General features: G+C 65.7%; 46 protein-coding genes (1 of these 46 running past the window's edge). 18 read left to right on the top strand and 28 right to left on the bottom strand.

Annotated features, from left to right (window positions below):
* The 10 genes from CSQ95_RS11325 to CSQ95_RS11280 all read right to left on the bottom strand — a co-directional run.
* Positions 1 to 1,766, bottom strand: the 5' portion of a protein-coding gene (locus CSQ95_RS11325) for an efflux RND transporter permease subunit (protein WP_070310343.1). The gene continues 1,351 nt to the left of window position 1, outside the view; only the first 1,766 of its 3,117 coding nucleotides appear in the window; its start codon is at positions 1,764 to 1,766; its stop codon lies beyond the left edge, outside the window.
* A gap of 8 nt (positions 1,767 to 1,774) precedes the next feature.
* Positions 1,775 to 2,959 carry an efflux RND transporter periplasmic adaptor subunit gene (locus tag CSQ95_RS11320; RefSeq protein WP_070290506.1) on the bottom strand — a complete coding sequence of 395 codons (1,185 nt, stop codon included), beginning with the start codon at positions 2,957 to 2,959 and terminating at the stop codon, positions 1,775 to 1,777.
* 13 nt (positions 2,960 to 2,972) lie between these two features.
* Positions 2,973 to 4,388 carry an efflux transporter outer membrane subunit gene (locus tag CSQ95_RS11315; RefSeq protein ID WP_257218024.1) on the bottom strand — a complete coding sequence of 472 codons (1,416 nt, stop codon included), beginning with the start codon at positions 4,386 to 4,388 and terminating at the stop codon, positions 2,973 to 2,975.
* Positions 4,385 to 5,107, bottom strand: a complete 723-nt coding sequence (locus CSQ95_RS11310; protein ID WP_099409593.1) for a CerR family C-terminal domain-containing protein — start codon at positions 5,105 to 5,107, stop codon at positions 4,385 to 4,387. Before CSQ95_RS11310 ends, CSQ95_RS11315 begins: the two co-directional genes overlap by 4 nt.
* A 261-nt stretch (positions 5,108 to 5,368) precedes the next feature.
* Entirely contained in the window at positions 5,369 to 6,730 is a 1,362-nt protein-coding gene (locus CSQ95_RS11305) for a hybrid sensor histidine kinase/response regulator (protein ID WP_099409592.1), read from the bottom strand.
* 142 nt (positions 6,731 to 6,872) lie between these two features.
* On the bottom strand, positions 6,873 to 7,607 hold the full coding sequence (locus tag CSQ95_RS11300; protein ID WP_099409591.1) for a 2OG-Fe dioxygenase family protein: 735 nt from the start codon (positions 7,605 to 7,607) through the stop codon (positions 6,873 to 6,875).
* A 103-nt stretch (positions 7,608 to 7,710) separates the two neighbouring features.
* The gene (locus CSQ95_RS11295) at positions 7,711 to 9,747 is read right to left on the bottom strand and encodes a TonB-dependent receptor (RefSeq protein ID WP_099409590.1); all 2,037 of its coding nucleotides are present in this window, start codon (positions 9,745 to 9,747) and stop codon (positions 7,711 to 7,713) included.
* Between the two features lie 14 nt (positions 9,748 to 9,761).
* Entirely contained in the window at positions 9,762 to 10,250 is a 489-nt protein-coding gene (locus CSQ95_RS11290; protein ID WP_099409589.1) for a DUF6702 family protein, read from the bottom strand.
* A 342-nt stretch (positions 10,251 to 10,592) separates the two neighbouring features.
* Positions 10,593 to 11,054, bottom strand: a complete 462-nt coding sequence (locus tag CSQ95_RS11285) for a MarR family winged helix-turn-helix transcriptional regulator (RefSeq protein WP_099409588.1) — start codon at positions 11,052 to 11,054, stop codon at positions 10,593 to 10,595.
* Positions 11,055 to 11,075: 21 nt separating this feature from the next.
* On the bottom strand, positions 11,076 to 11,951 hold the full coding sequence (locus tag CSQ95_RS11280; RefSeq protein ID WP_099409587.1) for an aldo/keto reductase family oxidoreductase: 876 nt from the start codon (positions 11,949 to 11,951) through the stop codon (positions 11,076 to 11,078).
* A gap of 130 nt (positions 11,952 to 12,081) precedes the next feature.
* On the opposite strand from CSQ95_RS11280, the gene CSQ95_RS11275 reads away from it, so the two are divergent.
* Positions 12,082 to 13,020, top strand: a complete 939-nt coding sequence (locus CSQ95_RS11275) for a LysR family transcriptional regulator (RefSeq protein ID WP_180279032.1) — start codon at positions 12,082 to 12,084, stop codon at positions 13,018 to 13,020.
* Here CSQ95_RS11275 and CSQ95_RS11270 read toward each other — a convergent pair.
* Together CSQ95_RS11270 and CSQ95_RS11265 are read right to left on the bottom strand one after the other, a co-directional pair.
* Complete coding sequence (locus tag CSQ95_RS11270) at positions 13,005 to 13,826, bottom strand: sugar phosphate isomerase/epimerase (RefSeq protein ID WP_099409585.1); 822 nt, start codon at positions 13,824 to 13,826, stop codon at positions 13,005 to 13,007. The genes CSQ95_RS11275 and CSQ95_RS11270 overlap by 16 nt on opposite strands.
* Positions 13,826 to 14,665 (bottom strand): phytanoyl-CoA dioxygenase family protein, encoded by an 840-nt coding sequence (locus CSQ95_RS11265; RefSeq protein WP_099409584.1) that lies wholly within the window; start codon positions 14,663 to 14,665, stop codon positions 13,826 to 13,828. Before CSQ95_RS11265 ends, CSQ95_RS11270 begins: the two co-directional genes overlap by 1 nt.
* Positions 14,666 to 14,774: 109 nt before the next feature.
* On the opposite strand from CSQ95_RS11265, the gene CSQ95_RS11260 reads away from it, so the two are divergent.
* Positions 14,775 to 15,734, top strand: coding sequence for a LysR family transcriptional regulator (locus CSQ95_RS11260; protein WP_257218023.1), 960 nt, complete (start codon positions 14,775 to 14,777; stop codon positions 15,732 to 15,734).
* Between the two features lie 3 nt (positions 15,735 to 15,737).
* Here the strand turns inward: CSQ95_RS11260 and CSQ95_RS11255 are convergent, their stop codons facing one another.
* Entirely contained in the window at positions 15,738 to 16,808 is a 1,071-nt protein-coding gene (locus tag CSQ95_RS11255) for a hypothetical protein (RefSeq protein WP_070224417.1), read from the bottom strand.
* Positions 16,809 to 17,135: 327 nt separating this feature from the next.
* On the opposite strand from CSQ95_RS11255, the gene CSQ95_RS11250 reads away from it, so the two are divergent.
* Positions 17,136 to 17,555, top strand: coding sequence for a hypothetical protein (locus CSQ95_RS11250; RefSeq protein ID WP_083287041.1), 420 nt, complete (start codon positions 17,136 to 17,138; stop codon positions 17,553 to 17,555).
* A gap of 228 nt (positions 17,556 to 17,783) precedes the next feature.
* On the opposite strand, the gene CSQ95_RS11245 is transcribed toward CSQ95_RS11250, so the two are convergent.
* The gene (locus tag CSQ95_RS11245; protein ID WP_099409582.1) at positions 17,784 to 19,286 is read right to left on the bottom strand and encodes a hypothetical protein; all 1,503 of its coding nucleotides are present in this window, start codon (positions 19,284 to 19,286) and stop codon (positions 17,784 to 17,786) included.
* Positions 19,283 to 20,155: a hypothetical protein gene (locus CSQ95_RS11240; protein WP_099409581.1), complete on the bottom strand. Its 873-nt coding sequence runs from the start codon at positions 20,153 to 20,155 to the stop codon at positions 19,283 to 19,285. The genes CSQ95_RS11245 and CSQ95_RS11240 overlap by 4 nt, the downstream gene beginning before the upstream one ends.
* A gap of 168 nt (positions 20,156 to 20,323) precedes the next feature.
* Here CSQ95_RS11240 and CSQ95_RS11235 point away from each other — a divergent pair, with 168 nt between their 5' ends.
* Positions 20,324 to 21,220: a hypothetical protein gene (locus CSQ95_RS11235; RefSeq protein ID WP_143449947.1), complete on the top strand. Its 897-nt coding sequence runs from the start codon at positions 20,324 to 20,326 to the stop codon at positions 21,218 to 21,220.
* 40 nt (positions 21,221 to 21,260) lie between these two features.
* Here CSQ95_RS11235 and acpA read toward each other — a convergent pair whose 3' ends face one another.
* Entirely contained in the window at positions 21,261 to 23,381 is a 2,121-nt protein-coding gene (gene acpA / locus CSQ95_RS11230; protein ID WP_099409579.1) for an acid phosphatase, read from the bottom strand.
* A gap of 164 nt (positions 23,382 to 23,545) precedes the next feature.
* On the opposite strand from acpA, the gene CSQ95_RS11225 reads away from it, so the two are divergent.
* Both CSQ95_RS11225 and CSQ95_RS11220 read left to right on the top strand, forming a co-directional pair.
* Positions 23,546 to 24,814, top strand: coding sequence for a cytochrome-c peroxidase (locus CSQ95_RS11225; RefSeq protein ID WP_373631824.1), 1,269 nt, complete (start codon positions 23,546 to 23,548; stop codon positions 24,812 to 24,814).
* Positions 24,815 to 24,963: 149 nt separating this feature from the next.
* Positions 24,964 to 25,293 (top strand): hypothetical protein, encoded by a 330-nt coding sequence (locus tag CSQ95_RS11220; protein ID WP_070218021.1) that lies wholly within the window; start codon positions 24,964 to 24,966, stop codon positions 25,291 to 25,293.
* A 57-nt stretch (positions 25,294 to 25,350) separates the two neighbouring features.
* Here the strand turns inward: CSQ95_RS11220 and CSQ95_RS11215 are convergent, their stop codons facing one another.
* The 5 genes from CSQ95_RS11215 to CSQ95_RS11195 all read right to left on the bottom strand — a co-directional run bounded on the left by CSQ95_RS11215 (position 25,351) and on the right by CSQ95_RS11195 (position 33,972).
* Entirely contained in the window at positions 25,351 to 27,204 is a 1,854-nt protein-coding gene (locus tag CSQ95_RS11215; protein ID WP_070218027.1) for a tetratricopeptide repeat-containing diguanylate cyclase, read from the bottom strand.
* A gap of 383 nt (positions 27,205 to 27,587) precedes the next feature.
* On the bottom strand, positions 27,588 to 29,288 hold the full coding sequence (locus CSQ95_RS11210) for a methyl-accepting chemotaxis protein (RefSeq protein ID WP_099409578.1): 1,701 nt from the start codon (positions 29,286 to 29,288) through the stop codon (positions 27,588 to 27,590).
* Positions 29,289 to 29,414: 126 nt separating this feature from the next.
* Positions 29,415 to 31,223 carry an ABC transporter ATP-binding protein gene (locus CSQ95_RS11205; RefSeq protein WP_099409577.1) on the bottom strand — a complete coding sequence of 603 codons (1,809 nt, stop codon included), beginning with the start codon at positions 31,221 to 31,223 and terminating at the stop codon, positions 29,415 to 29,417.
* Positions 31,213 to 32,964 (bottom strand): ABC transporter ATP-binding protein, encoded by a 1,752-nt coding sequence (locus CSQ95_RS11200; protein ID WP_099409576.1) that lies wholly within the window; start codon positions 32,962 to 32,964, stop codon positions 31,213 to 31,215. Before CSQ95_RS11200 ends, CSQ95_RS11205 begins: the two co-directional genes overlap by 11 nt.
* Positions 32,965 to 33,129: 165 nt before the next feature.
* Positions 33,130 to 33,972, bottom strand: coding sequence for a phasin family protein (locus CSQ95_RS11195; protein WP_099409575.1), 843 nt, complete (start codon positions 33,970 to 33,972; stop codon positions 33,130 to 33,132).
* Positions 33,973 to 34,355: 383 nt separating this feature from the next.
* On the opposite strand from CSQ95_RS11195, the gene CSQ95_RS11190 reads away from it, so the two are divergent.
* The 12 genes from CSQ95_RS11190 (at position 34,356) to CSQ95_RS11135 (ending at position 48,440) form a co-directional block, all read left to right on the top strand.
* A complete protein-coding gene (locus CSQ95_RS11190) occupies positions 34,356 to 35,630 on the top strand; it encodes an amidohydrolase family protein (RefSeq protein ID WP_099409574.1) in 1,275 nt (424 codons plus the stop codon).
* A gap of 36 nt (positions 35,631 to 35,666) precedes the next feature.
* A complete protein-coding gene (locus CSQ95_RS11185) occupies positions 35,667 to 36,185 on the top strand; it encodes a GNAT family N-acetyltransferase (RefSeq protein WP_099409573.1) in 519 nt (172 codons plus the stop codon).
* On the top strand, positions 36,182 to 36,712 hold the full coding sequence (locus tag CSQ95_RS11180; RefSeq protein ID WP_099409572.1) for a GNAT family N-acetyltransferase: 531 nt from the start codon (positions 36,182 to 36,184) through the stop codon (positions 36,710 to 36,712). The genes CSQ95_RS11185 and CSQ95_RS11180 overlap by 4 nt, the downstream gene beginning before the upstream one ends.
* A gap of 173 nt (positions 36,713 to 36,885) precedes the next feature.
* Positions 36,886 to 38,130: a sugar ABC transporter substrate-binding protein gene (locus CSQ95_RS11175; RefSeq protein ID WP_099409714.1), complete on the top strand. Its 1,245-nt coding sequence runs from the start codon at positions 36,886 to 36,888 to the stop codon at positions 38,128 to 38,130.
* A gap of 163 nt (positions 38,131 to 38,293) precedes the next feature.
* Positions 38,294 to 39,184, top strand: a complete 891-nt coding sequence (locus CSQ95_RS11170; protein ID WP_099409571.1) for a carbohydrate ABC transporter permease — start codon at positions 38,294 to 38,296, stop codon at positions 39,182 to 39,184.
* A complete protein-coding gene (locus CSQ95_RS11165) occupies positions 39,172 to 39,999 on the top strand; it encodes a carbohydrate ABC transporter permease (protein WP_099409570.1) in 828 nt (275 codons plus the stop codon). Before CSQ95_RS11170 ends, CSQ95_RS11165 begins: the two co-directional genes overlap by 13 nt.
* Positions 40,000 to 40,009: 10 nt before the next feature.
* A complete protein-coding gene (locus tag CSQ95_RS11160) occupies positions 40,010 to 41,050 on the top strand; it encodes an NAD(P)-dependent alcohol dehydrogenase (RefSeq protein ID WP_099409569.1) in 1,041 nt (346 codons plus the stop codon).
* Between the two features lie 2 nt (positions 41,051 to 41,052).
* Positions 41,053 to 42,189 (top strand): ABC transporter ATP-binding protein, encoded by a 1,137-nt coding sequence (locus CSQ95_RS11155; protein ID WP_099409568.1) that lies wholly within the window; start codon positions 41,053 to 41,055, stop codon positions 42,187 to 42,189.
* Between the two features lie 35 nt (positions 42,190 to 42,224).
* Positions 42,225 to 43,115 carry an AraC family transcriptional regulator gene (locus CSQ95_RS11150; protein ID WP_070221885.1) on the top strand — a complete coding sequence of 297 codons (891 nt, stop codon included), beginning with the start codon at positions 42,225 to 42,227 and terminating at the stop codon, positions 43,113 to 43,115.
* 17 nt (positions 43,116 to 43,132) lie between these two features.
* The gene (gene xylB / locus CSQ95_RS11145) at positions 43,133 to 44,608 is read left to right on the top strand and encodes a xylulokinase (protein ID WP_099409567.1); all 1,476 of its coding nucleotides are present in this window, start codon (positions 43,133 to 43,135) and stop codon (positions 44,606 to 44,608) included.
* A 226-nt stretch (positions 44,609 to 44,834) separates the two neighbouring features.
* Positions 44,835 to 46,463, top strand: a complete 1,629-nt coding sequence (locus CSQ95_RS11140) for a methyl-accepting chemotaxis protein (RefSeq protein ID WP_099409566.1) — start codon at positions 44,835 to 44,837, stop codon at positions 46,461 to 46,463.
* Between the two features lie 168 nt (positions 46,464 to 46,631).
* Positions 46,632 to 48,440: a bifunctional diguanylate cyclase/phosphodiesterase gene (locus CSQ95_RS11135; protein WP_180279030.1), complete on the top strand. Its 1,809-nt coding sequence runs from the start codon at positions 46,632 to 46,634 to the stop codon at positions 48,438 to 48,440.
* Here the strand turns inward: CSQ95_RS11135 and CSQ95_RS11130 are convergent.
* The 7 genes from CSQ95_RS11130 to CSQ95_RS11100 form a co-directional block, all read right to left on the bottom strand.
* Complete coding sequence (locus CSQ95_RS11130; RefSeq protein WP_099409565.1) at positions 48,427 to 48,795, bottom strand: DUF3325 domain-containing protein; 369 nt, start codon at positions 48,793 to 48,795, stop codon at positions 48,427 to 48,429. The two genes, CSQ95_RS11135 and CSQ95_RS11130, sit on opposite strands and share 14 nt — an antisense overlap.
* On the bottom strand, positions 48,795 to 50,417 hold the full coding sequence (locus CSQ95_RS11125) for a PepSY domain-containing protein (protein ID WP_099409564.1): 1,623 nt from the start codon (positions 50,415 to 50,417) through the stop codon (positions 48,795 to 48,797). The genes CSQ95_RS11130 and CSQ95_RS11125 overlap by 1 nt, the downstream gene beginning before the upstream one ends.
* On the bottom strand, positions 50,414 to 50,749 hold the full coding sequence (locus CSQ95_RS11120; RefSeq protein WP_099409563.1) for a DUF3649 domain-containing protein: 336 nt from the start codon (positions 50,747 to 50,749) through the stop codon (positions 50,414 to 50,416). The genes CSQ95_RS11125 and CSQ95_RS11120 overlap by 4 nt, the downstream gene beginning before the upstream one ends.
* A 2-nt stretch (positions 50,750 to 50,751) precedes the next feature.
* Positions 50,752 to 51,498 (bottom strand): DUF4198 domain-containing protein, encoded by a 747-nt coding sequence (locus CSQ95_RS11115; RefSeq protein ID WP_099409562.1) that lies wholly within the window; start codon positions 51,496 to 51,498, stop codon positions 50,752 to 50,754.
* Positions 51,499 to 51,548: 50 nt separating this feature from the next.
* Positions 51,549 to 53,810: a TonB-dependent siderophore receptor gene (locus CSQ95_RS11110; RefSeq protein WP_180279029.1), complete on the bottom strand. Its 2,262-nt coding sequence runs from the start codon at positions 53,808 to 53,810 to the stop codon at positions 51,549 to 51,551.
* A gap of 275 nt (positions 53,811 to 54,085) precedes the next feature.
* Positions 54,086 to 56,509, bottom strand: coding sequence for a TonB-dependent receptor (locus CSQ95_RS11105; RefSeq protein ID WP_099409560.1), 2,424 nt, complete (start codon positions 56,507 to 56,509; stop codon positions 54,086 to 54,088).
* A gap of 85 nt (positions 56,510 to 56,594) precedes the next feature.
* A partial coding sequence (locus tag CSQ95_RS11100; protein WP_099409559.1) for a FecR domain-containing protein occupies positions 56,595 to 57,671 on the bottom strand: 1,077 nt, incomplete at its 5' end.

Below are 57,671 nucleotides of genomic sequence, written 5' to 3'. Positions count from 1 at the left end.
CCCTGGATGCCTTGTGTGCGCATGGCCGCGTCGCGCGCCATGGCTGCCACGGCCTGCGTTTCGCCGAGGGTGGAGCCGGGCGGCAGTTCCAGGTTGATCTGCGTCTGCGCGCGGTCGGCGGCCGGCACGAAACCGGTCGGCAGCAGCGGCACGAGCGCGATGGCGCCGACAAAGAACAGGGCCGCGGCGATGGCCGTGATGCCGCGGTGGTTCAGGCACCAGCGCATGACCGTCAGGTAGCGCGTCATCAGCCAGCCGTCCTGTTCCTCCTTGTGCGGCAGCGGTTTCAATATGTAGGCCGCCATCATCGGCGTGAGCAGGCGCGCCACCACCAGCGAGGCCAGCACGGCCAGCACGGCCGTCCAGCCGAACTGCTTGAAGAACAGGCCGGGAATGCCGCTCATGAAGGCCGTCGGCAGGAACACGGCCACCAGCGCGAAGGTGGTGGCGATCACCGCCATGCCGATTTCGTCGGCCGCTTCCATGGCCGCTTCCATGGGCGACTTGCCCATGCGCAGATGGCGCTCGATGTTTTCGATTTCCACGATGGCGTCGTCGACCAGCACGCCGACGACCAGCGCCAGCGACAGCAGGGTGACGGTATTGAGCGTGTAGCCGAACCAGTAGATGCCAAGGAAGGCCGGCATCACGGACAGGGGCAGGGCGGCGGCGGCCACCAGGGTGGCGCGCCAGTCGCGCAGGAACCACCACACCACCAGCACGGCCAGCAGCGCGCCTTCGTACAGCAACTCCATCGAACCGTCGAAGTTTTCCTCGACGGGGAAGGCGTTGTCGATCGACTGCTGCAGCACCACATTCGGGTTTTCCTTTTGCAGGTCGGCGATGGCGTCGCGCGCGCCCTTGGCGACGGCCACTTCGCTGGCGCCCTTGGTGCGGAATACCTCGAAGGCGACCACGGTCTTGCCATCCTGCTCGGCCAGCGCGCGCGGTTCGGCAATGGTGTCGCGCACGGTGGCCACCTGGTCCAGGCGCACATGGCGGCCGTCCGGCAGCGGCACTTCCACGCGCGACAGTTCATCGGCCGTTTTCACGGTGGCGATGGTGCGCACCGACTGCTCGGCGCCGCTGACGTCGCCGCGGCCGCCCGGCGCTTCGCGCTGCACCAGGCGCAGCTGGCGCGAGACGTCGAGGGCCGAGACCTTCAATGCCGCCATGCGCGCTTCGTCGAGTTCCACCTGGATTTCGCGGTAGACGCCGCCCACGCGGTTGACGGCGCCCACGCCGGGCACGGTCAGGAGGCGCTTGGCGACCGTGTTGTCGACGAACCACGACAGGTCGGGAGAGTCGAGCGGGTTGTCCACGCCGGGTTTTGCCGTGGCGATAAAGGTCAGCACCACGCGCCCGGCCGTGGACGCCTTGGTGACGGTGGGATCGCGCAGCTCGGCCGGCATGTCCGCCTTGACCCGCGCGACGGCGTCGCGCACATCGTTGACGGCTTCGGCGATCTGCTTTTCCAGAATGAATTCGACGGTCACCGTGACGACGCCATCGAGCACCTTGGTGTAGATGTTTTTCACGCCTTGCAGGGTGGCGACGGAGTCTTCGATCTTGCGCGCCACTTCCGTTTCCAGCTGGGCCGGCGCGGCGCCGGGCAGCACCGCGCTGACGGTGACGATGGGCAGTTCGATGTCGGGGAAATCCTGCACCGGATTGGCCTTGTAGGCCAGCAGGCCTGCCAAAGTCAGCAGCGCGAACAGCATGATGGCCGGGATCGGATTCTTGATCGAGAGAGAGGAAAAATTCATGGCTTGCCTTACTTTTTCGCTGCCACGGCGGCCGGCGCAGCAGGCTTGGCTGCCGCCGGTGCCGCTACCGGGGTGGCGACATTGCGTACCAGGTCGCCGTCATTGAGGAAGCCGGCGCCGCTGACGACGATGGTCGTGTCGGCCGTGATGCCGCCTAAAATCTCGATGCGGTCGCTCAGGCGCCGTCCGGCCTGCACCTTGATCTGGCTGACCCGCTGGTCGGGATTGAGGCGGAAGACATAGCTGAAGCCGTCGCGCACGGCAATCGCCTGCTGCGGCACCGTCAGCGCGCCCGAGGTGCCCAGTTCAAATTCGCCGCTGGCGTACATGCCTGCCTTGAACGGCGCATTGTTGCCCGTGCTGGCCGGCAGGTCCACGTACACGAGGGCGGAACGCGTCTGCGGGTCGACCGTGGGGGCGATCATGCGCACCTTGCCCGTCAACACGCTGCCATTGGCCGCCTTCACTTGCGCCAGCGTCCCTGGTTTCAAATTGAGCAGCTCGGTGGCCGTCACTTCGGCGCGCCATTCGAGGCGGCCCTGGCGGATCATGCGGAACAATTCCGTGCCGGCGCCCACCACCGAGCCCACGGTGGCCGAGCGCGAGGAAATGATGCCGCTGTCGGGCGCCACCACCTGCGTGTATTTCAGGCGCAGCTGCTGCGACGCCAGCTGCGCCTTGGCGGACGCGATGCGCGCGTTGGCCGTCTGTTCTGCCGTCAGGTACTGGCTGATCTGCTGCGCGCTGATGGCGCCCGTGCTTTGCAGCGAGCGGGCGCGCTGCGCGTTGGCTGCCGCCTCGGCCGCATTCGCTTCCGCTTCCAGCACGGCGGCCCTGGCCTGCGCCACGTCGGCGTTCACCGTGTCGTTCGAGAACACGGCCAGCACCTGGCCGGCGCGCACGACGTCGCCGACATTCACGCGCACGTCGGTGAGGCGCAAGCCGTTCGACTCGCTGCCGATGACGGCTTCCTGCCAGGCGGCGACGTTGCCGTTGGCGCTTAACTTGATGGGCAGGCTGGCCGTCTGCGGCTTGGCCGTGGTGACGGTCAGCGCGGGTTTTTGCGCCGCCTTCTTGTCCTTTGCCTCGTCGGCTGCCGTGGAAGCCGATGGGTACAGGGCCACGCCCGCGCCCAGCATTACGCAAAGGGCGGCCAGGGCGAATGCCGTGGGTGTCAAAATCAGTTTTTTCATGTTGTCGTATCCGTCAAGGTGCGTTGTTGGCGATGGCGCTGCTGCCGTTCCAGCCGCCGCCGGCGGCGCGGTACAGCGCCACCCAGGCGGCGCTGCGTTCGCGCTCGAGGTTGACCACCGTGTTTTCGGCGGCCAGGCGCGTGCGGCGGGCGTCTTCCAGTTCGATCAGGCTGGCCAGGCCGTTCCTGTAGCGGTCTTCGGTGGCGACGAACGACACGCGGTAGCCTTCCAGCGCGGTTTTGGCATGCTCGCTGCGCGCGTCCGTGCTGGCCAGGTTGACCAGCGCCTCTTCCACTTCGCGCACGGCCTGGCGCACGCCGGCGCGGTATTTCACCACGGCTTCGTCGTAGCGCGCCGTGGCCGCGTCGACCTGGGCGCGGCGGGTGCCGCCGTCGAAGATGGGCAGGCTGACGGCCAGCGGGCCGATGCTCCAGGTGCTGGCCGTGATGCTGGTGCCGCCGGCGCGGATATTGCCCTTGCCGATGGAGCCTGCCAGGCTCAGGCGGGGATAGCGCTGCGCCTGCGCGCCGCGTACTTCGAAGCTGGCGGCCGCCACTTCGCGTTCGGCGCTGTAGATGTCGGGACGCTGGCCCAGGGTTTGCGCCGGCAGTTCCGCAATCGCCACGGGCGAGGGCAGGATGGCAGGGCTGGCCGCCAGCTTCTGGCGCAGCGACGCTTCCGGCATGGCCGACAGGGCCACCAGCGCCTTGACATTCACGTCGCAGGCGGCGCGCTGTTCGATGGCGCGGCTGGCGCCTTCGGCGGCGCTGGCGCGGGCCAGGGCGGCGTTGGCGGGCGGCTGGAAACCGGCGCCGGCGCTCAGCTCCGTCAGGCGTGCCGAGTCGCGGCGCGAGGCCGCATCCTGTTCGGACACGGCCTGCAATTGCTGACAGGTGCGCAAGGCGTAGTACTGGTTCGCCACTTCGGCGGCCACCGAGACGCGGGCTTCATGCCAGAGCGCGCGGGCGCTGCCGTAGCGCTCCTGCGCCGCGTCGCGCGTGGCGCGGTTGGCCCCAAACACGTCGATTTCCCACGACGCCTGCAAGGCCGCCTGCGAGGTGGTGCCGCTGGGCTGCGCCGATTGCTGGCTGGTGCGCACCACGCTGCCTGTCGCGTCGAGCTTGGGCGCCAGCGCGGCGCCGCTGGCGATGCTGTCCGCGCGCGCCTGCACGATGCGCGTGCCGGCGGCGGCGATGGTGGGGCTGACCTGCTGCGCGTCGGTGATCAATTCCACCAGCAGGCTGTCGCCCTGACCCTGCCACCAGCTGGCAAGGTCCGTCAGCTTGCCGTTGTGCGGCAGCGGCGCCTGCCACTGCGCGGGTGCGCTGGCGGCCACCGCAGCGGGCGGCCCCTGCAGGGCGCAACCGCCCAGCGCCAGCACGATGCTGGCGGCCAGGGCGCGTTGAACGGTGCATCGAATAATCGTCATGCTGGTCCTTCTGCTTGTCGTTGAGTGGTAGAGGGGGGAGTGGCCAGGCGCCGGCGCTCCACGTCGGCCATGGCCAGCGCGTAGTCGGTCAAGCGCGCTAGCCAGGTGTCGATCGCGTGCGGCGATTCCAGCAGTTGCGGGCGCAGCGTTTGCAGCACGTCGGCGCCCACCATGTGCTGCAGGGCCAGCGAGGCGATGGAGAACGCCAGCCGGTGCATGTCGTCGCTGTTGGCTGGCGCGCCCAAGTGGCGCGCCAGCACGCGCGTGAGGGCCTCGTGTTCGGCACGGATGTTCTGGTCGACCTCGCGCGCCCACAGGCCCGTCGGTTCGAGCATCTCGCGGCACCACAGGCGCATGCAATCGCGCGCGATTTCTCCCTGCTGCATGGGGGCGAGCAATTGCGCATAAAAGCCTTCCAGACTTTGGCGCAGGGTGAAATGCGGTTGCTCGTACAGGGCGATATTGTCTTGTGGATTAGATAGTTGATGGGAGAAGGCGGCGCGGTACAGGCCCGCCTTGTCGCCAAAATAATAGCGGATGGCCGCCGCGTTGGTGCCGGCCGCCTGCGCCAGTTCGCGCGTGGAGGTCTTGGCGTAGCCCTGCCCGGCAAACAGGCGGATGGCGCTATGCAGCAGGCGCTCGCGCGACTGCTCGCCATCGGAGCGGGGCTTGCGCCCGTCGTCGGCGCTTGGTGTTGGGGAAATGTTTTTTTCAATCATGTCGGAGATTTAATCATATATCTCAAACGATTGATATAACTAAATCGCTTGATTTAGTTAAGGAAAGATGAAGATGCGGTAAAACGCGGGCAAAAAAAAGCCCGCGAACTGGTGCGGGCTGAATCCAATGTTCAGGGAACGAATTGGAGGAGACAGTTCCACAATAGCGCTGAAAATGGTGCGGTGCAATACCGTAGAACTACGGTATAGGCCCGTTTTAAATGGCAAAAAAACCATATTTTATGTTGCGGTGCACCGGGATCAGGGTTTGCTGCGCAGGGCCAAGGTAAACGTGCTGCCGGAACCGTAGTCGCTGTTGAAGAACAGGGCGCCGCCGATGGCGTTGGCCAGATTCTGGCACAGGTACAGGCCCAGTCCCGCGCCTTCCACGTGGCGCGTGGAAGTGGAATCGAGTTGCGAGAAGGCCTGGAACAGCTTGGCCTGGTCTTCTTCCTTGATGCCGGCGCCGCTGTCGGCGATGCTCATTTCCGTCACCTGCACGCCGTCTTCCTCGCGCTGGGCCAGGCTGATGCGCACCGTGCCCTGTTCCGTGAACTTGATGGCGTTGTTGAGCAGGTTGATGAGGATTTGCGTCAGCGCGCGGCGGTCCGTCTCGATGATGGCGGGCGGCCGGCCCGCTTCGCCCAGTGCCATTTCCAGCGCCAGGCCCTTTTGCTGGGCCAGCGGGCGCAGGGTGTCGGCCACTTCGGCCATCAGGTCCTGGCAGTGCACGGGTTCGATCGACAGGGTCAGTTTGCCCGCCTCGATCTTGGCCACGTCGAGGATGTCGTTGATCAGCGAAAGCAGGTGGCGCGCGCTGGCGCGGATGGTGTTGAGCTGCTTGTCCTGGTCCGACGTCAGGGGGCCGGGCAGTTTCATCAGCAGCGCGCCGGTGAATCCAATGATGGCGTTCAGCGGCGTGCGCAGTTCATGCGACATGTTGGCGATGAAGGCGGACTTCATGCGGCTCGCCTCGGCCAGTTCCAGGTTTTTCAGGGCGATTTCGCGGTTGATGGTTTCCAGTTCGGCCGCATGGTGCGCCAGGCGCATGTTCAGCTCGATCACCTGGCGTTCGCGCGCCTGCAGTTCGCCGTTGACCTGCACCGCCTGTTCATATGTGGAAATGAGCAAATCGAGGATTTGCTGGCGCTCCGCATTGATGAAGTGCTTCTGGTCGCCCAGGTACAGGGCGATGCCGATTTCCACGTTCTGGTTCTTGCGCAGCTTCTGATTCATCAGCATGTGGCTGATGCGGTTGAGCAGGTAGTCTTCCGCGTAAGGCTTGCGGATGAAATTGTCGGCGCCGCACTCGATGCCGCGGATGATGTCCTTCGGGTCGTTGAGCGAGGTGACGAGGATCACGGGAATGTCGCGCAGGGTCGGGTCGGACTTGATGGCGCGGCACAGGTCGTAGCCATTCATTTCAGGCATGACGATATCGGACAGCACCAGATGCGGCTTGCGCTCGCGGATGGCGGCCAGGGCCAGCTGGCCATTCGCCGCCACGCGCGCGTTATAGTGCAGCGACTGGATCAGGCGGCGCAAGCGCTCCGCCTGGGTCGGGCTGTCCTCGACGATCAGGATCTCGATTTCGTCAGGCTTGATTTGGTTGTTGGAGTCCACAGACCTCTCCTAGGATTTCAGTGTGGTGATGCTGGGCGCGGTGAGCGCGCAATATCGACATCGTATGACTATATCGGATTTAGGTCTGTAAAAGTAACTTCCAAGTAACTATTTTGCCCACAGGGAATGCTGTGGCCGCCTGTCAGTTTTCGCCCTGGAACTGGCCGGCGCGATAGGTCAGTACAAGGGTGTCGCGGTGGCCGTGTTCGCCGATGGGCTGGATCGGCGTCGATTCGTGGATCACGGCAGCGTCGTCGAGCAGCAGCAGCGACCATGGCTCGGTCAGGGTAAAGCGCTTGCCGTTGGGGCCCTCCGCTTCGAAGATGCGCGTCTCGCCGCCCTTGACCTGTTCGCGCCCGATCAGCAGCACGGCGACGAAATCGACGCCGTCGCGGTGCGCGCCTTCCGGCGTGGGGCGGCCGATGCCATCGGTCGTATCGATGCGGAACTGGTGCGCCTCGATGAACCACGGCTGGCGGCCCTTGACCTGCGAGCAGGCGTCGCCCAGTGCGCGAATCAGCTGTTGCCAGGCCGCTTGCGCGACGATGGCCGGGTCGACCGGTTCGAACAGGCGGTGCATGCCGCCGTGCAGGGCGTTGTATTCCACCGGCTGCCAGTGCGGACGGTGCGCCGTCTGCGTCAGGCGCTCGCCATCCTGCACGAAGCACGAATGGCGCCGGCGCCGATAGCGGCCGCCATCCTTCAGGTAATTGTCCAGCGCCAGGGTATTCCAGCTTGGTTCCAGCGCGCGCAGGGCGTCCAGCGGGCAGCCGGCCAGCGCGGCCACGTCCTGCGGGCGCAGGACGGCATAGCCGTCATCGCGCAAGGCTTCCTTGACGTGGGACGGGTCGGTAAAGATCGGTGCGGAAGTGCTCATGGCGGTGCCGGCCGCAATGCGGCCTGTCTCAGTTTATCCAGCCTGGCATTCTACGACTTCGCGGCGTTTCCTGTGCAGTGCGACAGGAATTATTCTTGTTTACTTAAAAATTCTTTACCAGGGTCAGACGCAGCGAGCGCGATTCCACCGGATGGAAGTGGATGTCGTCGGCGGGCTGCGCTTCGCCGGGCAGGCGCGAGGCATAGTAGTAATCGATGGCCGCGTCGCGCCGGTTGGCCAGGTTGTAGCCCTCCAGTTCCATGCGCAGGGTCTTGTCGACCTGGTAGGCGATGCGCCCGTTCAAGCCGACGCTGGCGGCGGAGCGTACGCTGTTGTCTTCCACCAGGGGGCGCGGGCCGAAGTAGCGCAGGCGCAAGGAGCCCGACCACGGCCCCGGCGGCGTCACCGTCATGGCCAGCTGGGCCACGCCTTCGATGGCGCCGGGGATGAAGTCGCCCGCCGGGTCGCTGCCGCGCGAGCGCGCCCGCGCATACGCGAGGTCCAGGTCCAGCGACAGCCAGCCGGCCGCCTTGTAGTAGCTGGAAAACTCGATGCCGTAGCGGCGGCTGGGGCGGCCCGCCTGCGTGGCGCCCGCGTCGCCGATGAACAGCAGCTCGGAATCGAAGTCCAGGCGGTACAGCGACAGCGAGGTTTGCAGGCCGGCGATGGCGGCGCTGCGCAAGCCCAGTTCCAGGCCGCGCGAGCGCACCAGGGGCGTGACCTTGCCAGCCGCCTCGCCCGTCTTCGGATCGACCGTGATGGTCGTGCCGCGCGCGTCGTTGCTGTGAAAACCGTTGCCGATGTTGACATATGCTTCCGTCTCGCGCCACGGTCCCGCGATCACGCTCAAGCTGGGGCTGAACAAATGCTCGCTGGCCTTGCCCGAATTGGCGGCGCGGTCGCTGCGCACGTCGAAGCGGTAAGCATCCGCACGCAGGCCGGCCACGGTGCGCAGCGATCGCGACCAGCGCGTGCTGTTTTCGGCATACACGCCGATGCTCGTTTCGACGAGATGGTCTTGCCGCGTGGTCGACAGGACCTGGCGCTGGCGCGTGTTGTACAAGCCATTGTGGATATTGTCGTTCTGCAGTTGCAGGCCGATGGTGGTGTCGCTGCTGCCCCTGTCCGTGTGCCGGTGCCAGGTGTGGCTGGCGTCGAGGCCGGCCGTCACGCGGTGGTCGGGCTGGGCGAACTGGTCGCCGTTGAGCGGGTCGTCCATCGCATACGTAAAATTCGAGAACAGGGCCAGGCGGTTGGCGATCACGTACGCGCTGACCCTGGACGACACGTCGTCCGTCGTCTGGCGCCAGGCGCCCGACAGGCTGTAGCGCTGCGCCTTGCCGCCGTCGCTGGCATCGACGGCGTCGAAGCGGCCCAAGCTGCCGTCCTGCACGGCGCGCAGCGGAATCTGGTCGGTGGCGTTCCAGCTGGCGTCATACGCCATGGCCGTGACGTTGAAGCCGTTGTTGGCATAGCCTTCGCTGTAGCGCAGCACGCCATTGCGCTTGCGGTAGCGGTCCGGCTGCGTGAACGGGCCATCGTTGTGCTGCGCTTCGAGCGCGTACAGCAGGCTGCCGTCGCCCGCATCGATGGAGTCGGCCAGCAGGGCGCGGCGAAAGCCGTTTTGCCCGATGCCCGCGCTGGCGATGCCTTGCGTCAGGCGGTTCGCGTAGACGACGGACGCCGCGCCCGCCGAGGAAAAATCGCCTTGCGCCGCCGCATACGGCCCCTTCTTGTAATCGAGGCGCATGGCCAGTTCGGGGATCAAAAAGTTCAGGTCCGTCCAGCCTTGTCCGTGGCCATGGCTGCGCTGGTTGACGGGCATCTCGTCGACCGTGGTGCGCAAGTCCGTGCCGTGATCGAGGTTGAAGCCGCGCAGGTAGAACTGGTTGGCCTTGCCCTCGCCGCTATGCTGGCTGACGATCAGCCCCGGCACGGCTTCGAGCAATTCGCCGGGCCGGTAGCTGGTGCGCGCATCGAGCTGCTGTTGCGTGACGCTGCCCGCGTTGGCCGAATCGGCCACGCCCAGCTGGTTCAGGCGCGAACCGTCGACCAGCACGCGCTGGAAGAGGTCGTCGGCGTGGGCGGCGGTGGCGGAAAACAGGGCCGCGAGGAGGAGGGGAAGGGAGCGTGGCGTCATGGGTATGCCGGGAATTAGCGGATCGGCCATTCCGTGTTCTTGCGGTCGAAAATCAGCGTCTGGATGCTGCCGCTGTCCTGCACGTTGAGGGTATTGCGCTGGCTGGGCAGGAAGTCGGTCAGCAACTGGTTATGAATGCGCGTGGCGGGGGCCAGGCGCGTGCGTTCGATCTCCTGGAAGATCACCACGTTGTCGGCGTTGACCTTCATGCCGACCCAGTTCAGGCGCAATCGCCTGCCATCCGGCCCCACGAGGTAAAACTGTTTCTCGACATAGCGGCGCAGCGCCGCTTCGCTGTCTTCCTGGCTCAGGTCGAACCGGCGCTGGTATAGATTCGTCAGCAGCGCCTCGACGTCGTGGCCCGTGTAGGTGTGGACCACTTCCGTGCTGCCGCTGGCCGCGTTATAGCTGATGTCGGCGATGCCCATGTGGAAGTTATGGGCGCCTGCCGCCATGCTCGCGCAGGCCAGCGTGACGGCCGTCAGTACACGCCAGCGCTTCATGCCTCGTCGCCCTTGGCCGAGCCATTGCTCTTGCCTTTCAACGGCGGATGAAAGTCGCGCATCAGCTTCTCCTTGGGTGATTTTTTCGCTCCTGAACAGTTCCACACGCGAAGGCGTGACCTTGCGCGCCGGAGGCGGTGCGGTAGGTCTTCGGGGGGAGCAGAAAGGTATGCGCATGGTCACCCTGACGTTGTTGTAAGGAAATAGTGGCAACTATTCTATACGCAGGGTGGGGCCGTCCTTGTTTTGATTTGCAATAAAGAAAGGCGGATGATGGACCGGCTTTTGCCGGGCGCCGTCAGGTGGATGCTTTATCTGATTTTGCTCGGGAAAGCAGCGCTTTTACTCACTTTTCATCAGGCTGTCGCGCAACTGGTTCAGTTGTTGTTTCATGTCCACAATCTGTTCCACGCTGCAGTGGCTGGCCGTCAGGATGGCTTCAGGCAGCAGGGCCGCTTCGTGGCGCAGCTGGTCGCCCTGCTGCGTGAGGGAAATGATGACCTGGCGCTCGTCGCTGGCGGCGCGCGTGCGCGTCAGCAGGCCCGATTGCTCCATGCGCTTGAGCAAGGGCGTCAGGGTGGCCGAGTCGAGGAACAGGCGCTCGCCCACTTCCGACACCGTCAGGCCGTCGCGCTCCCACAACACCATCATCACCAGGTACTGCGAATAGGTCAGGCCGAGCTTGCGCAGGAGCTTGCGGTACAGCTTGTTCATTGCAAGCGAGGTCGAATACAGCGCAAAGCACAGCTGGCCGTCCAGGCGCGGCACCTGGTGCAAGGGGTTGGGGGCGGTGGTGGTATCCATGGGCACAGTATATATAGTGCGCTACTTAGTTGCAAGCGACCCCAATGCCGCCAAAGCCTGCGCGTCGAGCCTGAGCGCGCCGGCGGCGACATTCTCGCGCAGATGCGCCATGGACGAGGTGCCGGGAATGACCAGCATATTCGGCGCGCGCTGCAGCAGCCAGGCCAGCGCCACCTGCATCGGCGTGGCTTGCAGGGCGGCCGCCACCTGGTTCAAGGTATCGGACTGCAGCGGCGAAAAGCCGCCCAGGGGGAAGAAGGGCACATAGGCGATGCCTTGCGCGGCCAGGGTGTCGATCAGCGCATCGTCCGCGCGGTGCGCCAGGTTGTAGTGGTTCTGCACGCAGACGATGGGGCTGATGCGCTGGGCCTCGGCCACCTGGCCGGCATCGACATTGGACAGGCCGATATGGCGCACCAGGCCTTCCCGCTGCAGCTGCACCAAGGCGGCCAGCGGCTCGGCAAGCGACGAGCCGTCCGGGCCGGCCATGCCCGGCGCGCGCAGGTTGACCACATCGAGCACGTCCAAGCCCAGGTTGCGCAGGTTGTCGTGCACGGCGTCGCGCAGTTGCTGTGGCGATGCGGCCGGCAGCCAGGACTGGTCGGCGCCGCGCACGAAGCCGATTTTGGTGACGATGGTCAAGCCGTCGCGGTATGGATGCAGCGCTTCGCGGATGATCTGGTTGGTCACGTGGGGGCCGTAAAAGTCCGACGTGTCGATATGGTTGATGCCCAGTTCGACGGCTTCGCGCAGCACGGCAACGGCGGCGGCGCGGTCCTTCGGCGGGCCCCAGACGTGCGGGCCGGCCAGTTGCATGGCGCCGTAGCCGAGGCGGTTGAATGCGAGGTCGCAATGGGCGGGCGTGAATCGGTCGCTGGCGGGGTCATACGTGTGCATGGGAGCTCCTGTGTGGTGGTAAGGGACGGGAGCAGCCATCGTAAGGGCGATTGCGCTGTATGATAATCGGGTCAATCCTGCACAGGCTGTACTTATTTAAGCACAATCTTACCCCGTGAAAGCGCTCCTCATGCATGCAGACAACCCTTCCATGGCCGACCTGTCCGCCTTTGCCCTGGTGGCCGAGCACCGGGGTTTTCGCCAGGCCGCGCGCGCCAGCGGGCAGTCGGCGTCGGCGCTGAGCGAGGCGCTGCGGCGGCTGGAGCAGCAACTGGGCATCCGCCTGCTGGAACGCACCACGCGCAGCGTGACGCCGACGGCAGCCGGCGCGCTGTTGCTGACGCGTTTGCGTCCGGCGCTCGAGGAAGTGAGCAGCGCGCTCGATGTGCTGAACGACTTGCGCGACAGTCCGCGCGGCACCTTGCGCCTGAACGTGCCGGTCAACGCGGCGCGCTTCTTTTTGCAGCCCATGGTCGACCAGTTCCTGCGCGCCTATCCGCAGATCAGGGTCGAGCTGGTGGTCGATAATAATTTTGTCGATGTAGTCGCCAGTGGCTGCGACGCCGGCATCCGCTATGGCGAGCGGCTGGAGCAGGACATGATCGCCATCCCGATCGGCCCGCGCACGCAGCGCTTCGCGGTGGCGGGCGCACCGTCCTACCTGGCGCAGCGGGGCGTGCCCGTGCATCCGCGCGAGCTGCTGCAGCACGCCTGCCTGCTTGGGAAATTCCTCAGTGGCGCGATTCCCCCATGGGAGTTCGAACGCGATGGGCAAAAAGTGAGCGTGGAGCCGGACGGCCCCGTGATCGTCACGCCGACGGCGGCCGACTTCGCGGTCAGCATGGCCATCGCCGGCCATGGTCTGGTCTATCTGTTTGAAGAGTGGTTGCAGCCGTATATCGATGCGGGCCAGCTGCGGCCCGTGCTGAAAGACTGGGCGATGCCCTTTCCCGGCCCGTTTTTATACTATGCGGGCCGGCGCCACCTGCCGGCTCCGCTGCGCGCCTTCATCGATTTCGTGCAGGCCAATTTTGCGCAGCTTCCGCCGCTTGCTCAATCCGCAGGATAGCGCTGGCGTAAAAGCTGCAACATGGCGACGTTCTGCTCCCACGCGTCGCTCACGGGCTGCTGCGTCCAGGGCAGCGTTTGCGTGTACGGCGCGGGGCCGAATTCCGGCGTGAACGTCATGCGCTCGGCACCGGCCGCGCGGCGCAGCGCGACGATGGCATCCCACCAGGCCAGGTGGGCGTCGAGCGCCGGCTTGGCTTCCGGCGCGCGGAAGTCGGCCACCTGCGGGCCCTGCGCATGGCCCACGCGCGCATGCACGTGGCGCACCAGCGGCAGTACTTGCGCCAGCGTGTGCGGCTGGTCTTCCAGCAGCGATTCGCAGGCGCAGCACCAGTGCGACAGGTCGGCCGTCAAGGGCAGTTCGGGATACTGCTGCAGATACGGCAGCAGCAGCATCGGGTGGCCGGAAAAGCGGCTGCGGTGGAGCTCGTGCACGATGGGCACGCCGTGCTTTGCCGAGATGGCGGCGGCCAGGTCGATCAATGCCGCGTTCTGCGCCTGGGTATAGTAATCCTTGCCCGTGTGCGTGTTGACCAGCACGGGGCGCGCCAGGCAGGCGTTTTCCAGCAGTTCCGCCAGGGCGGCGCGGTGCAGCGCGAAGTCGACGTGGAACACGGTTTCCCACTGCGCGGCGATCAGGTCCAGGCCCGCATCGGCGATGCGCCCCGTCCATTCCTCGCGCAGGGCGGCGTCCAGCGGCAGCGACATCTCGATGCCGTCGAAGCCGGCCGCCGCGACCCTGTCGATGAAGACGTCGGGCGGCAGGTCGTTATTGCCCCAGTGGGCGGCGAAAACCTCGATGCGCATCAGATGAAGCCCCGCACGGGGAACGCCGCGTCGCGCTGTATCCAGTTGTGCGCGGCGTACTCGGTCTGGCCATCGGTCGCGTGCAAGGTGTAGGCGTGGCGCGAGACGGGCGAGCGGTTCGGCGCGCTGTAGTGGGGCAGCAAGCCGTGGAAGCACACGAGGGCGCCGGCCTTCACTTCCAACGGCACGGCCGTGCTGTCGTCGGGCCACGGCATGGCATCGAGCTTTTCCACTCTTACCTGGTCGCCGTTGCGGATGAAGCGCTCGCGCAGGGGGCCGCGGTGGCCGCCCGGTTCGGCCCACAGGCAGCCGTTGTCCAGGGTCGCGTCTTCCAGCGCGAACCAGAACGTGGTCACGCTGACCGGCGTGGTCTCGAAATACGTGGCGTCCTGGTGCCAGCGTACTTCGCCGCCGATGCCGGGCTGTTTGAATATGTACATCGATTGCCACACCTGTGCATCCGCCAGGCCCAGGTCGCGCGCCACTTCGGCCAGTTTCGGGTCGGCCGAAAAAGCGCGGAAGACGGGGTCCAGGTCGTGCATGGCGTGGCCGATCTTGTTGATCGACAGCGATTTCGCCTGCTTCAGCTGGCCGTCCGCGCCAAACGCCTCTTCCTCGAAGAAGCAGCGGATGGTGTTGTCGGAGGCGAGGAAATAATCGTTGGTGTTCTTCGCCTGGTCGCGCGTGGTGAAGATCGACTGGCTGACGCTGGGATCGAATTCGTTGACAATCTGTTCGGCGCGCGCGCGCAGCGCGGCGATTTCGTCCGCGCCCTTGAAATCGGGCAGGATGATGTAGCCGTCGCGTTGGTATTGTTCCTGTTGTTCGATCGTCAGCATGGCGGCGGCTCCGGAGATTGGTAGAAGGCGCCATTGTAGGATGGGGACAGTGCGCAAACAATCGCCCGGCGGTTGACAGATTGTCGCTAAAACGCAGACAATCTTTGACATGGATCAACTAAAAGCGATGGAAATCTTTGTCGAAGTGGCGCGCCAGCGCAGCTTTACGGCGGCCGGGCAGCGCCTGGGGCTGACGCGTGCCATGGTCAGCAAGACCATCATGCAGCTGGAAGAGCGCCTGAACGCGCGCCTGCTGCACCGCTCCACGCGCGAAGTGAGCCTGACGGACGCGGGCCGCGCCTACCTGGCGCCGTGCATGGCCACCGTCAGCCAGGCGCAGGAAGCGGCGCGCATGGTGGCGCACGTGGCGCAGGCGGGAGCGGGGGCGGAGCTGGCCGGGCCGCTGCGCATCCAGGCGCCATCGAGCTTCGGCAGCGCGTGGCTGGCCGATGCCGTTGCCCGTTTCAGTTTGCTGCACCCGCAGGTGCGGGCCGAACTGTTTGTCGACGATGCGCTGCTCGACCCGATACGGCACGGCTTTGACTTGACCATCCGCGTGGGCGGCATCCCGGACAGCAGCGCGCTGGCCATGCGCCCGCTGGCGCCGTGCCGCGCCGTGCTGTGCGCCAGTCCCGCCTATCTGGCGCAATGGGGCGTGCCGCAGACGCCGCAGGATTTATTGAAGCACCAGTGCCTGCATTTCAGCCATTTGACCGATGGCACGAACTGGCATTTCCAGCGTGGAGAAGGGGAACAGCGCGAGGAGGTGAGCGTGCGCGTGCAGGCGGGTTTCACGGCGAATAATGGGCTGGTGCTGCACCAGGCGGCGCAGCGGGGACTCGGCATCGTCTACAGCACCACGTTTCTCGCCTGGCGCAATCTGCTCGATGGCAGCCTGCTGCCCGTGCTGTCCGGCTGGGACCTGCCCCTGAATCACTTGAGCGCCCTGTATCCGGCCAGCCGCCAGCCATCGCCCAAGGTGCGCGCGCTGATCGATTTCCTGGTGGCCGAATACCAGCCCGTGCCGCCGTGGGACCGCGAGCTGGCAGCGGCAGGATTTTTCAGCTGACGGTCAATTGAACGCGACCGGTTCCACCGTCCAGGCGCCATCGGCATACACGCGCTCGTCGTCCAGGTAGACGGCTTCGGTGACGGCGAAGATGTCGACGTGGTAGCGCGCATCCTTGCGTTTGAATTGCGGTTTTGTATACACGCCGTGCTTGGCGCCCAGCGACAGATGGATGCCGCACATGCGTTCATACGTGCCGATGTCGTTGACCAGCTGCTCGCGCGAAAAGGCGCGGTTCATGCCGAAGCCCAGTTCGCGCACCCACACTTCGCCTTCATGCGCGCGGATGATCTCGAGCATGGCGGTAAATTCCGGCGTGGCGTGCTCCGTGCCCGTGACTCTGCCCTTGTCGATGATCAGGGTGATCGGCGTATCGGGGCGGTTGACCATGAAGTGCGTGTCGCCGAAGACGAAGATGCGCACGCGCCCGTTCACCGCTTCCAGGTCCTGCGCTTCCGTAAATACTTCGCCCAGGGGGAACTGGCCGCCGATATTGTTCATGCCGCTGTAGTCGCCGATATTGAGCTTGGCTGGTTCGAACGGGGAAGCAAAGACCAGCTGCTCGCCGCCGCTGTCGACCATGCCGTGGCGGGCGCCGTCGATGCGCGCTTTCAGTGCATGTCCGACGCCGCGGTAATAGGCCGGGTCGTAAGCCAGCGAGGCGATGTAGTGCAGCCCCTGCACGCCGGGCATGCGCGACAGATGCACGTGCTCGATGACTTTCAGGCCCCGCTTGAACAGTTCGATGCGGATGCGGAACGCTTCCAGGCGGAAGCTGGTCGACTGGATCAGCACGACGAGGCTGCCGGCCGGCAGTTCGGCAAACGCGGCCAGTACGGCGTCGGGCGTGACCTCGTCGAAATCGATGAAGGTGGCGTCCGGCAAGGCCTGGCGGTACGCTTCCGTCAGCACCACGTTGAGCCAGCTGCGCTTGTCGCAGACGATCAGGGACGGTTCGTCCGGGCGGTGGCGGATGGCCATGGCCAGCAGGTCGGCCACGTTTTGCGCGGCCACTTCGGTGGCGGCGGCGCTGATGGCGTCGAGCCGGCTGGTGTCATTCTCGGGAAGCGTCATGGTGCGAAGGTGGGGGCGTGAAGTAATCGCAGCATTATAAGGCGATTGCCCCGGCCGTCACCATTCCCCATCCGGCGGAGGACAGGCGGCTGCCGCGCCCCTGATTGTCTTGTGTAGTGCTTTCCGGCAATGTATTATTTGAAAAATGGTATGAAACGGTATGACAGGGCATGGCAGCGAGCCTGGCAGCGAGCCTGGCAGCGGCCCGGCGCAGCGGCAAAAGCGCGCATGCGCACGGTGGCATGCTTTCAGTGAAGCAGGGACAACAAGCCAACAGGCGAAGACTAAGAGTGTGATGTGATGAGCATAATCGGACAAGATATTCCCATGGAGCGGCCGGATGCGGATGGCCGTGCTGCCGTGTTCGTTCCCGTCACAGGCGTCAAGGAAGATGTCCTGTTGACCATACGCAAAGGTGCGGCCATCGTCGGCTTTGCCAACCACGACCGCACCATTACCGTGTATTTTGAAAGCAACCGCTTTGACGATCCCGCGCTGGCCAAGTGGGAGCACAAGGCGCGCAAGGCCTACGACCGCCTGGTCGACAATGCGCCCACCGTGTCGAAACTGACCACCAGCCCCGCCAATTTCGAGCAGATCGGCTACATCAATGGCAAGGGCATCACCATCCGCCGCATGGAAAGCCTGCAGCGCTGGCTCGCGTATTCGGATGCGATGGATACGTGTCCGGCGATGGATATCATTCCGCGCACGGTTATTGCCAAGGCCGACGCGGTCAAGGTGTAAGAGCGGCTGATAAAACGCCCAAGGCGTTGTTGCCTGCCTCTCGCCGTACTGACGTACTGTCTTCGAGGCGGCGCCTAGCCCTGAGCATTTTCTCAGCCGCTCTTGGCGCGCTTACGAATGGCTGTACGAAAGGCCACAGTTTGTAGCCTTTCCCTCGGTCCTGGCGTACTGTCTTCGGGGCGGCGCTTGGCCCTGCGCGTTTTTTCCGGCCGTTTTCGATTTTCCCCCTCACACCACGACGATATTCGCCTGCGCCTTGAGCGGGCAGGGCAGGGTATCGTCGAAGGTAATTTCAATGGCGCTGGCGACGAACATGCCGCCGATGTGCTGGGCGGCGATTTCGGGCGGCGTGCCGGGCTTGGTCAGGTTGACGTCCTGGGCGAAGACGAAGACTCTCCAGGTGCCGTAGACTTTTTGATCATATTGCAGCAGGGTGCGGTAAGCGCGCTTCAAGTCCAGGCTGCCTGCATAGACGCCGTCGTTGGCACCCGGGTCGAAGCCCAGGCCGTCGTCGGTCAGCGATTCGACGAAATACAGGCCCTGCGGCGCCTGGAACAGCACGAACGCATACAGCTCCGTGCCGCGGAAGACATTGCCGTTGTCGCGCTTGAAACTGGCGCGCAGCCACAACGGTTCGTAGGCTTGCACGACGGCGGGCGTATCCGTTTCCACCGGCCCCGCCACGTGGATGTTGACTTGCGTTTCGGTCACCGCATGCTGGTAGGTGGCGCCCGTGGTGAAACGATCGTACTCCCAGCTGATGTCGGCCGTATAGGGCAGGCCCGCATTCGGCGCTTCCGGCAACACCCATTTCGCCACCACGCGCTCGGCCAGGGTCAGTTCGCCTGCGGCCGGTGGTGTTGCTTCCTGACCACGCCAGAACGGGTCGGCGATATCGGAGCAGGCGACGGCGATGGCGCCCGAAGCGATGGCCGAGGCCACGCCCGCCACCGTGAATTCGGGCTGGCCCGAGCCGGCCCCTTCCAGCGAGCAGCAATCGACGCTGGGATCGGTTTCCTCGAAGCTGCCGCCCACGCTGAAGCTGGCCGTGCCGGAGCCGAGCGCGGCGGCAATGATGGCCACCAGCGCGGCGATGATGGCGATGATGATGGCGAGAACCTTCCACCACGGGTCGGAAAACGGCAGCTCGCCATGCGTGCCCGCATAGGCGGGGTTCGGCGTCCAGACGAGGGTCATGCCGGTCGGCACGATGGGGCCCAGGCCGGGCGGGCAGCGGCACTCCTTCCCATCCGTGCCCGTGCTGCCCCAGCGCTTGCCCGGCAGATGGCCCTGCGGCTTGGACAGTTCCAGCGTGCCTTCCTCGACCGTACACGTGTAGGTGTTGGTCGTGCTGTCAAAGCGCGTCTGCGACACGAAGATTTGCTGGATCGAGCGGTGCGGCGTGTAGCCGTCCGCCTTGGCGACAAAGCTGACGAGTCTCTTGCCGGGCGCCGCATGCTGGAAATCGGCATCCCACATGACCAGCATGGCCGCGCCGGCGGGAATGCTGGCAAAGAAGAAGGTGCGAGCCACGGGCACGATGCCGGGGTCGCCCACGCTTTCCAGGTACACCGTGACATTCGTCAGGGCGCTGCCGGACATATTGGTGACGTGGGCGGCAATGCGCAAGCCATAGATGGCATTGTCGAAGATGCCATCGGGCAGCATGATATTGGTGACGGGCTCGATCGCGAACGGCCGCGTCAGCACCTGCAGGGGTGTGTCGCTCATGATGCTTGCTCCTCGGGGCTTTGCTGTTCTTGCGCTTGCTCTTTCTCCAGATCGGTGAGGACATACGTGACGCCGCCCAGCAGCTTGCCATCCTGGGTTTCCAGCACGCGCAGCAGCGCATACTGGCGTGGCGGCAAAGCTTCGGCGCGCACGCTCAGATACACGGCCTGCGCCTGGCCGCGCGGCACTTCCAGCACCAGTGTTTGCTCGCCGGGCGCGTCGCCATTGCAATGGGGCGTACGCGCCAGGCCTGCGACCAGGTGTGCGTCCCTGGCCGGCTGCCATCGCTCAAGCCCGAGGGTGGCCAGCAGGCGCTCCGGCAGCTCGCCGCCATACTCGATCTGCAGTTCCACTTTTTTCGTTTCGCGGGGCAGGGCCGCCACCGCGATGGCCAGCAATTGCGCGCGCCTGGCCGCCAGCACCACGTTGACGTTGCGCTGGGCGATCTGGTCGTGCTGCTTGGGCTGGAAGGGAAAACCGTTGGGCAGCGGGTCGGGCAGCGGGTTGACGTCGCCAGGCCCGTGGGCCACGGCCAGCAGGCATTCGTGGCCGCCATTGACGATGACGGGCACCCACGGCACCAGGCACAGCACTTCCTGCGTGGCGCCGGGCGGCAGGTCGGCAAACGCGGAGCCGATCTGCGTGGCGGCGCCGACGGCGATCTGGCCGGAAGGATCGGCCCAGTAAAAGTCCACGCGCACGCCGTTCGAGGCGCTGTTGCCCGTGTTGTGCACGCGGCCCCACAGGTAATTGCTGGTGCCGGCAATGGGTGCGCCGGGCGGGCCATTCGGATCATTGCCGGGCACGACCCAGATATCGGCGCTGTCCCACCAGGGCTGGCCGTCTTCGATGATCAGGTGGGCTGACATGGCGTTCTCCTTGTCCTTGGCCTGTGCTTGTAGCTTAGGCCGCGGCGGTGGAGGCTTTTTGATTGGTATCAAGGCAAGGGAACACGGGGCCGGTGCGCCGTTGCCTTGGCCGCGTAAGGTAATATTGCGGCAGAACGCAGTGGAATGACTCCAGGAAAAGGTTGGAATGTGCTTGAAACAGTGAATGACGTTTGCATCAACGCCGCCTGCGGCCGGACCTTGCCGCTGCGCGTGGCGCATTGTCCGTTTTGCGGCGCGCGCCAGGTGGCGCAAGCGCCTGTTCTGGAGAAGGTAGTGGCGCCGCCGCCGGTGCCCGTCGCCCCGCCCGTGTTCACGCCGCAAGCCGCGCCTCAGCCCGTACCTCAGCCACTCTCCCCTCCCCAGCCGGCCCCGCCGCCGGCTGCCGCGCCGGCCAAGGCGCCGCCCGCCAAGCCTGCCGGCAGGGGCTCGGTGCCGCCGCCGCGCCCGCCCGTGCGCTTGCGCACGTGGATCGCGGCGGCCGTGGTGCTGACCGGTATCTGGTTTTATAACAAGCCGGCCGACAAGCCGGCCAGCGTGGCGGAACAGGTCGAGGCCGCCACCGCGCTGGCGGCGCAGTGCGACCTGGATGGGGCGCGCAGCGCGCTGGCCGTGCTGAAAAGCGCCAAGGCGCCCGCCTCGCAGATCAAGCGCTTGCAGGCGAATATCAGCAAGTCCGCCGCTACTTGCGACAGGCAACAGCAGCGGGCGCAGGCGTGGACGGCGTTGCAAGGCAGCGTCCAGCAGGCCCTCGACGCGGGCAAGCCTGAGCTGGCCGCCACGCGCCTGGCCGCCTATGTGAAGCGCTGGGGCGACGATCCCGACACCCTGGAACTCGACGCCAAAGTAAAAGTGGCGCAAGCCAGCGCCCAGCTCGACCTGGCCGACGCCTGCCTGGCCAAGGGCGACCGGATCTGCCTGGAAAACAGCCTGATCGCCGCCGAGCGCTACAAGCGGCCGGAACTGGCGGCGCGCACGCAGGCGCTGCGCGCGGCCTTGTCGCAATTGCTCGAACGTTCGCTGCTCGATGCGTCCCCGGGCCAGTAGCGCCAACAACTAAAACGCCCGCCGCTTCCCCTATCGACGCTTACTCTTGCGGCACCAGCGCCAGCGCGGCGCTGAAGTCGCCCATCGGCTTGCCGCCGTTGGCCACCAGCGCCTTGTCGCGCGTGCTCAAGCCGTCGAGCACGGGCAGGGCGAAGCGGTGCGTGATGGCGCGCAGGATCGAAGCCGAATCGTATTGCGTATGGTCAACTAGTCCCTTTTTCACGTACGGCGAGACGAGGATGGCCGGCACGCGCGTGCCCGGGCCCCAGCGGTCGCCCTTCGGCGGCGCGGCGTGATCATAAAAGCCGCCGTTTTCATCGTAGGTGACGATGACCAGCATGTTCTTCCACTGCGGACTCTTCTTCAGCTGGGCGATGACGCTGGCGATGTGCGCGTCGCCGTCGGCCACGCTGGCGTAGCCAGCATGCTGGTTCAAATTGCCCTGCGGCTTGTAGAAGGTCACGGGCGGCAGCTTGCCGGCGCCCGCGTCGGCCAGGAACTGGCCGTCGAAATCGCGCAGGTGGGCGGCGCGGTAGGCGGGCGCCTTCACGGGGTCCATGTTGGCAAAATAGTTAAACGGCTGGTGGTGGAACTGGAAGTTCGGCGGATTCGGGAAGCTGCCGGCGCGCGCGCTGGCCGTGGCCAGGGCCGTCGTGTCCTTCCAGGCGCCCGCATACCAGGCCCAGTCGATATTTTTGCCTGAGAGCAAGTCGCCGATATTCGTCTGCGTCTGCGGCGGCAGCGTGTTGGCCTTGCCCGTGTCCGCATACAGCTTGCTGCTGTCGGCCGATGCCGGGGCGTTGCTGCTGGGCTGGAACGGCGGCTGCATGGTGTTGACGGCGTAGAACATGCCCGTGCCGTCTGCCGGCGTCAGCGCGCCGTCGTTGGCGTAGGCGGGCGCGCCGTTCAGGACCGTGGTCGGCGCCGTGGCGGACGGCGTCAGGCGCACGAAGTTGCCGTTGGCGTCGACGTCGATCTTCGCGATCGAGCCTTTCGCCACCGAGGTGTCGGCGTTCGGATACGTGGGCGCGCAGGCGCAGATCAGATACTGGTGCGTGAGGAAGGAGCCGCCAAACGCGCTGATGAACAGGTTGTCGGCCAGCGCATATTGTTTGGCGATGTCCCACAGCTGCATCTTGCTGCCGTCGTAATAGCCCATCGACAGGCCGCCCGCGTCGGAATAGGCCGCGAACTTGTCGTTGGCGCCGCCGTTGATCTGCATCTGGTTGTTGTAGAAACGGTGCACGAGGTCGCGCGTGATCACCGATTGCGGCAGGTACAGGGGGCTGCCGGCATCATCGATCTGGAACGGCTTGTTCGGCAGGTTGGCCGATTGCGCCTGCGTGATGACGGTGCTCTGGCCGGCCGCCGTCATGCCGCCCCAGGTGGGCGGCAGCACGGGCAAGGTGCTGCCGTCATAGTCTTTCTGCGGCACGTAGGCGGAAGTCGACGTGGGACTGACGCCCGGCACGCCGTTCGCGCCCGGGAACAGGCCGTACAGATTGTCGAAGCCGCGGTTTTCCGCGTAGATGACGACGATGGTCTGGATATTGTTCAGCGCCAGGGCGCCGTTCAGGGCGGCCAGCGCGTCGGCCGGTGCCGCCTGCGCGCTGGCGCTGGCGATCAAGGCCGTCACGCTGGCGTTTTCCGCCTTCAGTTTCGCCAGCTCGTCGCCGCTGGCCTTGTTGAAGTCGGACGCCAGGCCCGCTTCGGACACGCCGATGCGCGCGGCCAGCTTGCTGCTGGCGGCCGCAAAGTCGCCGCCATTGCCGTCCATGACCTGCGCCAGTTCCGTCGACAGGGCGCTGACGAAGGCGCTGTGGCCGGCGGGGGCGCGCAGCAGCAGTTTTTGCGTGACCTTGCTGCCGCTGTCGCCGATGGCTTCATGGCGGATGGCGTCCGTGCCGACGGTCACCAGCACGGCGCCCTGGCCGTCGAGCGTGTAGCTGCCGTCGGCGGCCGTGCGCACCGTTGGCGAGCCGCTGTCGCACGTCAGCTTGGCAGTGCCGCTTTCCAGGCATACCTGGGCGTTTTCATAGTAGCTGCCGATCACCTGGCCCGTGGTGCTGGGCGTGATCGCATAATTGCTGCCGCAGGCGGCCAGGCCCAGCGACAGCAAGATTGGCAGGGGACGTAAGACAGGGCGAGCGTACGGTTTCATTGTTCATGCCTTCTGGGTGGAAAACGTCGCATGCTAGGCAGGCAATATGTCAGCTGCGTGACATGTCAGCGTCTGTTACATGACGTAATGTACGGACTTGATACATTACGTTTTGCAGGGACTTGTCACGCAGCGGTCACATACCGTTGCTACGCTGCCAGCCCATGATGAAAACGAAGCCCTCACTGCTGCTCGCCTTTGTAGCCGCCTGCCTGCTGGCCGCCTGCCATCCGGCAGCGCAAAAGGAAGCCGCGGCCAAGCCCGCCTATCTGGCGGGCGCCTACGCGCCCACCCTGCCACGCCAGCCTTCCGTGGCCCAGATGACGGCCATGGGCCGCGCCATGTTTTTCGAGCCCAGCCTGTCCGTGTCGGGGAAGATGTCGTGCGCCAGCTGCCACAGTCCCGAGCACGCGTATGGCCCGCCGAACGGGCTGGCGGTACAGCTGGGCGGCCCGGAGCTGAAAGATGCGGGCACGCGCGCGGCGCCCTCGCTGCGTTACCTGCAGACCGCACCGGCCTTTACCGAGCACTATCACGACGACGATGGCGACGACAGCGTCGATGCGGGCCCCACGGGCGGGCGCAACTGGGATGGCCGCGCCCAGTCCGGCCATGAGCAGGCGCTGGCGCCGTTGCTCTCCCAACGCGAGATGGGCAACCGCGACGCGGCGGCCGTCGTCGCCAAATTGCGCGCTGGCCCCCTGGCGGCGCAATTTCGCCAGACGTATGGCGCCGACATTTTCGAGCAGCCGGGCCAGGCCTTGCGTTGGGCGCTGATGTCGCTGGAAGTGTTCCAGGAAAGCCCGCTAGATTTCTATCCGTACACGAGCAAGTATGACGCCGTCTTGCGCAAGCAGGCCGTTTTGAGTCCGCAGGAAGCGCGCGGCCTGGCCCTGTTCAACGATGAGCGCAAGGGCAATTGCGCGTCCTGCCACATCAGCCAGATCACTTCCGGCGGCGCCTTTCCCCAATTTACCGATTACGGCTTGATCAATATCGGCGTGCCGCGCAATGGCAAGCTGCCGGCCAATGCGGACCCGGCGTTCTTCGACATGGGACTGTGCGGCCCGGACCGCACCGACTTGATGGAGCACAAGGAGTACTGCGGCAGCTTCAAGACGCCGTCCCTGCGCAATGTCGCCCTGCGCAAGGTGTTTTTCCACAACGGCAGTTTTGACAGTCTGGAGCAGGTGCTGCGCTTTTACGTGCAGCGCGATACGGCGCCGCAAAAATGGTATCCGGCAGATCGAAACGGCAAGGTGCGCAAATACGACGATTTGCCGCCGGGGCTCGAGGCGAATGTCAACGTGGAAGCGCCGTTCGACCGCCAGCCGGGCCAGGCGCCGGCCCTGAACGAAGCGGAGATCGCCGACGTGATCGCCTTCCTGCATACCTTGACGGATGGCTATCGGCCGGCCTCTGCGGCACATTGAACGCATGCTAAAAAAATATCAAGATACCATTGCTTACAACTACGCTACAAAAGCCTGTTTTTATGTGCGTTAGCGCACGCTAGAAAATTTTAGGCAGGTGTATATTGCGAACTGATCTGTGTCTTTTGATAACAATGAAAGGGAATACCATGAAAGCAAGCAAAAATTGGATGACCGTGTGCGCCGCCGGGATGATGGTTGTGGCACTGGCTGCCTGCCAGAAGAAGGACGATGTCGCCGCCGGTCCTGCGGAACAAGCTGGCCAGAAGATCGATGCGGCCGCTGCCAAGGCTGAAGCCGACATCAAGGCCGCCGCGACCAAAGCTGACGCCGCCGTGAGCCAGGCCGCTTCTGATACGGGCGCCAAGATGGACCAGGTCGCCGCTGACGCCGACAAGAAAATGAGCGAAGCGGCCGATGCCGTCGGCAAGAAAGTGGAAAAAGCCGGTGAAAAGATGCAGGACGCCGCGCACAAGTAATCACCGTCATCACCGCGCCAGGACCAGCTAACGCCGGCCCGGTTCCCGCAGCTGTCGTCAGGTGACGGCAGCTGCGGCGACGCCATCGCCCGCTTGGCCGCCTGGCGTCAACGTCTGCGTTCCAGCCGTCTCCGTCCTGTCCGCCTCGTCCATCCCCCCCAGCACCACGCTCAAATCGACAAAGCCGTCGCGCCACGCGCGTTCCAGGTCTTGCTCCACCGCTTCCAGGGTCGTTCTTTCCACCTGATGAAAACCGCGCAAGCCATACGCCCGGTTGCGCCCGTGCGCCTTGGCCAGGTACAGCGCCATGTCGATCAGGTTGACGCTGCGTTCCCATGTGAGCGGCCGTCCCAGCGGCGCCAGCGGATAGGGCGCAAAGCCCACGGACACGTGCACTTCGATGGTCTGGCCCTGGTAGTCGATGCGTTGCGCCGCCATGCCGTTGAGGATGCGCCGCGCGATCTCGTCGAGCCCGTCGCGCGCGACGGCCGGCAGGAAGGCAAGGAATTCCTCGCCGCCCCAGCGCACGATCATGTCCGTTTCGCGCAACACGTCGTGCAGGGTTTCGGCGATCGTCGTCAGCACCAGGTCGCCCGCCGCATGGCCGTAAGCGTCGTTGATGTGCTTGAAGTGGTCGACGTCGAGCAGGAACAGCGCGCCCACGACATCGTCGCCGGCATAGGAGGGCTGCGGCTTGCCCGCATGGCTGCGCATGAATTCCTGGAAATGGCGGCGGTTGTACAGGGCCGTCAGCGGGTCGCGCGAACTCTGGCGCTTGAGTTCCTGGTTTTTCACCTTCAGCTGCACGTTCGCATGACGCACCTTGCGGTACAGCAAGCCAACGATGGTGGACGCCATGGCCAGTACCAGCGCCAGCAGCCACCACACGCGCTGCTGCAGGCGGCGGTTGTCGATTTCGGTGCTCTTCAGCTGATTTTCGCGGCTCAGCAGCTCGATCTGGCGCTGTTTCTTTTCCGCCTCATACTTTTCTTGCAGTTCATACACGGCCTTTTGCCGCTGCTTTTCGAACAGCTGGTTGGAAATGCCGCGCTCGCGGTGGTACGCAGTGACCGCGCCGCGCAGGTCGCCCGCCTTTTCCAGCGCCATGCCGTATTCCAGCAGCACGGCCTGCATTTCCGGCTGGTTGGCCGTGCGTTCGTAGTAGGCCAGGCCCGTGGCCACGCTTTGCTTGCCTTCCTGCAGCCGTCCCTGGCCGATCAGCGCCTGGCCGATGTTCAGCCGCGCCGTCGCCTCCACCTGTTCATCGTTGACGAGGTCCGCCGCCGTGATCGCTTCATTTGCATAGCGCAAGGCGCGCGCGTAGTCGCCTTCCTTGAGGTAGCTGTCCGACAGGTTGACGAGGGTGACGGCCACCATGCCGCGCGCGCCCAGCTGGCGTTCCAGCGCCAGGGCCGCCAGCAGGGCGCGCTGGCCCCGCTGCGGCTGCTGCGCGTCGAGCGCCAGCCCGTATTCCGTATTCTTTGCCTGCGCCATGCGGCCCGGTGACGCCAGTCTCGCGGAGACTGCCAGCAACTCGTCGAGCACTTCGAAGCCCTTGTCGTATTCGCGCATCTGCGTGTACAGCAGGGTGAGGGCATTCAGGGCGGCGGCCAGGCTGGACGGGGATTTGCTCTGGCGCGCCAGGTCGACGGCTGCCTGCAGCTTGGCAAGCGCAAACGGGAAATTGCCTTCCTCGGCCCACGACTGGCCCGCGCTGATGGTCGCTTGCACGCGCACGGGCAAGTCGTCCGTGCCATTGGCGATCTTTTCCGCCTCAAAGGCCAGCAGGTGCGAGGCGCGGCGCTCGTTGCGGGCAAACGTGATGTAGGCCTTGTTGAGTATGCCTTTTGCCAGCGCCACGTCGCTCTTGTTCATGCGGGCGTAGGCAATCAGTTCCTCGGCCAGCTGCATGGCGATGTCGTTCTGCCCCAGGCGCATGCGGGCGTTGCTCAGTTGGGTAAGGAATTCCGCGCGCACGGGCAGGGGAGCGCTGCGCGCCTGCGTTTCGACTTCCTGCAGCCGTTGCAGCGCGCGCGCGGGCACGTAGCGGCCGTCGTCGCGCACGGCGGCAAGATACTGCTCAAGGTCGCTGACCTGGGCGTGTGCGGCAGGCGGCAGCAAGCAGGCCAATACCAGCAGCCAATGCGCCTTTCGCCATGATGCCCGTCTCTGTCTGCCTGCCAACGTCCCGCTCCCGCAATGACCACCTGTCTGTAACAGATTATATTCTGTTGCAATCCAGAAATATCATGCAGTGCGCGGAAATTTGCGAAAGTGCACACTTTGGCTGTGCGTCAGCGCAGGGGCAGGGCGGCCGTGGCCGGCGGGCTGCCTTTCAGGCGGAAGATGGCGACGGCCGCGATCAGGGCTTGCGCCTGTTCCTGCAGGCTTTCGGCAGCGGCGGCCGCCTGCTCGACCAGGGCGGCGTTCTGTTGCGTGATGTTGTCCATCTGCGTGACCGCCTGGTTGACCTCGCTGATTCCCGCGCTTTGCTCGTGGCTGGCGCTGGTGATTTCGCTCATGATGGCGGCCACCTTCTGGATCGATTCCACCACCAGCGCCATGGTGCGCCCCGCCTCGTCGACGAGCTTGCTGCCGGCGTCGACCCGTTCCACGGAGGCGCCGATCAAGGTCTTGATCTCCTGGGCGGCGGCAGCGCTGCGGTGGGCCAGGCTGCGCACCTCGCCGGCGACGACGGCGAAGCCGCGTCCCTGTTCGCCTGCCCGCGCCGCCTCGACGGCCGCGTTCAGGGCCAGGATGTTGGTCTGGAAGGCGATGCCGTCGATGACGCCGATGATGTCGGCGATCTGGCTCGAACTTTCCTTGATCGCGCCCATCGTGCTGACCACCTGGGCGACGACGGCGCCGCCCTGCACGGCGACGGCCGAGGCGGTGGCGGCCAGCTGGTTCGCCTCGCCGGCGTTGCTGGCGTTTTGCCGCACCGTCGCCGTCAGCGTTTCCATCGAGCTGGCCGTCTCTTCGAGGGAACTGGCTTGCGCTTCCGTGCGCGCGGACAGGTCCGCATTGCCCAGCGCGATTTCGTGCGTGGCCACCGACATTTCGCCGGTGCCGCTGCGGATGTCGCCGATCAGCCCCGTCAGGTTGGCGTTAATGGTGTTCATCGCATGCAGCAGCACGCCGATTTCATCGGCTCGTTCGATGACGGCGTCGATGCTCAGGTCGCCGCCGGCGATCAGCTGCGCCGTGGCGATCGCCTGGTCCAGGCTGCGCTTGATGTGGCGGTACACGAGGAACAGGCACAGCAGCGAGACCATGACGGATACCAGCAGCACGCCGACCGTGACGGAGTAGGCCGCCATGGTGCCGCTCATCGCCGTCTGCACAGCCGCGCCCGTGCGCTGGTCGAGCAGGGTGAGGAATTCATTCACCGGCTGCATGATCTTCGCCTTGTTGCTGTGGTATTGGGCATCGTGCATGATGGCGCGGGCCATTTCCAGGTCCGGCGGCCCGGTTTTGGTGAAGTTGCCGCTGCCGTCGTCGAAGCGGCCCTTGACGGCGTTCATGGCGATCACTTCGGTCTTGACCAGGCCGTCCGAATTGGCTTGCGCTTCGCGCAGCTTGGCGAATTCCTGCTCGCTGAAGCCGGCCTTGCGCATCAGTTCTGCCAGCGGCACGGCGGGCCCCGTCGATGCGGGCACGGGCACGCCTGCCGCCACGAAGTCCCAGTAGATGCGCTCGTAATGGGCGGGGCGCGGCTTCTTGCCGTTGCGGATGTCGAGGATGTCCAGGTATTGCTGTTCGTACCTGGCGTCGCCGGTGACGACGTAGGTGCGGGCCAGCCGGGTCAGGTCGTCCGAGCTTTGCCGCAGTTCGTCGGCCAGCAGGTAGGACTGGTAGCGCGTTTCAGTGACGCGGTTCGCCTCGGCCTGCTTGCCCGCCACGCGGAACAGCGCCCACAGGCTGATGACGGAGAGCGCCAGGCTGAGGAGAAAAATGGCGGCAAAGATATTCCTGATCGATAGTTTGCTGCGCATGGTATCCCCCGGAAGTGTGGTTGGGGCCGTTGGCGCTGCCCGCCAGATGAATATACTCCCGTCTGTACGGCATTTTTAATGCCGTACAGAAAAAAAGTGGCGCCATGCAACGGCGCCCCATGGCTATCAAATTGCCAGTTGCTGCAGCAGGTAGAGGCGCTGGTACAGGCCGCCTTCGATCTGCATCAGTTCCTCGTGCGGTCCCGCTTCCGTGATGCGGCCATGGTTGAGCACGATGATACGGTCAGCTTCGCGGATGGTCGACAGGCGGTGGGCGATGGCGATGATGGTGACCTTGCCGCGCAACTCGTTGAGGGCCGTCTGCACGATCTGCTCCGTCTGGCTATCGATGCGCGACGTCGCTTCGTCGAGCAGCAAAATGCGCGGCTGGCCGGCCAGCGCGCGGGCAATCGCGATCAGCTGCTTCTGCCCCGACGACAGGCGCGAGCCGCCTTCGCCCAGCGGCGTGTCGTAGCCGTGTTCCAGCGCCGCGATGAAGTCGTGCGCATGCGCGGCGCGCGCGGCCGTCTCGATCTGCTGCTGCGTGTAGCCGCGGCCCATGTCGATGTTTTCGCGCGCCGAGGCGGCCAGCAGGAAGGGGTCTTGCGGCACCAGGCCCACGTCGGCGCGGAAGTGCTCGTTGTCGATGCTGTCGAGGGCGACGCCGTTGATGGCGATGCTGCCCTGCGTGACGGGGTAGAAGCGCAGCAGCAAGGAGAGCAGGGTCGACTTGCCGCTGCCCGTGTGGCCGACGATGCCAAAGAACGCGCCCTGGGGAATGCTCAGCGACAGGTCGTGCAGCACGGGCTGGTTTTCCACGTAGGCGAAGGTCAGGCGGGCAATGTCGACGGCGGGCACGTCGCTGCCCGTTTTCGCCTGCCGCAGGACCGGTGTCTCCCTTCCCTGTGCGTGTTCCAGCGCCTGCGCTTCGTCGAGCAGGGCCGAGACGCGCGCCGTCGCCACCACCGACTGCTGCAGCTGGCTGAACTGCATGGTGATCTGGATCAGCGGTTCGATCACGCGCGCGATGTAGCTGATGAACGCATACAGCACGCCCACTTCCACGGCACCCATGTCGCGGCGGCCGAAGCTGAAGATGACGACGGCCAGCAGCACGATGTTGAGCATGTCGAGCGCGGGGCGCAGCAGCCAGGCGTTGGCGCGCAATTCCTGCATGCGCGCCGTGTAGTGGTCCTGGTTGATGCCCGTGAAGCGCGCGCCGAAGCGCTTTTCCGCGTTATTCGCCTGCAGCACGCTCATGCCGCCGATCGATTCGGCGATCTGGCCGTTGATCTCGCTGCGCAGGGCGCGCGCGCGTGTGACGGCCGGCGCGCTCCAGCGCTGATACAAAAAGACGATGAGCAGAACGGCCGGCAGCAGGGCCAGCACGATCAGCATCAGCCGCCAGTCGAGAAAGGCCATGGCGGCCATGGTGCCGACCAGGACGATGGAGCTGTCGAGGATGACGAACAGCACCTGCACGTACAGCGATTTCACCGCTTCCGTGTCGTTGGTGACGCGGCTGACCAGCTGCCCCGTGATGGCGCGGTCGAAAAAACTCATCGGCAGGCGCAGCACGTGCTGGTAGACGGTTTCGCGCAGGCGCTGCACCGAGCGCATCGCCAGTCCGGACAGGCGCACCAGCTGCAAATAGCGCAGGCCGGAAGCGACCCAGCCCGTCAGCAGGCAGCCGCCCAGCAGCAGCGACATGCGCGTCCAGTCCAGGTGGCGCGGCAGCAGATGCTGGTCGATCAGGGCCTTGCCCAGAATCGGTCCCGTCACTTCGAGGGCGGCGGCGAGGATCAGCCAGAACGTGGCCCAGTATAGATGGCGCAGGTCCGGCGCGGCGGCGCGGCGCAGCAGGCCGATCGCCTGCACGGCCTGGCGGCGCACGGATGGCGTGGCGGTGGTGGCTTGGTCGTTCTTAGATGGCATCGAGGCTGGCCTCCAGTTGTTGATAGCGCCACTGGCTGGCGTACCAGCCGTCGCGCTGCATCAGCGCGTCGTGGTTGCCCGTTTCCGTGACGTGGCCGTCGCGCAGCACGAGGATCAGGTCCGCGTTGACGACGGCGCTCAGGCGGTGGCTGGCGATGATGGCGCTGCGCTCGGGGCGTTTGCGGCGCAATTCCTCCAGGTGCTGCAGGATGCGCGTTTCCGTGCCGGTGTCGACGGCGGACAGCGCATCATCGAGCAGCAGCAAGCCGTTGTCGGCCAAGAGAGCCCGGGCGATCGCCACGCGCTGGCGCTGGCCGCCGGACAGGGTGATGCCCTTTTCGCCCACGTGGGTGGCATAGCCTTCGGGGAACTGCAAAATGTCCGCGTGGATGTCGGCCAGCTGCGCCGCCCGCTCCACTTCCTCGCGCGTGGCGCCGGGGCGGGCCAGCGCGATATTGTCGGCGATGGTAGCGGAGAATAAAAAGGATTCCTGCGGCACCCAGCTGATGGCCGCGCGCAGCGCGTGTAAGGTGTAGGCGTCCAGCGCGTGCCCATTCCACGTGGCCGTGCCCGATTGCGGCGTGACCTGGCGCAGCAGCACGCGCAGCAGGGTCGACTTGCCGCTGCCCGTGGGACCGACCAGGCCCAGGGTCTGGCCCGGCTGCAAGCGCAGCGAAATGCCGGTCAGGGCCGGCGCCGTCTGGCCCGCATACGCAAAGCCGACGTCCTGCAATTGCAGGGGGCCGGGCGCGAGCGTGGCGATGCTGCCATGGTCGTCGATGGCCAGCGGCGCGTCGAGCATCGGCTGCAGGCGTTGCCAGGCGGCGCGGCCCCGTTCGATCAATGACAGTACCCAGCCGGCGGCGAACATGGGCCAGATCAGCTGGCCCAGGTACATGGAAAAGCTCGTCAGCGCGCCGATGGTCAGCTGGTCTTGCCATACCAGGTAGCCGCCCAGGCCCAGGGTCAGCGCCGTGGCCGCCGTCAGGGTCAGGCCGACGGCCGGTTCGTACGCCGCTTCCCAGCGCTGCGCCGTCAGGCTGGCGTTGGCCGCGTGGCCGGCCAGGGTGGAGAACTGCTTGCTGCTGCGCTCTTCCAGGCCCAGCGCGCGCAAGGTGCGCACGCCCGATAAGGACTCTTGCACATGGTCGTTCAGCGCGGAAAAGCGTTTCAAGGAATCCGTGGACGCCGTATGGATATGGCTGGAAATGCGCCAGAAGGCCAGTCCCATCAGCGGGAAGGGCAAGAGGGCGATGCAGGCCAGGCGCCAGTCCACGCCCAGCAGCATGATGCCGAGCACCATCAGCAGGGTCAAAGTGCCGTCGAAACCGGCCAGCATGGCTTCGCCGGCGGCCATTTCGATGGCGTCGATATCGTTCGTCGCCAGCGCCATCAGGTCGCCCGTGCGCTGATTCTGGTAGAACGACGCGCCCTGCTGCGACATGCGCGTGTAGAAGCGCGTGCGCAGCATCACGCCCAGCTGGTAGGCGGCCTTGAACAGGGTGATGCGCCAGCCCACGCGCAGGAAGTAGATGACGACGCCGACGGCGAGCAGGGTCAGCAGCTCAAGCCACAGTTCTGCGGCCGTCATGCGGTGTGCGGCCAGCGCGTCGATGATGGCGCCCACGCGGCGCGGGATCCAGACGGTCAGTGTTGCCACGCCTGTCAGCATGAAGGCGGCGGCGGCATACGCCGGCCAATGCTGACGCACGAAGCCGGCGATGAGCCTCGATAAACTCATGGTTACCTTTTGTTTTGAGTAATGGGGTGTCGCGGGGCGGAAGGACGGGCACGCGGACGGAAAGTACGCGTAGGATACAACAAGGCGGAAAAGCGCGCTGTGGACGGGCACGCAAAAAACGGGCCGTAGCCCGTTGTTTTGCCGCATCAGTGCCGTGCGCGAAGCTTACTTGCGGCCGCTGCCTTTGCCGCCGCCCAGCATGTCGAGCTGTTTCGATGGCGCTGCCTTGGCTGCCGCCTTGGCCGCTGGCGCAGGGGCGTGCTGCACGGCGGCCTTGGCCACGGTCTTGCCGGCAGTGCTGGCCGGCTTGGCGGCGGGTTTGCTCGAAGGAAATGACTTCGCGGCTGGCTTGGCGGGGGCTGGCGCGGCGGCTTTCGCTGGTGCGGCGGCGGGTGCCGCTGCGTGCTTGGCTGCTTCAGGCTTGGCCGCCGGCTTGGCTTCCACCGCTTTGGCGGCGGGCTTGTCTGCGACCTTCTCGGCCGCTTTGGCAGGCGCTGCTTCCGGTTTGGCTGCCGGCGCGGCGGCAGGTTTGGCTACTTCAGCAGGCTTGGCGGCAACGGGGGAAGGCGCCGCGGCCGGCGCTGGTGCAGGCGCAGGCGCAGGTGCGGGCGCCGCGACGGCCAGGACAGGTTTGGCTGCTGCAGGAGCCGGGGCGGTTGCGGCTGCTGGCGCGGCCGCTTCGAGGCGGGCCTTGGCTGTGGCCAGCAATTCCGCCTGGGTGCTCGAGGCGATGCCGAACAGCTGGCGGCTGTAGGCCAGCACGCTCTCGATGTTCGGCTGCGCCTGGCCGGTGCTGTAGCTGAAGAAGTCGCGCGGGTCCTGCGTTTCCAGCAGGTGCTGCGCCGTTTCCGCTGTTTGCGAGATGGCGGCCTTGCCGGCGTTCAGGTTCAGGGCGATGATTTTCTCGGCGCTTTCGAAGACTTTGCTGGTCAGGGTGCTGAAGATTTGCAGCTGGTTTTCCAGTTGCGACTTGGCGGCGCTGGAAATGTGTTCTGGAAGCGAAAACATATTTACTCCTTTGTACGGATTAAAATGCTGGCAAAACGCTCTGCAAAATCCCGAAAACCAGAGTTGGCCGCGTTTTGTAAAGTGGGTAGCGTGCTAAATAGCTGATCATAGACTTTTTATGATGCAACGCAATATGAATATTCTAGCGGTGATTCGAGTTAGTTGAAAGTTATTTTCTCAAGGGCGTGCGCCGTGTGTTTGCGCTATTCATGCGCCTGGCAGCATTTGCGGGAAGTTTGCGCGCGCGCAAGGTGTTGCCAGGGAATCTATGGCTACGCTTTTGCCAGTGGCTGGTTTCTTGCACTGCAACATCCACGGGGAATATATAAAATGATAATTAACTCGAAGCGCCAGACACAGACGTCAACCGAAGGAGTGTCCGCATGGACCTAGTCATCCGCAATGCCAGCCTGCCCGACGGGCGCCGCGCCATCGATATCGCCATCGAGGGCGGCCGCATCGCCGCCGTCGGTCCCGCCTTGCCCGTGACGGGCGCGCAAGAGATCGACGCCGCCGGCGACCTCGTCACGCCGCCCTTCGTCGACGCCCATTTCCACATGGACGCCACGCTCAGCTATGGCCTGCCGCGCGTGAATGCCTCCGGCACCCTGCTCGAAGGCATCGCCCTGTGGGGCGAGCTGAAGCCGCAACTGACGCAGGACGCGCTGGTCGAACGCGCCCTGCAGTATTGCGACTGGGCCGTGGCGCGCGGCTTGCTGGCGATCCGTTCGCACGTGGATATCTGCGACCCGCGCCTGCTGGCCGTCGAAGCGCTGCTCGACGTCAAGCGGCAGGTGGCGCCGTATCTCGATCTGCAGCTGGTGGCCTTTCCGCAGGACGGCATCCTGCGCAGTCCCGGCGCCTTCGATAATTTAAAACGCGCGATCGCCATGGGCGTCGACGTGGTGGGCGGCATCCCGCATTTCGAGCGCACCATGGCCGACGGCGCGGAATCCGTGCGCCTGCTGTGCGAATTTGCCTGCGAGCGTGGCCTGATGGTCGACATGCATTGCGACGAATCGGACGATCCGCTGTCGCGCCACATCGAAACCCTGGCCTTCCACAGCCAGCGCTTGGGGCTGCAGGGCAGGGTGACGGGCTCGCACCTGACGTCCATGCATTCGATGGACAATTATTATGTGAGCAAACTGCTGCCCCTGATCCGCGAGGCGGGCGTGGCGGCCATCGCCAACCCCCTCATCAACATCACCCTGCAGGCGCGTCACGATACGTATCCGAAGCGGCGCGGCATGACGCGCGTGCCCGAGATGCTGGCCGCCGGCATTCCCGTCGCCTTCGGCCACGACTGCGTGATGGATCCGTGGTACAGCCTCGGTTCCGGTGACATGCTGGAAGTGGCGCACATGGGACTGCACGTGGCGCAGATGACGGGCCAGCAGGCGATGCACGAGTGTTTTTTGGCCGTGACGGAGACGCCGGCGCGCATCCTGGGCCTGGACGGCTACGGCATTGCGCCCGGCTGCCACGCGGACTTGCTGATCCTCGATTGCGGCTCCACGGTGGAAGCGCTGCGCCTGCGCGCCGCGCGGCGCCTGGTGCTGCGCCGCGGGAAAGTCGTCAGCGAGGCGCCGCGCGCGCAATCGCGCCTGCATTTGCCGGGGCGGCCCGAGAGTGTGAACTTCCGCCTGGGGCGCTGATACAATCGGCCATCACTTGTTATCGGGAGCACCGCCTTGAAAGAAATTGATATCCGCCCGGCCAATGAAGCCGATTTCGACGCCATGTGGCTGATCTTCCAGACCCTGGTCGCCGGCGGCGACACCTATACCTTCCCCGCCGGGACTTCGCGCGAAGAGTGCCACGCCTACTGGTTCGGTCCCGGCGTGCAAAGCTTCGTCGCCGTGATGGGCAGCGAGCGCCTGCTGGGCATGTACAAGCTGGTGGCGAACCAGCCGGGCCATGGATCGCACGTGGCCAATGCCTCGTTCATGGTCGATCCCGCCGCGCAGGGCGTGGGCGTGGGCCGCCTGATGGGCGTGCACTGCATGGAAGAGGCGCGCCGCGCGGGCTACCTGGCGATGCAGTTCAACTTCGTCGTCAGCACCAACCTGGCCGCCGTCACGTTGTGGAAAAAACTGGGCTTCACGGTGGTCGCCACCTTGCCGCTGGCTTACCGCCACGCGCAGCTGGGCTATGTCGACGCCTACGTGATGTACCAGCTGCTGACCGACCCGATGCAGTGGCCGGCATGAGCGGCGCCGTCACCGTGATCGAGACGCCCCGTCTGCGTCTGCGCACCGCCACCCTGGACGATGCGGCCTTCTACATGGAGCTGGTCAACGACCCGTCGTGGATCGCCAACATCGGCCAGCGCAACATCGACACACTGGAAGCGTCCCGCGCCGCGCTGGAGTCGGGACCGATGGCGCAGTTCCGCGACCATGGCTATTCGCTGTACATCGTCGAGCGCCGCAGCGATGGCGCGCCCGTGGGCATGGCCGGTCTGGTGCGCCGCGACAGCCTGCCCGGCCCCGATATCGGCTACGCCATGCGTCCCGCCTACTGGGGCCAGGGCTATGCCTGGGAGGCGACGGCGGCCATCGTGCGGCATGCGCAGCACGTGCTGCGCCTGCCCACCCTGTACGGCATCACGTCGCTGCAGAACCAGGCGTCGATCAATCTGCTCAACAAGCTGGGGCTGCGCTTCGAGCGTTTTACGCGCCGCCAGCCGGACGGCAAGGATACGAACGTCTACCGCCGTGATTTTCGCCTGGATTGACGCGGCAAATCCGTATCGGAAAAGTGAAAAAAAGTATTTAGAAAGCGGCGTCTTTTGTAGTGGTGGCGCGCGGTCTTTGTTTTTATAGTTGGCATACCGGTGGAAGACCGCCGGACTATAAAAACTGGAGACTCGTGATGAAAATCGTTACTGCTATTGCATGGGGCGGCGTCATGTCCGCCGCCTGTGCATCGATGCCGGCGGCATTGGCGCAAAGCTGCTCGGTGCCCGTCCTCAAGGTGCTGGCGCAAAAAAGCCTGGGCCTGACCGTGATGGAAAAGACCCTGGCCGAGTATGAAAAGAAAAACGGCACCAAGGTGCAGATCAGCTATTTCGGCGAAAACGACCGCCGCTCGAAAGCCCGCCTCGACGCTTCCACCAAGGCCGGCTCCTACCAGATCTATTACATCGACGAAGCCAACGTGGCCGAATTCGCCACGGCCGGCTGGGTCGTTCCCCTGCTCAAATACCTGCCCAAGGACGCCGACTACGACGACTTCCTGCCGGGCCGCCGCGCCGTCGCCTCGTACAAGGGCGTGGCGTATTTCGCGCCCCTGATCGGCGGCAGCGACTTCCTGTTCTACCGCCGCGACCTGCTGGAAAAGGCGGGCATCGCCGTCCCGAAGACGCTCGACGAACTGGTCGCCGCCGTGAAAAAACTCAACAACCCGCCGAACGTGTACGGCTGGGCGGCGCGCGGCCAGCGCGGCTCCGGCATGAATGTGTGGCGCTGGGCGCCGTTCATGCTGGCCGCCGGCGGCAAGTGGGAAAACAATGGCGTGCCGGCCTTCAATTCGCCGCAGGCCGTGAAGGCCACCACCCTGTACCGCGAACTGTTCAAGTATTCGCCGCCGGGCGGCGCCACCTACGACTGGAGCAACGCGCTCGAAGCATTCAGGTCGGGCAAGGTGGCGTTCATGATCGAATCGACGCCGTTCGCCGACTGGATGGAAGACCCGAAAAAATCCTCGGTGGTCGACAAGGTGGGCTATGCGCGCCCGCCATCGCCGCTGCCATCGGCCGCGTATGGCCACGGCCTGGCCATCTCCGCCACGGGTGCGAAGGATGAATGCACGCGCCAGGCGGCCGGCAAGTTCATCGCCTGGGCCACGGGCAAGGAGCAGGAACAGGCGCGCCTGAAGGACAACGTCTTCAGCGACTACAACCGCAGCAGCACCATCGCCAGCGAGTACTTCCGCAAGCACGTCAAGCCGCAGATCCAGGCGGGCCTGACGGACACCACGCCCGTCTCGCGCGTCACCATCTGGCCCAGCCCCGAGTGGCCGGACATCGGCGACAACCTGGGCGTAGTTTTGGAGGAGGTGTTTACGGGCACGCGCGGCGACGTGCAAAGCGCGCTCGATGAGGCCAACGAGTATGCGACGGAAGTGATGCAGCGGGCTAGTAAACGCAAATAGGCCGGTAGTACTGTTCCAACCCCCGACGGCGAAAGGCTGGGGTCGGTCGCTTCGCGATCGGATTGCGCCCCACTGGGGCGCAATCCCCCGTCGGGTCTGACCCCGGTATTCGCCTTGGGGTTAAAGCCAGCGCCTGCCTATCCTCGCCTGAAAGCTGATCCTTATGCCAAACACCATCCGTAAAAAACACCACACCTGGCTGCCGGCCGTCTTTCTGACGCTGCCGCTGCTGGTCCTGCTGATACTGGGCCTGGTGCCCAGCATCGCCGCCATCAACCTGGCCCTGCAAAACCGCGTGCTGCGCTACAGCGACAGCGACTACGTCGGCTTCGCCAATTTCATCCGCCTGTTCGGAGACCGCCGCTTCCTCAATGCCGTGCAGGTATCGGCCATCTGGGAAGTGGTCACCGTGGCCGGCTCGCTGCTCGTCGGCGTGCTGCTGGCCGTGTTCCTGTTCGAGAAAGTCAAGGGACGCACGCGTGACGTCATCGCGCTGCTCTTGATCGTGCCCGTGCTGCTGCCGCGCGTCTCGGCCGCTTTCATCTGGAAGTTCATGTACTCGCCGCTGATGGGCATCCTGAACTGGCTGCTCGAATGCGTGGGCCTGGGCGGCACGGCGCTGCTGTCGGACCCTGCCACGGCCCTGTATGCGGTGGCGCAGGTCGATATCTGGCAGTGGGGCCTGTTCTTCGGCGCCGTCATCCTGAAGCTGCTCGAAACCCTGCCCGCCGAACCGCTGGAAGCGGCGCGCCTCGATTACGCCAACACGCTCCATGTGTATGCCTACATCGCGCTGCCGATGCTCAAGGTACCGATCATGAGCCTCGTGTTCATCAAGATGGTCGAGTCGCTGCGCTCGTTCGACCTGATCTACGTGATGACCAAGGGCGGCCCCGGCATCTCCACCGAAACGCTGGACATGTACGCGTACGCGCAAGGCATCGGCCTGATGGGCAAGGTGTCGTACGCGTCCAGCATGGCCGTGCTGATGATGCTGGCCACCACTGTCATCTTCACTCTACTCTGGAAGCGGGTCGCCAAATGGGAAAACTGACTCTGACGCGCGGCGTTGGCGCCGTCACCACCACCGCCATCACCACCATGATTATCCTGGTGGCGCTGTTCCCCATCCTGTGGGCCGTGCTCAATTCCTTCAAGGAGCTGATGGACATCGTCACGCCCGTGCCGCGCTTTTTCTTCAGCCCGACCCTGGCCAACTACCAGCAGGTGCTGGCCAGCCCCGAGGTACTCACGGGACTGGGCAACAGCGTGGCCATCGTCGGCGTGGCCGTGTTGCTGGGCGCCGTGCTCGGTGTGCCGGCCGCATATGCGATCGCCCGCTATCCGATTCCTGCGAAGAAGGATATCCAGTTCTTCCTGCTGTCCTTGCGCTTTTTGCCGCCCGTGGCCGTCGCCATCCCGCTGATCTCCATCTGGATCGACCTGGGCTTGTACGACTCGCGCCTGTCGATGGTGGTGACGTATCTGCTGGTGACTTTGTCGACCATCATCTGGCTGTCGATTCCCGCCTTTGCCCGCATTCCGATGGAGATCGAGGAAGCGGCCGCGCTCGACGGCTACGGCCCCTACCAGGTGTTCTGGCACGTGGCCCTGCCGGTGGCCTCGAAGACCCTGATGGGCGGCATCGTCTTCAGCTTCGTGCTGGTCTGGAATGAACTGATGATCGCGCTGGCGCTCACCTCGTCGAAAAGCATGACCCTGCCCGTGGTGGCGTCGGCATTTACCTCAATGGGCCAGGAAGTGCCGTGGGGCGTGGTGAACGCTTCCACCGTGCTGCTGGCGCTGCCGCCGCTGCTGTTCGTCGGCATCCTGGGACGGCTGCTCAACTCCATGCTCAAACATAAATAAGGAATTCATCATGCAAGCACTCGTACTGGAACAGGCGGAAAAAATCACCTTGCGCGACATCGACGTGCCGCTCGTCGTCGGCCCGCGCGACGTGAAGATCAAGATTCATACTGTCGGCATCTGCGGCAGCGACGTGCATTACTTCAAGCACGGCAAGATCGGCCCCTTCGCCGTCGAAGCGCCGATGGTGCTCGGCCACGAAGCGTCCGGCGTGGTGACCGAAGCAGGGGATGAGGTGACGCATTTGAAAGCGGGCGACCGCGTCTGCATGGAGCCGGGCGTGCCGCAGTTCGACTCGCCGGCCACCATGCGCGGCCTGTACAACCTGGACCCGGCCGTGCGCTTCTGGGCCACGCCGCCCATCCATGGCTGCCTCACGCCGTACGTCGTGCATCCTGCCGCGTTCACCTTCAAGCTGCCCGACAACGTCAGCTTCGGCGAAGGCGCCATCGTCGAGCCGCTGGCCATCGGCCTGCAGGCGGCCAAGAAGGCGGCCATCAAGCCGGGCGACGTGGCGGTGGTGATCGGCGCCGGCACCATTGGCGCGATGACTGCGCTGGCCGCGCTGGCGGGCGGCTGCTCGCGCGTGATCCTGGCCGACCTGGTGCCGGAAAAGCTGGCCCTGTTCGCCGATAACGCGGCCGTGACCACGGTCGACGTGCGCCAGGCCAGCCTGGCCGACACGGTGCGCGAGGCCACCGATGGCTGGGGCGCCGACATCGTCTTCGAGGCCAGCGGCAGCATGCGCGCCTACGACCACATCGTTGACCTGCTGTGCCCGAACGGCTGCCTGGTGCTGGTCGGCATGCCGCCGGATAAGGTACCTTTTGATATCGTCGCCATCCAGGCCAAGGAAGTGCGCATCGAGTCGGTGTTCCGCTACGCGAACATCTTCCCGCGCGCCATTGCCTTGCTCGCCTCGGGCAAGATCGACGTGAAACCCTTCATTTCGCGCACCTTCGGCTTTGCCGACGGCGTGCAGGCGTTCGAGGAAGCGGCCCAGGGCCATCCGCGCGACGTCAAGATACAAATTGAACTGGCAGGAGACTGATCATGGCAAATATCGCCTGCAGGCAGCTGCACAAGACCTATGACCAGAAGACGGCCGTGCTGCAGCCGTTCGACCTGGAGATCGCCGACGGCGAATTCATCGTCCTGCTGGGGCCTTCGGGCTGCGGCAAGTCGACCCTGCTGCGCATGATCGCGGGCCTGGAAGACATCAGCGGCGGCGAGCTGTTGATCGGCGGGGCCATCGTCAACGATTTGCCGCCCCGCGCGCGCAACGTGGCGATGGTGTTCCAGAACTACGCGCTGTATCCGCACATGACGGTGTACGACAATATCGCCTTCGGCCTGCGCCGCCTGAAGGTGCCGAACGACGAGATCGAGCGCCGCGTGCGCGAGGTGGCGGCCATCCTCAGCCTGGACAGCCTGCTGGAACGCAAGCCGCGCGCCATGTCGGGCGGGCAGCAGCAGCGCACGGCCATCGCGCGCGCCATGATCAAGACGCCGCAGGTGTTCCTGTTCGACGAACCGCTGTCGAATCTGGATGCCAAGCTGCGCGCGCAGCTGCGCGCCGACATCAAGCGATTGCACCGGCGCCTGCGCACCACCACCCTGTACGTCACGCACGACCAGCTCGAGGCCATGACCCTGGCCGACCGCGTGGTGCTGATGAAGGGCGGACATATCGAGCAGATCGGCACGCCGGCGGAACTGTACAACCATCCGCGCACTCTGTTCGCGGCTGGCTTCATCGGCACGCCGGCCATGAACTTCATCGATGGCGTCGTCGAAAAAGACGGCGGCCAGACGGTGCTCGTGTGCGCCGGCTACCGCTGGCCATTGACGTCGCCCCGCTTCGCGGCGCTGCAGGCGGGCGCGCGCGTGGTCTTCGGCCTGCGTCCGAGCCACTTGCGCGCGGCGCAAGTGCAGGCACAAACGCGGGAGCCGTCAGGCACGCATGGCCTGGCGTGCGTGATCGACCTGGTCGAGCTGCTGGGCGCCGAAGCGCTGATCAGCTTCCAGTGCGGCGCCTTGAGCCTGTCGGCCCTGCTGCCGGCGAATGCGGCCAACAGTGCGGCGCAGGTGGGGCAGACCCTGGCGCTGGCCTTCGACGAGGAGCACATGCACCTGTTCGACGCCGACAGCGGGCTGGCCGTGGCGGTCGGTACTCAGGTAAGTGGTTAGAATAGCTGGCAACGAGACCGCGCAAGGGAACTGCCGTGACGCCTGACCTGGAACTGATTCACAAACCGATCCACGAATCGTTTCGCGCGTGGGCGCACGGCTTTCCGCATACCGTGGCGAAATGGCATTTTCATCCCGAGTACGAACTGCACTTCATCATCACATCGAACGGCAAATTTTTTATCGGCGACCATATCGGCAGTTACGGGGCGGGCAATCTGATCCTGACAGGGCCGAACCTGCCGCATAACTGGGTCAGCGAACTGCCGGAAGGCGTGGTCCTGCCCGAGCGCGACCTGGTGCTGCAGTTTTCCAGCGATTTCATCGAACGTTGCGCGCTGCTGTTCCCGGAAATGGCGCCCCTGAAAAGCCTGCTGGGCGAGGCCGCCAGGGGCTTGCAATTTCCCGATGCGCTGGGGCTGCGCCTGGTGCCGCTGATGAAGGAATTGACGACGGCGCAGGGCTTGCGCCGGGTCGAACTGTTTACGCGTTTGTTCGGCGAGCTGTGCGAGTGCCGCGAGCGGCGGCCCCTGGCCAGCGTGACCTATCTGGCGCAGGCGGGCCGCTACATGTCGTCGACCATCAACCTGGTGCTGGCCTACATCAAGCAGAACATCACGCTCGATTTTTGCGAGCAGGACGTGGCCGACGTGGCGGAGATGAACACCTTGAAATTCACGCGCTTTTTTCGCAAGCATACGGGCACCTCGTTCATTCAATACGTGAACCAGGAGCGCATCGCGCTGGCCTGCGAACTGCTGATGAACACGGACATGAAGGTCACCGATATCTGCTACCGCACGGGCTTCAACAACCTTTCCAATTTCAACCGCCAGTTTTTGGCGCACAAGCAGATGTCGCCGTCCAAGTTCCGCTCCTGCCTGCTGATGAACATGCCCGAGCCGTCCGGCGACGGCCATCCTTAACTCTCTTTTGGAATCAAATGACTTATCTCGGTATCGATATCGGCACTTCCGAAGTCAAGGCCATCCTCACCGATGACGCGCAGACCATCCTTGCCAGCAGCGGCGTGACCCTGCGCGTCTCCAGCCCCCATCCCGGCTGGTCGGAACAGAATCCCGAAGACTGGTGGCATGCCACCCTGGACGTCATCACCGCCATCCGCGCCGCGCAGCCGGTGGCGTTTTCCGGCTTGCGCGGCATCGCCCTGTCGGGCCAGATGCATGGCGCCACGCTGCTCGACAAGCAGCAGCACGTGCTGCGCGCGGCCATGCTGTGGAACGACACGCGCGCCTTTGCCGAATGCGTGGAACTCGAGGCGCTGGTGCCCGAGTCGCGCGCCATCACGGGCAACCAGGCCATGCCCGGTTTCACGGCGCCCAAGCTGCTGTGGCTGCAAAAGTACGAACCGTCGCTGTTCCGCGCCACGGCCAAGGTCTTGCTGCCCAAGGATTACGTGGCCCTGCGCCTGACGGGCGAGTATGTGTCCGATATGTCCGACGCTTCCGGCACCCTGTGGCTGGACGTGGCCAAACGCGACTGGTCCGAGCGCATGCTGGCCGCCACCGGCCTCACGCGTGAGCACATGCCGCGCCTGGTGGAGGGCAGCCATGCCGCCGCGCAGGTGCGCCCCTCGCTGTGCCAGGAATGGGGCATTGCGCATGCTGTCGTGCTGGCCGGCGGCGCGGGCGACAACGCCGCGGCGGCTGTCGGCCTGGGCGTGGTGGAGCCGGGCGCCGGCCTGCTGTCGCTGGGGACCTCGGGCGTGCTGTTCGCCGGCAGCGACGGCTTCGCGCCCAATCCGGGCCAGGGCGTGCACGCGTTCTGCCATTGCCTGCCTGAGCGCTGGCACCAGATGAGCGTGATCCTCAGCGCCGCGTCCAGCCTCAGTTGGGTGGCGCGGCTGACGCAGTCGAACAACATCGGCGAATTGGTGACGCTGGCGGAAAACGTCGAGGCGCGCACGGCCCCCGTCTTCCTGCCGTACTTGAGCGGGGAGCGCACGCCGCACAACGACGCTTCCGCGCGCGGCGTGTTTTTCGGTTTGTCGACGGAACACGGGCGCGCAGAACTGGCCTACAGCGTGATGGAAGGCGTGGCCTTTGCCATGGCCGACGGCAATGCGGCCCTGCGCAGCGCCGGCACGCATCTGAAGGAAGCGTCGTTCGTCGGCGGCGGCTCGCGCAGCCGCTTCTGGGCCCAGCTGTGCGCAAATGCCTCGGGCTTGCACGTGCAGCGCCACGATCACGGCGTGGCCGGCGGCACCCTGGGCGCGGCGCGCCTGGCGCAGATGGCGGCGACGGGCTTGCCGCCTGCGCAAGTGTGCACGCGCCCGGCTGTGCAGGAAACGGTGGCGCCGCAGGCCTCCGGCATGCTGGACGAACGTCTGGCGCGCTACCGGCGTTTGTATCCGCTGTTGCGCGAAGAATTCGCGGGCGCGGCGGCGGAAACGCGCTGACGTGGCCGGCAAGATTGCCGGCCCGGCCATGCTGCGTCGGCGGGAATATGGCCAGACAGTCAATCTTCCCGTGTAATTTGTTGTTTCTATGTTGAAAGTGTTTCTCTAGCGAAAGCGCCGCTTGGTTTTTCGCGGGGCGGGCCGCATGATTTCCCTGTTTGGTGGGAATTGGATAGATTTGGCGACGCCTTTGTTGCCATCCTGTTCTTGCCGCCGGGAGAAACATATGCAACTCGCGAATCTGAAAATCTCCGTCCGCCTGGGTCTGCTGGGCGCCTTCTTCTTTCTTGCGCTGGTGTTTGTCGGCGCACGCGGCTGGAGCGCGCTCGACGCGGCCAGCGTGCGCAGCAACGAAGCCATGCAGCGCTCCGTGGCACTGACGGAAGCCGTCGACGCGGCGCGCAGCGCGCAGGTGGAATTCAAGATCCAGGTGCAGGAATGGAAAAACATCCTGCTGCGCGGCGGCGACGCGGCCGCCTTCCAGCGCTACCGCGAAGCGTTCGTCGCCAGCGGCGCGCAGACGCGCAAGGAATTGAAAGGCCTGCAGGCCATGATGGAGGCATTGAAACTCGATACGGCGCCCGTCGAGCGTGCGCTGCAGGCGCACGACGCGCTGGGCGTGAGCTACCTGGCGGCGCTGCAAAAATTTGACGGCGCGCGCGCCGACAGCGCCCACACGGTCGATGCGCTGGTCAAGGGCATGGACCGCGAGCCGACGCGGCAGATCGACGCCATCGTCGCGGCCATCGGCAAGCAGTCGCACAGGCTGATGGCGCAGATGAAGGAGCAGGATGACGCCGCGCACCGCAGCGCCAGCATCGCCATGCTCGTCACCGTGCTGGTGACCCTGGTCGTCGGCAGCGTCACCGTGTGGTGGCTGATCCGCAGCATCACGGTGCCGCTGGGCGCGGCCGTCGGCATCGCCCAGCAAGTGGCGGCCGGCGACCTGCGCGCCGTGGTGGCCGGCGGCAGCCGCGATGAAATCGGCGACCTGCTGCGTGCGCTGAAAGCGATGAGCGGCAACCTGGCCGCCATCGTCGGCAGGGTACGCGTCGGCACGGACGCCATCGCCCTGGCGTCCGGTGAAATTGCCAGCGGCAATATGGACTTGTCGTCGCGCACGGAAGAACAAGCCAGTTCGCTGGAAGAAACGGCCGCCTCGATGATCGAGCTGACCACCACCGTGCGGCAGAATAACGACAATGCCGACCAGGCGCGCCAGCTGGCCGGCGGCGCGTCCGACGTGGCGCAGCGCGGCGGCGCGGCCGTGGCGCAGGTGGTGCAGACCATGAACCATATCAATGCCTCCTCGAAGCGCATCGTCGACATCATCGCCGTCATCGACGGCATCGCCTTCCAGACGAATATCCTGGCCCTGAATGCGGCCGTGGAAGCGGCGCGCGCGGGCGAGCAGGGACGCGGCTTCGCCGTCGTGGCCAGCGAAGTGCGCAGCCTGGCGCACCGCTCGGCCGCGGCGGCCATGGAAATCAAGCAGCTGATCGGCGAATCCGTGCGCACGGTGGAAGAGGGCAGCGTGCTGGCCGGCCAGGCCGGGCGCACAATGGATGAGGTGGTGAGCAGCGTGCAGCGCGTGAACGCCATCATCGGCGAGATCGCCGTGGCCAGCGTGGAACAGCGCGACGGCATCGAGCAGATCAGCATCGCCATCAGCCAGATGGATGGCGTGACGCAGCAGAACGCGGCCCTGGTGGAGCAGGCCGCCGCCGCCGCGGACGCGCTGCAGCAGCAGGCGGCCAGCCTGGCCGACGCCGTCAGCATCTTCAAGCTGCACGGCACGCCCGGCGTGGCGCTACCTGCCGGCGCCGCCCTGGCGCGGAAGCTGTCGCTGGCCTGAAGCCGGCGTGCCCTGCGCCGCTTGATGCCAGTCAAGCGGCACCCGATCAGGCAAATATCGCGCCAAAATTCTTATACTATTTCCTTTCAGCATGTATCTGCGCCCGGCCGCATGGCGCGCGTTGCAAAGGAAAACCATGTTCCCTACGTTCCGCCTGCCGGGTGACGCATGACGGCGCTGCTGCTGGCGCTGTGCCTGACTCTGACCATGGTGCTCGCCGTGCTGCTGGCCTGCCAGTGGCGCGCGGCGCGCACGTGGCGCATGCGTCATGCGACCGGCGCGGTGCTGCAGGCGGCGCAGGCGCGGCGCATGGCGGATGCGCTGGCGCTGCTGCACGCCTTGCCGGCGGCCGTCATCGGCACCGACCACGACGGCGTGGTGCAGTATCTGAATCCCCGCGCCAGCGCCATGGGCGGGCTGCTGGGCGACGATGGCCTGGGCCAGCCCGTGACCGGGCTGCTGCCGCTGTTCCATGACGGCACGCCCATCGATGCGGCGCGCCAGGTGCGCGACTGCGTGGCGCGGCAGGAGGTGCTGGAAGTGGCGCGCGGCGCCGTGCTGCTGCGCCATCTCGACGGCAAGCGCATCGACGTGCAGTACAGCTGCGCGCCGCTGGCGCAGGGCGGCGCGGTGCTGCTGCTGCACGATGTGTCGGCCCGCCGGCGCGCCGAGCAGCAGCTGGAATTTATCGCCCACCACGATGGCTTGACGGGACTGCCGAACCGCCTGCATTTCCAGATCCGCTTCGAGCACGGCATCGCCTACGCGCGCCGCCACCAGGGTTTGCTGGCCGTGCTGTTCGTCGACATCGACCGTTTTAAATCCATCAACGACAGCCTGGGGCACGACGTGGGCGACCAGGTGCTGACGGAGTTCGCGCGCCGGGTGCAGCAGTGCGTGCGCAAGGTCGATACGGTGGCGCGCCAGGGCGGCGACGAATTCGTCATCCTGCTGACGGAACTGCGCACGGCGCACGATGCCGAACGGGTGGCCGAAAAGATCGTCGCCGCCATCGCCGCGCCCTTCGTCATCGGCGAGTACAGCCTGTCGGTGGCGGCCAGCGTGGGCGTGGCCCTGTATCCGGACGACGACGACGACGTCAATGCGCTGATCGAAAAGGCCGACTTGGCCATGTATGCGGCCAAGCGCCACGCCCCCGGTACTTGCCAGCGCTATGCGCCGCGCATGCAGACGCAGTCGTATTCGCGCACCATCCTCGAGACGGCCCTGCGCCACGCGCTCGAACGCAACGAGTTCGTGTTGTACTACCAGCCGCGCATGGACTTGAAGACGCGCAGGATCACGGGCGTGAAGGCGCTGCTGCGCTGGAAGCACCCGGAACTGGGCTTGATGATGCCGCTCGACTTCTTGCCGGTGCTGGAGGAAAGCGCCTTGATCCTGCCGGTGGGCGCCTGGGTGCTGGCCACGGCCGTGGAGCAGGCGCGCGGCTGGATTGCGCAGGGGCAGATGCTGACGGTGTCCGTCAGCCTGTCGGCGCGCCAGTTCTACCAGCGCGATATCGCGCGCAATTTCGCCGCCGCGCTGCAGGCGGCCGGCGTGCCGGGCCATTGCATCGAACTGGAAATCGCCGCCGGCATCCTGATCGACAGCAACCAGAACTGCGAGCTGATACTGCGCCAGTTCCGCCAGCTGGGCATGGCGATTGCCATCAGCGATTTCGGCACGGGCGACGCTTCGCTCACTTACCTGAAACGCTTTCCCACGGATGCCGTGAAGATCGAAAAGTGTTTCATCGACGACCTGGACAAGCCGGGCGGCGATGGCGCCATGGTGCGCGCCATCGTGGCGATGGCGCGCACGCTCGGACTGCGCACCATCGCCGGCGGCGTGGAAAGCGGCGAGCAGCTGGAACTGCTGGCCGAGATGGGCTGCGACGAGGCATTTGGCTATTTTCTCGGCCGCGCCATGGCGCCCGAGGGCATCGAGGTGCTGCTCAAGTCGCCTAGCCCGGCGTGACGGACAGCGCCGCCAGCAGCGCGGCGGCCAGCACGGCCGCGCCGCCGATCACGCGCGCCAGGCGCATGGCCTGGTGCGGCGCATACGGCAGCAGCCAGATCAGCAGCAAGCCGCAGCCCGTCAGGCTGCCGACCCAGTAGACGAGGCCATAGCCGCCGCCGGCGATGTGCATGGCCCAGGCCAGGCCGGCCGCCAGCGCCAGCCAGCCCGTCCACTGCAGGCGGCGGCGCAGCGGGGCGGGCGGTTCGGCGCCGCGCCCGTGCAGGTCGGCGTAGTGGCGGTCCATGGCCAGGCACAGCGAGGACAGGCCCGCATAGCACAGGGCGAAGACGAGGAAATTGGCTAACAGTTCCATCACGCGGCCTCCATCGTCGTCGGCGCCGGCTTGGCCGGTGCTGGTTTGGAGGCTTTCACGGGCAGCGGTTTCAATTTGAACGCCGCATACGCGAGGCCCAGGCCCAGCACCAGCACCACCAGGTCGAAGGCGGCCACCGCCACGGGGCCGCGCCCCAGGAACAGGGTCACGCCCAGGTGCGAATGGGTGGTGAAGACGTTCAGCACGGGCAGCGCCGCGAGCAGGAAGGCGCCGGCGGCCAGCTGCATGCGCCACATGGCACGCGACGGGCGCAGCTGGGCGATGATGGCGGCCAGGGCCCAGGCGCCGAAGAAGCAGGCGATTTCCTCTTTCGGGCGTTCCTCCATCGCCGCCGGCAGCAGGCGGTTGGCCCAGAAGTAGGCGCCGAAGGCGATCGGGATGCCGGCGATGGCGCCGATGTTGAGCGCTTCCACCAGGCGCAGGCCGAAGCTGGCGCGCTTGCCGGCGGCCAGCGCCTTGGCCTGCTTCTGGCGCGTCTTGACGGCCCACAGCAGGGCGCCCGTGGCGACCATGGCGCAGCCGGCCAGGCCGGAGAGGAAGAACAGGGCGCGCAGCAGCGGTCCGCCGAAATGCGCGACGTGCAGGCCGACCATCACGCCTTGCGTGGCGGCCGCGCCGGGCTGCGCCTCGCCATCGCTTGACAGCAGTTTGCCGGACACGCCATCGAATTCCATCGATGGCTGCTTCGACGACATGTCGCGTCCGCCGGCGCGCGTCAGCGTGATGGTGGCGTTGGCGTCGCCCGGATGGTTGACGGAGATGCGCTCGACCTTGCCGCCCCACTGCTGTTCCGCCTGGCGCACGAGGGGCGCGATCGGCGTCAGCGGCGCGGCCACGCCGGCCGGCTTGCTGTCGCCCGAGCGGCCCGGGAAGGCTTCGGCGAAGAAGGCGTCCTGGTCGCCTTTGTAGGCGGCCGTGACGCCGGACGGCATGTACAGGAACATCAAGGTGACCAGGCCCGTGTAGGTGATCATGATGTGGTAGGGCAGGGCCAGCACGGCCGTCACGTTATGCGCGTCGAGCCATGAGCGCTGGCCCTTTTTCGGCCGGAAGGTGAACAAGTCCTTGAAGATGCGCTTGTGCGTGACGATGCCGCTGATGATGGAGACGAACATGAACATGGCGCAGAAACCCACGATCCAGCGGCCCCAGATGGCCGACATGTAGTGCAGGTCGAAATGCAGGCGGTAGAGGAATTCGCCGCCGCGCGTCTCGCGCGGCTTCGATAGCACCTGGCCCGTGGCCGGGTCGGCTTTTTCGCTATGAAAATTGCCGCGCCGTCCGCGTTTCTTTTCGCCCGGTTGCGACGGCTTGCTCCAGCCCAGCTGCGTGGCGGGGCTGCGCTCGCCGGGCAAGCTGATGAACCAGCGCGTGGCGCCTTCGGCCCGCTCTTCCATCGCCTGTTGCGCGACCTTGGCCGCTTCCTCGGTGCTCACCTGGCTGGCGGCGGCGCCGTGCAGCTCGGGCTGCATCCACAGGGTGATTTCATTGCGGTAGTAGCTGGCCGTGCCGGCGCAAAACACCAGCAGCAAGATCCAGCAGACGAGCAGGCCGGACCAGGTGTGCAGCCATGCCATCGACTGGCGGAAACCTTCTTTCATGCGAGACTCCAGGATAGTGCGCCCATCGACTGCAGGATGGCGGCGATGACGGCGGCCGGAATCAGGAGACCCAGCCATGCGCGCAGGGCGCTGCGCGTGGCGAAGACCCACATCACGGCGCAGGTGTAGATGGCAAACGATAGCAGGGTGGCCGTCATGACGGCTTCGGAACGGGCCATGGGCAGGCTCACCGACAGCAGCATGGTGACCAGTGCGGCCAGCACGTAGCCTCCAGCGATGGCGGCCACGCTGCGCGACGCCACGCCGAGGCGGTACACGGCCCCGGCGGAGAGCCGCAGGCGCGGCATTTTAATGATGGCAGGCGCTTGCATGGTCAGTCGTGATCCTTGCTCGGCGGCTGGGCCGGGCCGGCCGGCAGCGGCGTGACGCCTTGCGGCTGCACCAGGCTCAGGGTGGTCACGAACATGGCCTTGTCATACGCTTGCGCGCCGCGCTGTCCGGCCGTCTTGTCCGTGTGCTGCACTTCCAGCACATACGTGCCTTGCCATGGCAGCGGGAAGCTGACCAGGCCTTGCGCATCGCTCCACGCTTCCTTGCCCCAGCCCGACTGCACCACGGCGTTGACCTTGGCCTGCGCCAGCGGCTTGCCCTGGTAGCTGACCTGGAACTGGCCCGGCGTGCCGGTCGGCACCAGGTCCAGGGTCAGCGCGGGTGCTTGCGCCTTGCCGTCGGCGATCAGGCGCGCGGCCGGCACCCACACGGTGCGCGTGGTCTTGCCATCCTTTTTCTCTTCCCACGACGGGTAGGCGTTTTCCTCGACGATGATGCTTTCGCCGGCGCCCACCTTGCCATTGAGGAGGAAGGCGCCCGCCGTCTTGCTCGCCTGCAGCGGCTGCGCGCCCTTGGCCGACAGCCACGTCACGTTCTTGATGCTGAACTTGTCCAGCAGGCCGGGCGACGCTTCGCGCAGGTTGTCGCCGAATTCGCCGAAGTACACGCTGGCCGCCTTGCCGTCCTGCTGCAGCCAGATCTGGTGCGCGCTGGCGCTGCCGCAAGCGAGGGCCGCGCCCAGCAGGGCGGTGGCGAGGGCGCCGGGGCGCGCGATGGAAGCGATGTGCATGGTGTATCCCTTATCTTGTTATGTGAGTGGAAAAAGCGGCCGGCGGTGCATCAGTACTGGTAGCGCAGGTTCAGCGCCACGTTGCGCGGCTCGCCGTAATAGCCGCCGTTATAGAAGCCCACGCGGCGGAAATACGTCTTGTCGAACAGGTTGTTGACGTTCAGGCTGGCCGACAGTTTCGGGCTGATCTGGTAGCGCGCCATCAGGTTGGCCAGCACGTAGCTGCCCTGGCTGACGCGGATCTTGCTCTTGTTCGGCAGGGTGGCCATCGTCCAGATCTCGCTCTGCCAGTTCAAGCCGCCGCCGATGGTGAGATTTTGCAGCTCGCCCGGCAGGCGGTAGGTGGTCGAGACACGCAGCATGTTGGTCGGCTGGATGGTGTTGGTCACCACGCCCTTGCCCGTCTTCGAGCTGCTGTGCGTGTAGCCTGCGAACAGCTGCCAGCCGCGCAAGGGGCTGCCCGACACTTCTGCTTCGTAACCTTTGCTTTTCGTGCCCTTGCCCGTCGATATATACGGACGGCTGCCATCCGGCAGCACGAAGGTCGGCGGCACCGACTTGTCTTCCTCGCCCAGATTGTCCTGCTTCGCTTCATACACGGCGAACGAGGCATTCACGGCGCCGTCGAGGAATTCGCTCTTCACGCCCGCTTCCACGTTGCTGCCCGTGATCGGGTCGAGGAAGGCGTTGTTCTTGTCCTTCAGGTTTTGCGGCTTGAACAGGTCGGTATAGCTGGCGTACAGCGACGTGCTCTTGCTCACGTCGAGCACCAGGCCCGCATACGGCGTGACGACGTCGTCCGTTTTATACGCGGAGCTGCGCTTCACAAAACGGCCCCCAGTGTCGTAACGGTCGCTATACGTTTTCCACTTCGACACGCGCGCGCCGGCCAGCACCTTGACGTTGTCGGCGACGTTGATGCGCGTGGCGATGAAGGCGCCCGACTGTTTGGTGGTGGCGACGTCGCGCGCGCCCGTGCGCGTGAGCGCCGGCTCGGGCACGTCGCCCGTCCAGTTGCGGAAGTCGGGGATGGTGGTGGCGAACGGCAGCGGATCGGGCAGCAAGGTTTCATTCGTCGTGCCCTTTCGCTTCCAGCCGTTCACGCCCAGCACCAGGTCGTGCCGGCGGCCGAACAGGGGGAAGCTGCCATTGGCCGACAGGTCGAAGTTGTCCTGCTTTTCATCGTAGGGGAAGGCGCCGCTCCAGACTTCCAGGCCGCTGCCGTCGCGTTTCGGATAGCCGCTGCCGCCGTAGAACAGCTTGCCGTTCGAGGAGCTGTCCAGGCGCCCGTAGGCGGCCTTGATCTTCCAGTCGTTGGCGAAGCGGTGTTCGAGGTAGACGTACTTGTTCTGGAACTCGCGTTCCCAGCTGCTCCACTTGGCCGCCATATTGAACGAGCGGGGCATGTTGGCCGGCGTGCCGTCCGAGAAGAACAGGGGCGTGGTGCCCCAACTCGTGCCTTTCGGCGTGTTCTTTTGATAGTCGATGCCGGCCGTGAGCAACGTTGCAGGCGTCAGGTCCGCCTCGACGATGACGGCGCCCGCCAGCTTGCGTTCCTTGTACAGGTCCATGTAGGAATGGCGGTTCTGGCCGGCCACCACGACGCGTCCGCGGATGCTGCCGTCCGCATTCAGCGGTGTGCTGATGTCGCCTTCCAGCCGGACCTTGCGCCACGAACCCACGGTCAGGCCGGCCGAGGCGGCAAACTCCTTGCCGGGACGCTTGTGCATCATGTTGATGGTGGCCGACGGGTCGCCATTGCCGCTGACCAGGCCCGTGGCGCCGCGCACGATTTCAATGCGGTCATAGATGGCCGTGTCGAACAGCGCATTCGACCCGGAATTGACGGCCACGCCGTCGATCTGGTAATTGCCGATGGAAAAGCCGCGCGCCGAAAAGCTCGTGCGTTCGCTGTCGTTTTCCTGCACCGTCACGCCCGTCGACTGCACCAGCACCTCGGCCAGGCTGTTCAATCCCATGTCGTCCATGCGCTGGCGCGTCACCACGGAAATCGATTGCGGCGTTTCGCGCATCGACAGGCCCATGCGCGTGCCCGTGGCCATCTGTCTGGTGGTGTAGGAGCCCGTGTGCTCCGTCGACGCCTTGTCTTGCTGGGCCTGCACCTTGATCTCGCTCAGGGTGGCTTCCTCCGGCTTGGCGCTTGTATCGGCGGCCAGCGCCGTGCCTGCGCCCAGCGCCGCCGCCAGCAATGCCGCCTGTACGGCGGCGGCCAGCGGACGCAGGGCGGTATTGCCAACGGTTGGGGAAAACGGGCTGGCCACCATGCCGGCCAGCGAAACTGCTCGCGCCATGAAACATCCTTCTTCTCGTGTGCCTGCCGTCGGACGGCGGGCGTTTTTTTGTAGGGGAGGCTTGCTTGGCGGTGGTGCCTGGCTGGCGCAGCGTGTCATCCAGCCATATGGCAGCCAGGCGACTGCGTGCAGACTCCGGCGAGTCTAAATGTGAATGAGAACTATTCTTATTATAGTGCGGGGTTGTGAGACATGCAAGAGTGCGATGTTGTAAACGCGCACGGCCGCCCGGTACTGGGGGCGGCCGTGGCGCGCGATGCTGGCTGCGCGGGCGCTTACAGCGCCGGCGTGTAGCGCACGGTGAGGATGATGTTGCGCGGTTCGCCGAAGTAGTTACCACGGCGCAATTCACCCGTGGCGGCCCAGTAGGTCTTGTCCGTTACATTGGCGATGCTGAGGCTGGCGCTCCAGTGGCGGTTGAAAATATACGCGGCGCGCGCGTCCCACACCGCGCGTCCGCCATTGCGGAAACGCACGTCGGGATTGTCATCGGCCCGGTAGACATAACCGCTTTGCGCCGAGACGCCGCCGCCCACCGTCCAGTGGTTCCACGCGCCGGGCAAGCGGTAGCTGGTCGATACGCGCAGCATGTGCTTGGGCGTGACGGTGGGCGGCGTTTCGTCGCCTTCGCCGCGCGCGATATTGTAGGTGTAGCCGGACGACAGCTGCCAGCCCGGCAGCACTTCGCCGCTGGCGTCCGCGTCGATGCCCGTGCTGCGGATGGGGCGGCCATTGCGGTAGCAGCTGCCCGTCACGTCCCACTTCAGGCAATCGTCGTTGCTGGCCTCGTCGTACACGGCCGTGTCGCGCTTGTCGATGCGGAAAGCGGCCAGCGCCACGTTCAGGCGGCCGTCGTACAGCTCGCCCTTCACGCCCGCTTCATAGGTGTCGCCGACGACGGGTTTCAACGGTTGTCCGCCCAGCGTGTAGTACAGGCTCTGCGGCTGGAAGATGCTGGCGTAGCTGCCGTACACGGACCAGCGCTTGTCGAGGTCGAGGACCAGGCCCGCGTACGGCGTGAATTCGCGGCTTTCCTTGTAACGGCTGACGGGGTCGGTCTCCAGCTTGCCCGTGGTCTGCTTGTCGAACCAGCTCAGGCGGCCGCCCAGCAGCAGATGCAGGTCAGGCCGCAGTTCCCAGCGCGTGCTGGCGTAGGCGCCGTAGTGCTGCTCGTTCAGGTGCGGCAGCGAGTCCCAGGTCGGATGCGGGGGACGGGCAAGCAGCGTATTGTTCGGATGGAAGACGTCGAAGGGCAGGCCGGGCGAGGTCGAGGCCGCATGATCGTCGGTGACGGCGCGCGAGGCATTCATGCCCAGCAGTACCTCATGCCTGCCGCCCCAGGCCTGGAAGCTGCCGCCCACGTTGGCGTCCACGCCCGTGGTGACGATATCCTGCTTGCGGTAGTTGACCGTGTACAGGCGCGCCCCTTGCTGCGTGGCGGGGGCTATGCTGCCGCGCACGATGGCCGCCTGCTGGTCGAAGGCCCCATACGTGCGGTTGAGGGCAACTTTGGCCTTCCAGTCGCCGCCAAAACGGTGTTCGAGGTCGGCGAACAGTTCGCCGATGGTGGCGTCGTGGCGGTTCCAGTCCTGCGCCAGCGACGTCGAGCGGCGCACGGGCAAGGTCGCGCCGTCGCTGTAGCGGGGCAGGCCAAACAGCCAGTAGCCGTCCGTCACCGTGTGCTGGCGGCGCGCGCCGGCGCGCACGGTGGTGGCGGCGTCGAGGTCCGCCTCGACGATGCCGTAGAACAGGGGCATGCGGCTGTGCGCCGCGTCATAGAAGTAATCGCGGTCCTGATAGGCCACCAGCGCGCGCCCGCGCACGGTGCCGGCCGCGTTCAGCGGCGCGCCTGCGTCGAGTTCGATGCGGCGCTGGTTCCAGCTGCCCACGGTGGCCGTCACGTCCGCGTGCGCTTCGGCGCGCGGGCGCTTGCGCACCAGGTTGGCCACGCCGCCCGGCGTGCCGGCGCCGACGATCAGGCCGGCCGAACCGCGCAGGATTTCGACGCGGTCATACACGGCCATGTCGGGGATCAGCCATCCCGTGGCATTGTCGGAAATGCCGGGCATGCCATCGATCAGGTAAGACAGGGCATTGCCGCGCGACAGGAATTCATGCGAGCCGAAGCTGCGGTTCATGCGCGTCAGGCCCGTGCTTTGCTCCAGCACCTGGTCCAAGGTGAACAGGTTCTTGTCATCCATCTGCTGGCGCGTGACGACGGATACCGATTGCGGCGTGTCGCGCAGCGAGCGCTCCGCGCCCGCCAGGGTCACGGCGCGCGTCGTGTAGGCGCCCGTGCCTTCGCTGGTGGCCGTGCGCTCGCCATTGGCCGTCACGGTGATTTCCGACAGGGTCGCCGTCTCGCCCGTGGCCTTGGGTGCCGCCTTGATGATGACGGCGCTGCCGTCGATCGACGCCTGCAGACCGCTGCCGGCCAGCAGGCGATCGAGGCCGTCGCGCACGCTGAGGGTGGCGCTGACGGCGGGCGCCGTCTTGCCGGCCACCAGCTCGGGCGAAAACAGCAGTTGCAGGTTGGCTTGCCGCGCCAGTTCATTCAGGGCTTGCCCCAGCGGCTGGGCGGCGATGGACAGTTTGACGGTGGGCAAGATTTGCGCCTGTGCAGCACTGAGCGTGCCCAGGGCCAGCATGGCGGCCAGGGCGAGGGGGGCGGGTTGCAGATTGAAGCGGGGGGACCACATGCGGCATTCTCCAGGTTACTTGTTGTCGATTCACCTGGTAGACGCGGCAGTGGATAAAATCCTCACCTGCGAATGCGAATTATTTTCATTTATTTTGTTGCAGATGCATGGCGGGCGCCTGCGCAGGCATTGTTGCCGCCATGTGGATCTCGCTGGCCGCACCGGCGCGCACGAGCTGCACGGGCAGCAGCTGGGGCAGGGCGGCGGCGAAGCGGTCGAGCTGGGCCAGGCTGAAGCTGCCGCCGATGCGCAGGCGCGCCACGGCCGGATCGCGCACGAGCAGGCCCGTGTCGCCATAGCGCTCGAACTCGGCCAGCGCCGCGCCCAGCGGCACGTTGTCGAAAGTGATCCTGCCGTCGCGCCATGGCGCCACGCTGCCGGGCGCCAGGCTGGCGACGTCGGACAGGCGGCCGCCGGCATCGCTGCTGACGCCCTGGCCGGCCGTCAGGTCGACCTGGTCTTGCCGCGCGCCCGCCACGCGCACGTGGCCATGTTGCACGGCTACGCGCAGCTGGCCGTCCTGGGCCAGGGTGTTGCGCACGGCAAACTGTGTACCCACCACCGTCACCGTCAAAGGGCCGCTGAGCACGTCGAACGGTTGTCCTTGCTGTGCTTGTACCTGGAACAGCGCTTCGCCCTGCGCCAGGCGCACTTCGCGCCGCTGGCGGTACACGGTGACGTGCAGCTGCGTGGCCGTGTCGAGCTGCAGCTTGCTGCCGTCGGGCAGGGCGACGGCCAGGCGCTGGCCCCGCGCGGTGGCGTACGACTGGCTGAACGTGGGTTGCTGCCACCACTGGTAGCCGCCCGCGCCCACGCCGAGCAGCAGCATGGCGGCGGCCGCATACGGCAGCGCGCGCAGCCAGTGCCGGCGGGGAGCGGACACTGGCGCAGGGGAAGCCTGGGGCACCGTCCAGCGCGCGGCGACGTGCGCGGGAATCCGGCGCACGGCGCGGTGCGTGTCTTTGAGCTGCGCATACTCCTGGGCGTGACGCGCATCGGCCGCCAGCCAGGCGGCAAACTCGGCCTGGCTTTGCGCATCGAGGTCATGGCGCCGGCTGAACCAGGTGGCCGCCGCCAGCGCTGCCGGGTCTTGTGTGGCGGTAAAAGCGGCGTACTCGCGCAAGTCCGCCTGCTCCTGGGCGGAGGGGCCGAAATCATGGCG

Origin of the sequence: Janthinobacterium sp. BJB304 (genome assembly GCF_002735765.1) — a bacterium.
GTDB lineage: Bacteria > Pseudomonadota > Gammaproteobacteria > Burkholderiales > Burkholderiaceae_D > Janthinobacterium.
Note: the sequence above shows the minus strand (reverse complement) of the source record. Positions and strands in the feature narration are given on the sequence as shown.

Bases quoted from the DNA above. Each gene is read 5' to 3' on its own strand.
- CSQ95_RS11220 (WP_070218021.1), top strand. From the start codon at position 24,964: ATGAAAGCAAGCAAAAATTGGATGACCGTGTGCGCCGCCGGGATGATG.
- CSQ95_RS11120 (WP_099409563.1), bottom strand. From the start codon at position 50,749: ATGCAAGCGCCTGCCATCATTAAAATGCCGCGCCTGCGGCTCTCCGCC.
- CSQ95_RS11210 (WP_099409578.1), bottom strand. From the start codon at position 29,288: ATGCGCAGCAAACTATCGATCAGGAATATCTTTGCCGCCATTTTTCTC.
- CSQ95_RS11200 (WP_099409576.1), bottom strand. From the start codon at position 32,964: ATGAGTTTATCGAGGCTCATCGCCGGCTTCGTGCGTCAGCATTGGCCG.
- CSQ95_RS11260 (WP_257218023.1), top strand. From the start codon at position 14,775: ATGGATCAACTAAAAGCGATGGAAATCTTTGTCGAAGTGGCGCGCCAG.
- CSQ95_RS11170 (WP_099409571.1), top strand. From the start codon at position 38,294: ATGCCAAACACCATCCGTAAAAAACACCACACCTGGCTGCCGGCCGTC.
- CSQ95_RS11175 (WP_099409714.1), top strand. From the start codon at position 36,886: ATGTCCGCCGCCTGTGCATCGATGCCGGCGGCATTGGCGCAAAGCTGC.
- CSQ95_RS11165 (WP_099409570.1), top strand. From the start codon at position 39,172: ATGGGAAAACTGACTCTGACGCGCGGCGTTGGCGCCGTCACCACCACC.
- CSQ95_RS11290 (WP_099409589.1), bottom strand. From the start codon at position 10,250: ATGAAGCGCTGGCGTGTACTGACGGCCGTCACGCTGGCCTGCGCGAGC.
- acpA (WP_099409579.1), bottom strand. From the start codon at position 23,381: ATGAAACCGTACGCTCGCCCTGTCTTACGTCCCCTGCCAATCTTGCTG.
- CSQ95_RS11105 (WP_099409560.1), bottom strand. From the start codon at position 56,509: ATGTGGTCCCCCCGCTTCAATCTGCAACCCGCCCCCCTCGCCCTGGCC.
- CSQ95_RS11195 (WP_099409575.1), bottom strand. From the start codon at position 33,972: ATGTTTTCGCTTCCAGAACACATTTCCAGCGCCGCCAAGTCGCAACTG.
- CSQ95_RS11110 (WP_180279029.1), bottom strand. From the start codon at position 53,810: ATGGCGCGAGCAGTTTCGCTGGCCGGCATGGTGGCCAGCCCGTTTTCC.
- CSQ95_RS11310 (WP_099409593.1), bottom strand. From the start codon at position 5,107: ATGATTGAAAAAAACATTTCCCCAACACCAAGCGCCGACGACGGGCGC.
- CSQ95_RS11225 (WP_373631824.1), top strand. From the start codon at position 23,546: ATGATGAAAACGAAGCCCTCACTGCTGCTCGCCTTTGTAGCCGCCTGC.
- CSQ95_RS11115 (WP_099409562.1), bottom strand. From the start codon at position 51,498: ATGCACATCGCTTCCATCGCGCGCCCCGGCGCCCTCGCCACCGCCCTG.
- CSQ95_RS11155 (WP_099409568.1), top strand. From the start codon at position 41,053: ATGGCAAATATCGCCTGCAGGCAGCTGCACAAGACCTATGACCAGAAG.
- CSQ95_RS11270 (WP_099409585.1), bottom strand. From the start codon at position 13,826: ATGCGCATCGAGGTTTTCGCCGCCCACTGGGGCAATAACGACCTGCCG.
- CSQ95_RS11190 (WP_099409574.1), top strand. From the start codon at position 34,356: ATGGACCTAGTCATCCGCAATGCCAGCCTGCCCGACGGGCGCCGCGCC.
- CSQ95_RS11255 (WP_070224417.1), bottom strand. From the start codon at position 16,808: ATGACGCTTCCCGAGAATGACACCAGCCGGCTCGACGCCATCAGCGCC.
- xylB (WP_099409567.1), top strand. From the start codon at position 43,133: ATGACTTATCTCGGTATCGATATCGGCACTTCCGAAGTCAAGGCCATC.
- CSQ95_RS11295 (WP_099409590.1), bottom strand. From the start codon at position 9,747: ATGACGCCACGCTCCCTTCCCCTCCTCCTCGCGGCCCTGTTTTCCGCC.
- CSQ95_RS11280 (WP_099409587.1), bottom strand. From the start codon at position 11,951: ATGCACACGTATGACCCCGCCAGCGACCGATTCACGCCCGCCCATTGC.
- CSQ95_RS11180 (WP_099409572.1), top strand. From the start codon at position 36,182: ATGAGCGGCGCCGTCACCGTGATCGAGACGCCCCGTCTGCGTCTGCGC.
- CSQ95_RS11250 (WP_083287041.1), top strand. From the start codon at position 17,136: ATGGAGCGGCCGGATGCGGATGGCCGTGCTGCCGTGTTCGTTCCCGTC.
- CSQ95_RS11205 (WP_099409577.1), bottom strand. From the start codon at position 31,223: ATGCCATCTAAGAACGACCAAGCCACCACCGCCACGCCATCCGTGCGC.
- CSQ95_RS11275 (WP_180279032.1), top strand. From the start codon at position 12,082: ATGCATGCAGACAACCCTTCCATGGCCGACCTGTCCGCCTTTGCCCTG.
- CSQ95_RS11160 (WP_099409569.1), top strand. From the start codon at position 40,010: ATGCAAGCACTCGTACTGGAACAGGCGGAAAAAATCACCTTGCGCGAC.
- CSQ95_RS11140 (WP_099409566.1), top strand. From the start codon at position 44,835: ATGCAACTCGCGAATCTGAAAATCTCCGTCCGCCTGGGTCTGCTGGGC.
- CSQ95_RS11300 (WP_099409591.1), bottom strand. From the start codon at position 7,607: ATGAGCACTTCCGCACCGATCTTTACCGACCCGTCCCACGTCAAGGAA.
- CSQ95_RS11245 (WP_099409582.1), bottom strand. From the start codon at position 19,286: ATGAGCGACACACCCCTGCAGGTGCTGACGCGGCCGTTCGCGATCGAG.
- CSQ95_RS11125 (WP_099409564.1), bottom strand. From the start codon at position 50,417: ATGAAAGAAGGTTTCCGCCAGTCGATGGCATGGCTGCACACCTGGTCC.
- CSQ95_RS11240 (WP_099409581.1), bottom strand. From the start codon at position 20,155: ATGTCAGCCCACCTGATCATCGAAGACGGCCAGCCCTGGTGGGACAGC.
- CSQ95_RS11285 (WP_099409588.1), bottom strand. From the start codon at position 11,054: ATGGATACCACCACCGCCCCCAACCCCTTGCACCAGGTGCCGCGCCTG.
- CSQ95_RS11265 (WP_099409584.1), bottom strand. From the start codon at position 14,665: ATGCTGACGATCGAACAACAGGAACAATACCAACGCGACGGCTACATC.
- CSQ95_RS11215 (WP_070218027.1), bottom strand. From the start codon at position 27,204: ATGCAGCTGGCCGAGGAACTGATTGCCTACGCCCGCATGAACAAGAGC.
- CSQ95_RS11315 (WP_257218024.1), bottom strand. From the start codon at position 4,388: ATGACGATTATTCGATGCACCGTTCAACGCGCCCTGGCCGCCAGCATC.
- CSQ95_RS11135 (WP_180279030.1), top strand. From the start codon at position 46,632: ATGACGGCGCTGCTGCTGGCGCTGTGCCTGACTCTGACCATGGTGCTC.
- CSQ95_RS11130 (WP_099409565.1), bottom strand. From the start codon at position 48,795: ATGGAACTGTTAGCCAATTTCCTCGTCTTCGCCCTGTGCTATGCGGGC.
- CSQ95_RS11320 (WP_070290506.1), bottom strand. From the start codon at position 2,959: ATGAAAAAACTGATTTTGACACCCACGGCATTCGCCCTGGCCGCCCTT.